At 52.7% G+C, this 57,671-nt stretch carries 45 protein-coding genes (1 of these 45 running past the window's edge); 19 read left to right on the forward strand and 26 right to left on the reverse strand.

Going from position 1 to position 57,671, the window contains the following annotated elements; genetic code table 11:
• Positions 1-234: 234 nt before the first annotated feature.
• Together CCY01nite_RS26090 and CCY01nite_RS26095 are read left to right on the forward strand one after the other, a co-directional pair.
• Positions 235-1,812 (forward strand): alpha-L-fucosidase, encoded by a 1,578-nt coding sequence (locus CCY01nite_RS26090; RefSeq protein WP_146867516.1) that lies wholly within the window; start codon positions 235-237, stop codon positions 1,810-1,812.
• A gap of 181 nt (positions 1,813-1,993) precedes the next feature.
• Positions 1,994-2,383, forward strand: coding sequence for a ribosomal maturation YjgA family protein (locus CCY01nite_RS26095; protein WP_146867517.1), 390 nt, complete (start codon positions 1,994-1,996; stop codon positions 2,381-2,383).
• A gap of 2 nt (positions 2,384-2,385) precedes the next feature.
• On the opposite strand, the gene CCY01nite_RS26100 is transcribed toward CCY01nite_RS26095, so the two are convergent.
• From CCY01nite_RS26100 to CCY01nite_RS26140, 9 genes are all read right to left on the reverse strand, one after another.
• Positions 2,386-2,919, reverse strand: coding sequence for an RDD family protein (locus tag CCY01nite_RS26100; RefSeq protein ID WP_186831280.1), 534 nt, complete (start codon positions 2,917-2,919; stop codon positions 2,386-2,388).
• Between the two features lie 37 nt (positions 2,920-2,956).
• Positions 2,957-4,852 (reverse strand): sialate O-acetylesterase, encoded by a 1,896-nt coding sequence (locus CCY01nite_RS26105; protein ID WP_146867519.1) that lies wholly within the window; start codon positions 4,850-4,852, stop codon positions 2,957-2,959.
• The gene (locus CCY01nite_RS26110; RefSeq protein WP_146867520.1) at positions 4,849-5,868 is read right to left on the reverse strand and encodes a glycoside hydrolase family 43 protein; all 1,020 of its coding nucleotides are present in this window, start codon (positions 5,866-5,868) and stop codon (positions 4,849-4,851) included. Before CCY01nite_RS26110 ends, CCY01nite_RS26105 begins: the two co-directional genes overlap by 4 nt.
• Positions 5,869-5,885: 17 nt before the next feature.
• On the reverse strand, positions 5,886-7,352 hold the full coding sequence (locus CCY01nite_RS26115) for an MFS transporter (protein ID WP_146867521.1): 1,467 nt from the start codon (positions 7,350-7,352) through the stop codon (positions 5,886-5,888).
• Positions 7,353-7,371: 19 nt separating this feature from the next.
• Entirely contained in the window at positions 7,372-8,460 is a 1,089-nt protein-coding gene (locus CCY01nite_RS26120) for an endo-1,4-beta-xylanase (protein ID WP_146867522.1), read from the reverse strand.
• Between the two features lie 4 nt (positions 8,461-8,464).
• Positions 8,465-11,020: a glycosyl hydrolase 115 family protein gene (locus CCY01nite_RS26125; protein ID WP_146867523.1), complete on the reverse strand. Its 2,556-nt coding sequence runs from the start codon at positions 11,018-11,020 to the stop codon at positions 8,465-8,467.
• A 14-nt stretch (positions 11,021-11,034) separates the two neighbouring features.
• The gene (locus CCY01nite_RS26130) at positions 11,035-11,784 is read right to left on the reverse strand and encodes an SDR family NAD(P)-dependent oxidoreductase (RefSeq protein WP_146867524.1); all 750 of its coding nucleotides are present in this window, start codon (positions 11,782-11,784) and stop codon (positions 11,035-11,037) included.
• A gap of 27 nt (positions 11,785-11,811) precedes the next feature.
• A complete protein-coding gene (locus CCY01nite_RS26135) occupies positions 11,812-13,950 on the reverse strand; it encodes an alpha-glucuronidase family glycosyl hydrolase (RefSeq protein ID WP_146867525.1) in 2,139 nt (712 codons plus the stop codon).
• 74 nt (positions 13,951-14,024) lie between these two features.
• Positions 14,025-15,071, reverse strand: coding sequence for a LacI family DNA-binding transcriptional regulator (locus CCY01nite_RS26140; protein ID WP_146867526.1), 1,047 nt, complete (start codon positions 15,069-15,071; stop codon positions 14,025-14,027).
• 344 nt (positions 15,072-15,415) lie between these two features.
• Between CCY01nite_RS26140 and CCY01nite_RS26145 the strand changes: the two genes are divergently transcribed.
• The 10 genes from CCY01nite_RS26145 to CCY01nite_RS26190 all read left to right on the forward strand — a co-directional run bounded on the left by CCY01nite_RS26145 (position 15,416) and on the right by CCY01nite_RS26190 (position 33,546).
• A complete protein-coding gene (locus CCY01nite_RS26145) occupies positions 15,416-18,457 on the forward strand; it encodes a SusC/RagA family TonB-linked outer membrane protein (protein WP_146867527.1) in 3,042 nt (1,013 codons plus the stop codon).
• Between the two features lie 21 nt (positions 18,458-18,478).
• Positions 18,479-20,170 (forward strand): RagB/SusD family nutrient uptake outer membrane protein, encoded by a 1,692-nt coding sequence (locus CCY01nite_RS26150; RefSeq protein WP_146867528.1) that lies wholly within the window; start codon positions 18,479-18,481, stop codon positions 20,168-20,170.
• Entirely contained in the window at positions 20,167-22,866 is a 2,700-nt protein-coding gene (gene galB, locus CCY01nite_RS26155; protein WP_146867529.1) for a beta-galactosidase GalB, read from the forward strand. Before CCY01nite_RS26150 ends, galB begins: the two co-directional genes overlap by 4 nt.
• A 12-nt stretch (positions 22,867-22,878) precedes the next feature.
• A complete protein-coding gene (gene xylA, locus CCY01nite_RS26160; protein WP_146867530.1) occupies positions 22,879-24,186 on the forward strand; it encodes a xylose isomerase in 1,308 nt (435 codons plus the stop codon).
• A 7-nt stretch (positions 24,187-24,193) separates the two neighbouring features.
• Positions 24,194-25,351 carry a mannonate dehydratase gene (gene uxuA / locus CCY01nite_RS26165; protein ID WP_146867531.1) on the forward strand — a complete coding sequence of 386 codons (1,158 nt, stop codon included), beginning with the start codon at positions 24,194-24,196 and terminating at the stop codon, positions 25,349-25,351.
• A gap of 82 nt (positions 25,352-25,433) precedes the next feature.
• The gene (locus CCY01nite_RS26170) at positions 25,434-26,027 is read left to right on the forward strand and encodes an RNA polymerase sigma factor (protein WP_146867532.1); all 594 of its coding nucleotides are present in this window, start codon (positions 25,434-25,436) and stop codon (positions 26,025-26,027) included.
• A gap of 60 nt (positions 26,028-26,087) precedes the next feature.
• Positions 26,088-27,269 carry a FecR family protein gene (locus CCY01nite_RS26175; protein ID WP_146867533.1) on the forward strand — a complete coding sequence of 394 codons (1,182 nt, stop codon included), beginning with the start codon at positions 26,088-26,090 and terminating at the stop codon, positions 27,267-27,269.
• Positions 27,270-27,541: 272 nt separating this feature from the next.
• A complete protein-coding gene (locus tag CCY01nite_RS26180) occupies positions 27,542-30,793 on the forward strand; it encodes a SusC/RagA family TonB-linked outer membrane protein (protein ID WP_186831281.1) in 3,252 nt (1,083 codons plus the stop codon).
• Positions 30,794-30,809: 16 nt separating this feature from the next.
• Positions 30,810-32,294: a RagB/SusD family nutrient uptake outer membrane protein gene (locus CCY01nite_RS26185; RefSeq protein WP_186831282.1), complete on the forward strand. Its 1,485-nt coding sequence runs from the start codon at positions 30,810-30,812 to the stop codon at positions 32,292-32,294.
• 13 nt (positions 32,295-32,307) lie between these two features.
• Complete coding sequence (locus tag CCY01nite_RS26190) at positions 32,308-33,546, forward strand: TlpA family protein disulfide reductase (protein ID WP_146867536.1); 1,239 nt, start codon at positions 32,308-32,310, stop codon at positions 33,544-33,546.
• Between the two features lie 64 nt (positions 33,547-33,610).
• On the opposite strand, the gene CCY01nite_RS26195 is transcribed toward CCY01nite_RS26190, so the two are convergent.
• From CCY01nite_RS26195 to CCY01nite_RS26205, 3 genes are all read right to left on the reverse strand, one after another.
• Complete coding sequence (locus CCY01nite_RS26195) at positions 33,611-36,166, reverse strand: alpha-L-arabinofuranosidase family protein (RefSeq protein WP_146867537.1); 2,556 nt, start codon at positions 36,164-36,166, stop codon at positions 33,611-33,613.
• Positions 36,167-36,209: 43 nt separating this feature from the next.
• Positions 36,210-39,452 carry a beta-L-arabinofuranosidase domain-containing protein gene (locus tag CCY01nite_RS26200; protein WP_222614507.1) on the reverse strand — a complete coding sequence of 1,081 codons (3,243 nt, stop codon included), beginning with the start codon at positions 39,450-39,452 and terminating at the stop codon, positions 36,210-36,212.
• 187 nt (positions 39,453-39,639) lie between these two features.
• Complete coding sequence (locus tag CCY01nite_RS26205) at positions 39,640-40,191, reverse strand: PhnA domain-containing protein (protein ID WP_146867538.1); 552 nt, start codon at positions 40,189-40,191, stop codon at positions 39,640-39,642.
• Positions 40,192-40,287: 96 nt separating this feature from the next.
• Between CCY01nite_RS26205 and CCY01nite_RS26210 the strand changes: the two genes are divergently transcribed.
• A complete protein-coding gene (locus CCY01nite_RS26210) occupies positions 40,288-40,761 on the forward strand; it encodes a protease (protein WP_146867539.1) in 474 nt (157 codons plus the stop codon).
• On the opposite strand, the gene CCY01nite_RS26215 is transcribed toward CCY01nite_RS26210, so the two are convergent.
• From CCY01nite_RS26215 to CCY01nite_RS26230, 4 genes are all read right to left on the reverse strand, one after another.
• Complete coding sequence (locus CCY01nite_RS26215; RefSeq protein ID WP_146867540.1) at positions 40,762-41,193, reverse strand: DUF2147 domain-containing protein; 432 nt, start codon at positions 41,191-41,193, stop codon at positions 40,762-40,764. It lies immediately after the preceding gene.
• Positions 41,194-41,291: 98 nt separating this feature from the next.
• On the reverse strand, positions 41,292-42,233 hold the full coding sequence (locus CCY01nite_RS26220) for an SPFH domain-containing protein (RefSeq protein ID WP_146867541.1): 942 nt from the start codon (positions 42,231-42,233) through the stop codon (positions 41,292-41,294).
• Positions 42,230-42,679: an NfeD family protein gene (locus CCY01nite_RS26225; protein ID WP_146867542.1), complete on the reverse strand. Its 450-nt coding sequence runs from the start codon at positions 42,677-42,679 to the stop codon at positions 42,230-42,232. The genes CCY01nite_RS26220 and CCY01nite_RS26225 overlap by 4 nt, the downstream gene beginning before the upstream one ends.
• 83 nt (positions 42,680-42,762) lie before the next feature.
• Positions 42,763-43,371 carry an START domain-containing protein gene (locus tag CCY01nite_RS26230; protein ID WP_146867543.1) on the reverse strand — a complete coding sequence of 203 codons (609 nt, stop codon included), beginning with the start codon at positions 43,369-43,371 and terminating at the stop codon, positions 42,763-42,765.
• Positions 43,372-43,545: 174 nt separating this feature from the next.
• Between CCY01nite_RS26230 and CCY01nite_RS26235 the strand changes: the two genes are divergently transcribed.
• Positions 43,546-44,370, forward strand: coding sequence for an alpha/beta hydrolase (locus tag CCY01nite_RS26235; protein WP_146867544.1), 825 nt, complete (start codon positions 43,546-43,548; stop codon positions 44,368-44,370).
• Positions 44,371-44,455: 85 nt separating this feature from the next.
• Here the strand turns inward: CCY01nite_RS26235 and CCY01nite_RS26240 are convergent, their stop codons facing one another.
• Entirely contained in the window at positions 44,456-44,719 is a 264-nt protein-coding gene (locus CCY01nite_RS26240; RefSeq protein WP_146867545.1) for a hypothetical protein, read from the reverse strand.
• A gap of 91 nt (positions 44,720-44,810) precedes the next feature.
• Between CCY01nite_RS26240 and CCY01nite_RS26245 the strand changes: the two genes are divergently transcribed.
• On the forward strand, positions 44,811-45,200 hold the full coding sequence (locus CCY01nite_RS26245) for an acyl-CoA thioesterase (protein ID WP_146867546.1): 390 nt from the start codon (positions 44,811-44,813) through the stop codon (positions 45,198-45,200).
• A gap of 50 nt (positions 45,201-45,250) precedes the next feature.
• Here CCY01nite_RS26245 and CCY01nite_RS26250 read toward each other — a convergent pair whose 3' ends face one another.
• Positions 45,251-46,705 (reverse strand): family 43 glycosylhydrolase, encoded by a 1,455-nt coding sequence (locus tag CCY01nite_RS26250; protein WP_246130059.1) that lies wholly within the window; start codon positions 46,703-46,705, stop codon positions 45,251-45,253.
• 127 nt (positions 46,706-46,832) lie between these two features.
• On the opposite strand from CCY01nite_RS26250, the gene CCY01nite_RS26255 reads away from it, so the two are divergent.
• A complete protein-coding gene (locus CCY01nite_RS26255; protein WP_146867548.1) occupies positions 46,833-47,237 on the forward strand; it encodes an RrF2 family transcriptional regulator in 405 nt (134 codons plus the stop codon).
• A gap of 61 nt (positions 47,238-47,298) precedes the next feature.
• Positions 47,299-47,943: an NAD(P)-dependent oxidoreductase gene (locus CCY01nite_RS26260; protein WP_146867549.1), complete on the forward strand. Its 645-nt coding sequence runs from the start codon at positions 47,299-47,301 to the stop codon at positions 47,941-47,943.
• Between the two features lie 12 nt (positions 47,944-47,955).
• On the opposite strand, the gene CCY01nite_RS26265 is transcribed toward CCY01nite_RS26260, so the two are convergent.
• From CCY01nite_RS26265 to CCY01nite_RS26275, 3 genes are all read right to left on the reverse strand, one after another.
• Entirely contained in the window at positions 47,956-49,377 is a 1,422-nt protein-coding gene (locus CCY01nite_RS26265; protein WP_146867550.1) for an alanine/glycine:cation symporter family protein, read from the reverse strand.
• 120 nt (positions 49,378-49,497) lie between these two features.
• Positions 49,498-49,968, reverse strand: coding sequence for a c-type cytochrome (locus tag CCY01nite_RS26270; RefSeq protein WP_146867551.1), 471 nt, complete (start codon positions 49,966-49,968; stop codon positions 49,498-49,500).
• 6 nt (positions 49,969-49,974) lie between these two features.
• Positions 49,975-51,249 carry a PQQ-dependent sugar dehydrogenase gene (locus CCY01nite_RS26275; protein WP_146867552.1) on the reverse strand — a complete coding sequence of 425 codons (1,275 nt, stop codon included), beginning with the start codon at positions 51,247-51,249 and terminating at the stop codon, positions 49,975-49,977.
• 207 nt (positions 51,250-51,456) lie between these two features.
• On the opposite strand from CCY01nite_RS26275, the gene CCY01nite_RS26280 reads away from it, so the two are divergent.
• Positions 51,457-53,838: a TonB-dependent receptor gene (locus tag CCY01nite_RS26280; protein ID WP_146867553.1), complete on the forward strand. Its 2,382-nt coding sequence runs from the start codon at positions 51,457-51,459 to the stop codon at positions 53,836-53,838.
• A gap of 63 nt (positions 53,839-53,901) precedes the next feature.
• Positions 53,902-54,258, forward strand: a complete 357-nt coding sequence (locus CCY01nite_RS26285) for a winged helix-turn-helix transcriptional regulator (RefSeq protein ID WP_146867554.1) — start codon at positions 53,902-53,904, stop codon at positions 54,256-54,258.
• A 72-nt stretch (positions 54,259-54,330) separates the two neighbouring features.
• Here CCY01nite_RS26285 and CCY01nite_RS26290 read toward each other — a convergent pair whose 3' ends face one another.
• From CCY01nite_RS26290 to CCY01nite_RS26310, 5 genes are all read right to left on the reverse strand, one after another.
• On the reverse strand, positions 54,331-54,711 hold the full coding sequence (locus CCY01nite_RS26290; RefSeq protein ID WP_146867555.1) for an HPF/RaiA family ribosome-associated protein: 381 nt from the start codon (positions 54,709-54,711) through the stop codon (positions 54,331-54,333).
• 141 nt (positions 54,712-54,852) lie between these two features.
• Complete coding sequence (locus CCY01nite_RS26295) at positions 54,853-55,461, reverse strand: hypothetical protein (RefSeq protein WP_146867556.1); 609 nt, start codon at positions 55,459-55,461, stop codon at positions 54,853-54,855.
• 9 nt (positions 55,462-55,470) lie between these two features.
• Positions 55,471-56,100, reverse strand: a complete 630-nt coding sequence (locus CCY01nite_RS26300; protein WP_146867557.1) for a hypothetical protein — start codon at positions 56,098-56,100, stop codon at positions 55,471-55,473.
• Positions 56,101-56,122: 22 nt separating this feature from the next.
• Positions 56,123-57,253, reverse strand: a complete 1,131-nt coding sequence (locus CCY01nite_RS26305) for a hypothetical protein (RefSeq protein ID WP_146867558.1) — start codon at positions 57,251-57,253, stop codon at positions 56,123-56,125.
• A 48-nt stretch (positions 57,254-57,301) separates the two neighbouring features.
• On the reverse strand, positions 57,302-57,671 hold the 3' end of the coding sequence (locus CCY01nite_RS26310; RefSeq protein WP_246130060.1) for a TonB-dependent receptor family protein. The gene runs 1,613 nt beyond the window's last position; the window shows 370 of its 1,983 coding nt (coding positions 1,614-1,983); its start codon lies off the right edge, out of view — the gene reads right to left on this strand; it ends in the stop codon at positions 57,302-57,304.

The following is a 57,671-nucleotide window of genomic DNA, read 5'->3' on the forward strand; positions in this document are numbered from 1 at the left end:
GCTTATTTGGCAGAAGGTTGATCGGGGGAAACGACGCAATCTCCCGAATATCTACTATTTGCTTTATATCAGATAAATTACTACTATTGTCACGGTGGAGGGTGACGGTTAAGCCCATCTTAACAAATTCCGGTCTGGCATTTCCTGCAAAATTTTTTTACCCCTGTGAATAGACGTTCTCTTATTAAACAGCTTGGCTTGTGCGTTCCAGCGCTGGCCCTTTCCCGGCAGTCAATGGCATCCTTTTTAAAGATGCCGGCAGGCAACCGGCCAGAAAGACCTTTCACTGCATCCTGGGAATCGCTGGCCGGTTACACTTTCCCTGCATGGTACCAAGACGCAAAGTTCGGGATATGGGCACACTGGGGACCGCAATGCGAGCCTGAGTATGGGGACTGGTATGCCCGGGGAATGTATGAGGAGGGAAGTAGTCAGTACAAGTATCATTTGCAGCGATACGGACACCCGTCGAAGGTTGGATTCAAAGATGTTATCCACCAATGGAAAGCGGATCAGTGGGACCCGGTTTATCTGCTGTCATTGTACAAAAAGGCCGGCGCCAGGTATTTCTTTGCCCTGGCCAATCACCATGATAACCTGGATCTGTGGGATTCCCGTTATCACTCCTGGAACGCCTTAAAAGTGGGCCCCAAAAAGGATATCATCGGAGGGTGGGCGCATGCTGCCCGGCAGGCAGGTTTACCGTTCGGTGTGAGCGTACATGCTGCGCATGCCTGGACCTGGTATGAAGTAGCGCAGCGTGCCGATAAGAAAGGGCCGCTGGCAGGCGTGCCCTATGATGGCAAATTAACAATGAACGATGGGAAAGGCACATGGTGGGAGGGAATGGCCCCCCGCCTGCTTTATGCACAGGACCATCCCCTGAGCGCCGATAGCCATGATAGCAGCAGCATTCATCGCCAATGGCATTGGGGGAACGGCGCCGCACCACCGTCAGACGCATACTGTCAGAACTTTCTGCGTAGAACGATCGAGTTAATCGATAAATACCAGCCGGAGCTTTTATATTTCGATGATACCGTGCTTCCTTTTCATCCGCTTAATGATATCGGTCTCCGGATCGTAGCCCATCATTACAATCAAAGTATCCAGCGTAACAATGGCGCGTTAAAGGCCGTGGTAAACGGGAAAATACTGGATGAGATGCAACGCAAATGCCTCGTATGGGACATCGAGCGCGGGCAAAGCAATGAGATAGAACCCCATCCCTGGCAAACGGATACCTGCATCGGCAGCTGGCATTATGACAAGCGCATATATGAAGGCCGGCGCTATAAATCCGCCCGGACTGTGATTCAGACGTTGGTAGATGTGGTCAGTAAAAACGGCAATCTGTTGCTAAGCATCCCGGTTAAAGGCAATGGAACCATTGATGAACAGGAAATTGCGGTACTGGATGAAATTGGCCGGTGGATGAATGTCAACCAGGAAGGAATATTTGGTACCCGGCCCTGGAAAATTTTCGGGGAAGGCCCCGCCATATCAGGGGCTGCACCTTTATCCGCACAGGGATTTAATGAGGGGAAAGGAAAACCATTGGGGGCAGAAGATGTACGGTTTACCGTCAAGGGGAATGTATTGTATGCTACTTTGTTTGGCTGGCCTGATAACGGCGTAGCCTGTATCAGGAGCCTGGCGGATGGAAGCATGTACCGGCCGGAAAGCATCCGTTCCGTGGAATTACTTGGTGGGGGAGCGACAGCATTCCGCAGGGACACAAAGGGATTGCACATTACTTTGCCGGAAAATAGGCCGCTTCACACTTATGCGATGACGGTCCGGATACGTTAAAGACCGACACTATATGTATTGTTTTTCCTGCCTGTTCACTCCCGGCGCAACCGTACAGCTTAATGACACTGGTACGCTTACCAACGAAAAAGGCGAGTTCCGCTTCGCCTCGGTTCCTGCGGGCCGCCATTCGCTACGGAAGTAGGTATTCTGCTGCAAAGGAGTTTGATTATCTTACGGCATGAAATTCCGTTTTAACGCCCGCTATTTTATCCTTACTGTTCTATTATTTCTCATCGAAGTGCTCATCGCCCTGTATATGCACGACCCTTTCGTTCGTCCCTATCTGGGTGACGTGCTGGTGGTGATGCTTATTTATTGCTTTGTACGCAGCTTTGTGCAGGCGCCCGAAGTGCCGGTGGCATTGGGCGTGCTGGCGTTTTCCTATGTTGTGGAAACGATGCAGTACTTCAATATTGTCAAGTATCTTGGCCTGCAGCAATCGCGGCTGGCGAACGTTGTGATCGGAAATCACTTTACATGGGTGGATATTCTTGCTTATACAGTCGGTATTGCGATCACGATCGCTGTAGAGAAATGGCGGGCTGTAAGGCAAGCAGATCGGGATTGAGATCAGGCAGGAAGCGATGGCGTCAACAGCGCCATTACCATCGTTATAAGCAAGATCACCCCGTAGGCGAAAAGAAGCCCCGTAATCAGCATCTTTAAACTGCTTTTCCCCTGTGCCACATTGGCGGGATCAAATTCATCCACGCGCGTTCCGGCTACCATGTCGCCTATACGACGGTCGGGACTGCCGAAGGTTACCAGCACTTCAACCGGCCAGAGTATGCAGAACAGGTTTCGTACAACGCATTGCAGGGGAGAAGCGGGGCGCCCGGTGCGGTTATCAACCACCTGCATTTTCAGGATGCGTTTGGCGATACTTCTGCCGTTAATACTGTCTTTACAAAAATAGATAGCGAAGCCTAACAGGCTGAAGTAAAACATTGGCCGGTGTTGTAGCGGAACCCATGGCACATTCTCTCCGCCGGGAGCAAATGAAGAAAACATGGTGACCGTTGTGGGGATGAAAAAGATCATGCAGATCATTACCATAATAAAGTGATCCAGCAGCATTGATCCTAATCTGGTTGATGCATTCATAGGTAAGGAATTATTTCCTTCAATATACACGTTTTTTTTATTCATCCGTCCGGAAAGGCGAAGCCGGTAATCCTTCCCGGTTGAACAAATTGGGATTCACCGGATTATCCGCCCAGGCATAGCGCACATACTTCGGCGCGGGCACGGCATCGCTCCAGACGATCACCTGGTCGCCTTCCATCTTCGCATCGGCCCAAACGAATTTTTTATCAGCACCCGCAATTGCGAAGGATGACGGCATTTCATCATCCGCTGTTATCAATCCGCTGCCGGTATGATCAAACTGAATGATGATCCTGTTGCCGTTGATGGCAGATGATTTATAGATGGGACCGGAATGAACGATATTTTCTTTATAAGCTACTTTCATCGCGGCAAGCGCCAGGCGTTCGCCAACGTCTTTTTTATTATCCGGATGAATATCATTCCACTCGCCGAGGTCAATGGCAACGGTCATGGCGGTATGGGGGACGGATAGCGCTTTCAGCTGCGATTCCCGGAGCATCGCCCAGTTGCTTTCCGATGGGGTGTAATTATAATCCATGAACCCTGGCAGCTGCACGTACAGGAAAGGCAGATTCTCCGCTCCCCATTTACTCCGCCAGTCGTTTATCAACGCGGGCAGAAGCTTCGCATATGCCTGTGGCCGGCCGGTATTGGATTCGCCCTGGTACCAGCAAAAGCCTTTGATCGCATAACCGATACCGCCCGCCACCATCGCATTGTACAGGGCGGCGGGCTGGTTCTGCGCACTCACAGCGCCGCTGGGGGCAGAGGGTGTAAAAACGCTGCCCACCTTGTACTGCCAGTAACCTTTCAGGTCTACCGTGTCCGTTCCTGCAAAAATGCAGTAAGGTTTATCCGGCACAAAACCTCCTTTGCCATTCGTGTTGGTCACCCGTACCACAAACAGGTTCTTACCGGCTTTCAATAGACCTTCCGGCACTTTATACCGGCGCTGCGGATATTGATACCCCGTGCTGCCCACCTGTTTCCCGTTGATATAAAGCTCATCCGCATCTACGATCCTCCCGAGAAAAACCCTCGCGGCCTTACCCGCCATGGAAGGCGGAATGTCCACTTCCCGGCGGTACCATACCACGCCGTTGAGGTCCCGGATACCCTGATCTTCCCAATACCCCGGGATATTGATATTCCGCCAGCCCTTCGGTACATACGCCGGATCGCGCCAGGAGGGATGGGCTGTTAGTCCCGCGTCCGCGGGGGGCGGAGGTTGGGCAGCGGGTTGAGGGTATACGGTGTCTTTATTCCGGGCGATCGTTGCGGCCAGCGCTGGAAAATCTTTCAGCCCTTCTTCGCTGATCCACGCTTCGATGGGCGTGCCGCCCACGCTGGCATTAATGATTCCTATGGGTACGCCGTATTTTTCATGTATCTTTTTTGCAAAGAACCAGGCGACCGCCGAAAACGGCCGCACGTCGTCACCGACGGCGGACTTCCAGTATCCGCCGGGCAGGTCTGTGCGTGGACCGGCAAGGCTTGTTTGCGTGGGAATCCAGAATTGCCTGATCTGCGGGTCGTTGGCTTCCGCAATATCCTTCGCATATGTTACATCGTGGATGTTCAGCTGGTGCACCATGTTGGACTGCCCGCTGCAAAACCATACGTCGCCAAACAGTATTTCGTGCAGGGTGATCCTGTTGCTGCCGGAGATATCCATGGTGTAAGGCCCGCCGGCTTTGGTAGGCGGTAGCAGCACGGTCCATCTACCGTCGCTACTGGCTTTGGTGCGGTAAACTTTGCTGTTGAAGCGGATGGTTACTTTTTCCTGCGCGTCCGCCCAGCCCCATAATTTTATTTCCTGATCTCGCTGTAATATCATGCTGTCCCGGATCAACCGGGGGAGCTTTATTTCGGCGGCGGCGCTGAGCGCACAGCACAACAGTAACTGGATAGCAACGAGCTTTTTCATAACGGGTATGGATCTATGGTTTTAATAAGGCCGTTTTCATCATGCGTCAGGCGGGTGACTTTCATGCTTCTCAAATGAGTGATGCCGCGGGACAAACTGGAATCGTGATAGAACAGATACCATTCGCCGTTGAACACGCAGATGGAATGATGGGAAGTCCAGCCCACAACAGGGTTGAGGATTCTTCCGCGGTACCGGAACGGCCCGTAGGGCGTGTCGCCGGTTGCGTAACAAAGGAAATGGGTATCTCCCGTGGAGTATGAAAAGTAATACTGACCGTTGTATTTGTGCATCCAGCTGGCTTCGAAGAACCTTCTGTCGTTGTCGCCGGCCAGCAGCGGATGGCCGTTTTCATCCGTGATCGTTATTTCCTTTACTTCTTCGGCGAATTCCAGCATGTCGTCTGCAAGCCGGGCGATCCGGGGGCCCAGTGCCGGTTCGCCGGCAGCGGGCTCGTGATGATGCGGATCATACAAATTATTGCGGTAGGATTGCAGCTGCCCGCCCCATAATCCTCCGAAATACATGTAGGCCGTTCCATCATCATCGATGAACACCGCGGGGTCTATTGAATAACTGTTCTGGATGGGAGTTGCCGCGGCGGTGAATGGCCCTGCGGGATCGTCGCCTGTGGCTACACCGATCTGGAAGATGCCGTCTGCTTTCTTCGCGGGGAAGTACAGGTAGTACTTTCCGTTTTTGTACGCCGCATCAGGCGCCCACATTTGCCGCGCGGCCCAGGGCACGTCTTTGATGTGCAGGGCTACGCCGTGATCGGTGGCTTGATCATCCGGACGGCTCATCGAAAAAACATGATAATCCTCCATGGCGAAATGACTGCCGAGGTCGTCAAACGGAATACCGGCGTCGATATCGTGTGACGGGTAGATGTATATTTTCCCGTTGAACACATGGGCCGAAGGGTCGGCGGTGTACATATGCGTTACCAGCGGCTGCGAAATGGCCCGCCTGTTCAGCGTTTCAAAATCAATATGATCGATGGGATCTTCTGGCATGATAGGTTCATTTAAGTTTATGCGCGTCTTGTTTTCAGATCGGCTTCCACCTGCGCTTCCATTTTTTTGTTGATCGCGTAACCGGATAATAACCCGGCGCCGGCGATGAATATGATGCCGGGAATGACGCTGATCAGGAGTTTGATGCCGTTCACCGCGCCGGTTGTCTGCTGCGCTGCATCCGCATCGTACCCGAATACGCTCAATAATGCGGTGGATATCGCTCCCCCGAGGCTCAGTCCCACTTTCAGGCCGAATATCATCGCGGAGAAAATGATGGCGGTAGCGCGGCGGTTGTTCTTCCACTCGCTGTAATCCGCTACATCAGCGATCATGGCCCAGAGCAGGGGAATGGTAACGCCGTATATGAGGCCGTGGAGGGTTTGTAATGCAAAGACGGCGGCTACGGCGGCGGTGGACAAAAAATTGATGAGCACAAGGCATAGCGCGGATGCGGTCAGGAAGATGCCGAAGACGTTGCGTTTACCGAACCTGTCCGCCAGCGGCTTGGAGAAAAAGATGCCGAGGATCATGGCCAGAGTGCTGGCGGCGCTGGTAACGCTGGCGGTGGCGTAGGGCGCGCTGCCGGGCTTGCGGAATTCTTCGAAGGCCGCGTCGCCAAAGGTATTGCCGAGGCCATCGAGCATTCCGGTGAAGCCGATTCGGTTTAAAAAGTCAGTCTGACTGGCTTCGGTGAGATAGTATTTGAAATAGTAGATGTTCATCCCGCCTTTTAAAGCCAGCGTAATGAACACGAGCACGGTCACCGCCAGCATGATCAGCCAGGGTTTGTTCTTCAGAAGGTCCGCCAGATCCTGTTTCAGCGGGGTTTTCTGTTCTTTCGGGGGACTCACCCTTTCCCGGGTGGTGAGGAAGGTGATGATAAAGCAGATCACGCCGGTGACGGCAAATACAAACATCACTTTTTCAAAGCCCGCCGCTTTGTCGCCATGACCAATGGAAATAGCCAGCGGCAGCAGCAGCACCTGTATGATGAACTGCGCCACCATCACGGATACGAAGCGGTACGCCGACAAGCTGTTCCTTTCTTTCATGTCGCCGGTCATCACGCCGCTTAACGCGGAATAGGGAAGGTTGTTGGCGGAATAAACAATGACGAGCAGCAGGTAGGTGATGAAGGCGTAGGCGACTTTGCCGCTTTCGGAAAAATCAGGCGTGGAGAAGGCCAGCAGGGCGATCACGCCGAAGGGCACGGAAGTCCACAGCACCCAAGGCCTGAATTTACCCCATCTTGTTTGCGTGCGGTCGGCAATGGCGCCCATGACAAGGTTGAAGAAAGCGCCCACCAGTCCGCCTGTCAGCATCACAAGACTGGCTTTTGCGGGCGGTATTTTGTAGATATCGGTATAGAAGAATGCGAGAAATGCCATCAGTGTCTGAAAGATGAGGTTTGCAGCGAGGTCGCCCAGGCTGTAGCCCACTTTTTCGAGCACGGACAGTTTGGAGGTAGTACTGTTTTTCATGTATACGTGGATTTAGAGATCAGTTGTGCTTTGCTGCCGCTATTACACTGTAGAATGCGGGTTTGGGTTTGAACTGACGGTCGAACAGCAGCGGGTAGTTCGTTCTGCCTCTCACCGGCCAGCCGTTCAGCCAGCTCTGGCCGTCGTTTACGCCCCAGAACGTGACGCGGGATATTTTGTCCTTATGCTTCAGGAATAGTTTGAACAGGGCTTCATAGTCGCTGGCCAGCTGTTGCTGGATGCTGTCCGGGAGGCCGGTGGGATAGGGGTTCAGCGAAGGATCGTTCCGCATGCGCCGGTTTACGTCCGCGCCCTGGAAGTTGCGGGGCAGCACTTCAATGTCCAGTTCGGTGATCATCACCTCCAGACCTAATGCTGCATAAGCGAGAATGCTTTCTTCGATCTCTTTCAGCGGGATCTTCCCCAGGTGCCAGTGACCTTGTATGCCCACACCGTCTATCCTCACGCCGGCGGCCTGTATTTTTTTGATCATCGCAATGCAGCCGGCGCGTTTGGCGGGTTGTTCGTTGTTGTAGTCATTATAGTAAAGCGCCGTGCCGGGCGATGCCGCCTGCGCCAGCCGGAATGCTTCCGTTACATAATCTTCTCCCATTTTATCAAGAAAAATGGATTTACGCAGACTTCCATCTTCATTCAACGCTTCATTCACCACGTCCCACGAGTAAATTTTCCCGCTGTAGCGGCGCGCGATGGTGTTGATATGATCGTTAAAGAACAACCGGAATGAATCGGCGCGCTGTATGCGGTGCACAAACGGCGGCAGCTGGCTGTGCCAGATCAGTGTGTGACCATTGATCTTTATGTTATGTTTTTTCCCGTACGCGATCAGCTTGTCCGCCAGGTCAAAATCATACCGGTCCCATTCCGGGTGGATGACCTCGGCTTTCATGATGTTTTCCGGCGTTGCCATGTTGAATTGCTGCGGGATGAGCAACGCGGCTGCGGGATCTTTTTCTTCGATCTGCCTTGCGTTCAGGGCGGTGCCGATCGCAAAATCATTGTGATAGACATCTTTCAGCGATGGGATTTGCGCGGAGCTGTAACAGATATAGCATGCCGCTAATACGGATGTGATCTTGTAAAGCATACAATCATTTTTTTAGAGTGTCATGAAGTGTTTCGGGAGGCCCCAGGTAGCTTTGTTCCGTATCTCCAAAGTCGGCTACAAGCCGCTGCAGCACTACTCCCGGGCTTACCATCCAGTATTTCACGAGATGTTTGCCTGGCTTGTCTACCCGGTGCCTGCTCGTTTTGATAATGATATTTTCAGCCACCCATTTATTCCAGATGCCGCTGCCGGTGTTTTTATCCTCTTTATTGATGCTGATGATCTGCGGCGTTTCATCGTCAACGGAAATGGCGTATTGCAAACCTTCTTTCGTGTTATGAAGATTCAGGGTGGGGGAATGATAGGCGTGTAAGGAAAATTCGCCGCTGCTGTAGGTATAGATCTCGTATACCAGGTGCGGGGAATGGCCGCCGGGCTCTTGTTCATCGGCCGTCACGGGAAAGGGTGTGATGGCGCTGCCTGTTTTGCCGTGATCGCGCAGTACCTGCCATTTTATGTTATCTGTATGCACTGCCTGGCTGTAGTGATCGGCGTTGATGGATACACCGCTTTTTTCCTGCTGGTAAAATACTTTTCGTTTTATGCCCGGAGGAATGATGGCCTTCTTTCTATTTGCCTGATTTTTTTCCGCCTGCATTGGAGTATCGGTGTTCACATAACGCACTTCCGGCATACTTTGCTGGTCGGGTTGCTGCCAGTAAGTATAGCCGATATGCGTCTGGCTCATCATGTGGTTCCATTTGCCGTTGTTGAGCTGATGAAATGCCGCGGTGATCAATGAATCGTTTGCATACAGCTGCTTTACTTTGTCCGCATAAACATTGGCGGCGGTCCATTTATGGGCGTAAGCCTGTTTGTTCAGCGCTACGTTGTAATACATTTCATGGAGGTTGGCGCAGGCTTTCACGGGATGCAGCACCAGCTGGAAATAGGCGTCCCGGTAAGCGGGAGGCAGTGCGCGGCCGATGATCTCCGCTTTTTTTAGCAACTGGTTATAGTCATGCACCACCGTCGCCCATTCCCCACTGGCAAGGCTATACGTTTTATCATCCAGCAGCTCGGGTTTTCTCCTGGCATTGTATTTCGCATACCTGCTCAGTATAACGGCAATATCTTTTGCATGCGGCGCCCCGAACTGTTTAGCGGCCCATCCTTCCGTGTAGGCTTGCAGGTCTTCCGCGCCAATCTTCTCCGGGTTCCAGGCATAGTCGAGGAAGAAGGAGATAGGAAGCTCCATGGGCTTGATATCACCGACATTGACGATCCATATTTGCCGGGCATTGTATGCCCAGGCCAGGTGCATTTGTTCCCAGATGCGGGGCAGGGTGTTGGTGTGGAGCCATTTGTAGTTCCTTGGCCCGCCTACATAATCGAAGTGATAATAAATGCCGTAACCGCCTTTGCGCGGCCTTTCACGCAGTGCCGGCAGTCTTCTGATGTTGCCCCAGTTATCATCGCAAAGCAATAACGTAACATCATCCGGCACGCTCATCCCTTTATCATAATAATCCTGCACCTCCTTGTATAAAGCCCACAGCTGCGGCGTTTCGCTGGCGGGGCGGCCCGTTACCTCCGTGATGATCTTTCGCTGGTCCTGCACGATCTTTTCCAGCAAGGCGGTCGCTGTTTCCCGGGTCATGGGCTCATCACCATCTCCCCGCATGCCTATGGTCACGATCTTCTCATTGGTGGCCCTTTCCATGCCGCCGCGCCAGAAGGCGCGCAGCTTCACGGCGTTGCTGTCGTAATTCCATTTCCCGCTTCCATATCTTCTCCACTCGTCGTGCGCGCGCATCAGCGGCTCATGGTGCGAGGTGCCAATTACGATACCGTATTGCTCCGCTGTCTTTATATTCAGCGGGTCATCATCATAAAACGCATTTCCCCACATGGCAGGCCATAGATAATTCCCTTTTAACCGGAGGATCAGTTCGCATACTTTTTCATAGAACCGGTGGTTGAACCCGCCGAACTTTTCCTTGCTCCAGCCGGATAGCGCCGGCGCTTCATCGTTGATAAAGATGCCGCGGTATTTCACTTTGGGCGCGTCAGTGAAGGTGACGTTCTTTTTGATGAACAGCTGTGTATTTCGTTGTACGGGTACGTCCGCCCACCAGTACCAGGGTGATACGCCGATTTGCCGGGACAGCTCGAATACGCCATAAGCCGTTCCCCGCCTGTCGCTGCCGGCAATGATGAGCCGGTTGCCGCTGCTTTGCAGGAGATATGCTTCCCACTGATCTTTGATCAAACCGGTTTTCACCAGCGATGTAATGAGGGACGATTTTCCGATGGAGCCGATGATGATAGCCGGTGTTCGTGGAACGGTAGCTGATATCGGCACTTTCACACCGGTAACACGTTCAATATCTTTTTGCAGGCTGCTGGCCGCGGTCTGCACGAGCAGGTCATCCGCCGGATCAACACAGATGACCGCCCGGGTGATGGAAAAAGCGCCATCAGCTGCATTGAAGCTGATTACCGACCGGGGGATGGACATGCTGTCAACGACCGGTTGCTGCGCATGACAGTAAACGGTCAGCAACACGCCTGTCAGAAAAGAGATGAATCGTTTCATGGATTAAAACCGTTTTAAAAACCGATGCTGTTGCCGCCATCCACCGGCAGCACAATGCCTGTGATGAACTTTGCGGCGTCGCTGGCGAGGAAGCAGGCCGCCTCGCCGATGTCCGCGGGCTGCCCCATCGTTCCCATCGGTGTTCTTCCAAAAACTTTGGATTTTCTTTCCGGATCATCGTTCAGCGCTTTGGCGGTCATTTCCGAGTAGATGAATCCCGGCGCAATGGCATTGACCCGTATGCCTTGCGGCGACAATTCAACGGCCATCGCCCTGGTCATCCCGTCTATCGCCGCTTTGCTGGCGGTATAGGCGATCACTTTTGGAATGCCGTACTGGGCGGCCATGGAACTGATGTTGATGATACAGCCCGAGCCCTGCTGCAGCATGCTCCTGGCCACTTCGCGGCTCATGGTGAAAACGGCGGTGAGGTTCGTGAGGATCACCTGTTGAAATTCTTCATCCGTTACCTCCGCGAAATCCTTTTTCATATTTGTGCCCGCATTATTTACCAGGATGTCGATAGCGCCGTGCTGCTCCACCACCGTTTGCACAAAACCGGGAATGGAGGAAAGATCGCTCACATCGCAGGTGATAGCGTGGCACAATTCTCCGAGCTGCTGTTGTGCGGCGTTCAGTCTTTCCAGGTTCCTGCCCGCAATAACCACGCGGATACCCTGCTGCACGAATTTTTCCGCAATGGCGAAACCTATGCCGGACCCGCCACCTGTTACAATTGCTAGTTTGCTTTTCAATGCTGTCATCTCTTTTGTCAGTTTAATGCGCCGCAGTTAGATACCCGGTGCGAAGGGGAACTGCAGGCTTTTATAATATTCCAGTGTTTTTGATGGTTTTTCATATTCCGCCGGTATCAGCCTTTTGCTGAAGGTCTGGAAATAAAGCAGACAGGCGTTACGCCACCAGATGGCTTCTTCGTGCTGTATCTGCAACAGCATGCTCACCTGTTCAAACCGCTGGCGGTCTACATAAGGCTGTAATGTTTGCCAGGTATCCCGCATCTTTCCCGCTCTTTCCGCGCCGGTGTAATATTGATAACACAGCTCATCCCAAAGGCTCCTGCCGCTTTTCATGCGGAAATCCCAGGGCACGTGGTGAAACCACAGCAGGTTCTTTTCGTCACAGGTCAGCATGTTCTCCCATCGCGCCCTTGCTTCGGGATGGTATTGGGCCAGTGCGTTGCTGCCGGTGGCGGTGCGGTTGAAGCCAATGCCGGTGCTGTCCGCCCTGTGATAATAAACAGGATTCCACTCCGGCCGGTTCAGATCGTTCACCCAGGGCGCGGGGCCGTAGTGGTGGCTGGTGCCCATGATATGATGCAGGCCAATGGGATTGGCATACTGCACCATGATATCGCGGCTTTCCAGCATGAGCTTTGATGCTGTCCCAATAAAGCGTTCATCGTTGGAATAGCTCATCCGCAGCCATTCTTCCGCGATCTGTTTGCTGGAAAGGGTATGGTCCCATGCGAGGCGGCCGAGCGCATACCAGTTGGCCTGCGCGAAGGGATGCCCGCACCAGTTGATGTCGCTTCCGATATTGGCAACGCCGGCGATACCGGTGAGCGGGTGCCCGTCCATACTGCCGTCGATCACTTTGGCGACGGTGCTGCCGGGGCCTTTCTGATAGGAGTCGCTTTGGAGGGTTTCTGCAAACAGGGGCGCGAGGAAAACGAGATGGGTGCCTTGCCCGAGGTATTCCTGCGTTACCTGGAATTCCATCATCAGCGGCGTTTTGGGCATCGCGCCGAACAGTGGGTGAAAGGGTTCCCGCGGCATGAAGTCGATAGCCCCGTTCTTCACCTGTACCATTACATTCGGCCGGAACCGGCCATCGAGGGGAACAAAATCATCATACGCCTGCTTGTGCCGGTCTGCCGGATTTTCGTTGCTGTAAACGAAAGCCCGCCAGATCACAATGCCGGAAAAAGGAGCGAGGGCATCGGCCAGCATGTTGGCGCCATCGGCATGCGTGCGCTGATAATCCTGTGGCCCCGGCTGCCCTTCGCTGTTGGCTTTTACGAGAAAGCCGCCGAAGTCAGGAATGTAAGTGTATATCTCTTTTACTTTCTTTGTCCACCATTGCCGGACTTCTTCATTCAGCGGGTCCGCCGTTTTCAGGCCGCCGGTTTCCACGGGGGCGCTGAATCTCGCGGTGAGATAGACTTTGATGCCGTAGGGCCTGAACACGTCAGCCAGCGCTTTCACTTTTTCGAGGTAAGGTTTTGTGAGGATGGTGGCGTTGGCATTGACGTTGGTGAGTACCGTGCCGTTGATGCCGATGGATGCATTCGCTCTGGCATAGTCGATATACCGCTGGTCGATGTAACCAGGCAGCGTATGCCAGTTCCAGATGGAAAAGCCGGCGTATCCTCTTTCCACCGTTCTGTCGAGATTATCCCAATGGTTCAGCATCCGGAGCTTGATCCTGGGCGTGGAAACGATGTGCAGCTGCTCAACGGGTTGTTCCGTTTGCAGCAGGCGCAGAAAATGAAAAGCGCCGTATAGCACGCCTACGTCTGAATTACCGCTGATGAGTATGCATTTTTTATCGCCGATCTTTTTTGTAACGATGATAAATCCTTCTTCGCCCGCCTGCTGCAAAAGCGGCGCTATGCCCGCGTTGTGGATGAGCGGGGAGGAGTGTGGCGTGCCGGCGATGACGATGCCGTCGCGGTTCACGGCGGTGCTGTGCGTGATAGCGGTTTGCAGTAAACCGGACAAGCCCCTGGTAAGTTCATCCCTGACAGCTTTCATGGTGGGGGATGATCCGGTAGTAAGGACCGCCGTGATATGTTGCCGGTATGTTTGATTGCCGGAGGGCTTGTACCGCAGCCAGAGGTCATACCCGTTTTCCGCGCCGGCCGCGAGAAAACAGGAAAGGCATAGTATCAGTAACGTGGTTCTTTTCATATCGGTTTATTCAGCGTTCGACGGCTATTTTGGGTGAAATACTGCAATCGGTTGCTTAAAGATCGCAAAAAAAATTAATTTCTGGCAATTTGTTTTTTCAGCGAGGAAGCCCTGATAACCAGATCTGAACGGAGGGTAATGGAATTGGTGATGTAGAGGTTGCTGTCCCCCTTCAGGTGGTTGATCAGGTTGGTGACGGCGGTATTGCCCACGGTATCTCCGGAATAGTCCACTGTAGTCAGGTTGGGCTCTATGACCTTGCTGATCGGGTCGTTATTGAAGCCGGCAAAGGCAATGTCTTCCGGGATGCGGATGCCGGCGGCCTTGAGGGTGAGCATGCAGTATACCGCCGCCGTGTCGTTGGCGGAGAATACGGCATCCGGACGATCATCCGGCGCCATGTCCAGGATATACCGCGCCGCCTCTATACCGGCCTGCTCCGAAAGGTTGCTGGTCAGGTAAAGCTGCTGGATCACGGGCAGGCGGTTGTCGTTCAGCGCCTGGCGGTAACCGTCAAGGCGGTCCTTATACACATTCCGCAGCACATTGCCGCCCAGGTGCATAATGCGCCTGCAGCCCTGCTCGATCAGGTGTTGTGTAATATTATAGGCCGCGCCATAATTATTAATGACGATGGAAGTGCTTTCGTTGTGCGGATACACGCGGTCGAAGAAGACAACCGGGATCTTTCGTTTGAAGAAAGGTTCCAGGTGGTTAATGTGCTGTGTGTTATAAGACAGGGAGATCAGCAGCCCGTCCACCCGCTTATTGAACATCGTCTCCGCATTGAGCTTTTCCTTCTCCGCGTCTTCAAGCGATTGCGCAATAATAAGATTATATCCGTGCCGGTTGGCGGCATTCTCCATGCCGGCCAGTACGGACGACATAAAGTAGCTGTTCAGGCGGGGCACCAGCACGCCAAGGGTGTGGGTGTGTTTGCTTCTCAGGCTACTGGCGAATGTATTGGATTGATAACCAAGCTGTTTTGCGGCGTCAGCGATCTTTTTGCGGGTGTTTTTATTGATCATGGGATTGTTCTTCAACCCCCTGCTAACAGTGGCCGCTGAAATATTCAGGTGCTTCGCTATGTCGTAAATAGTTACTTCCCGGTTTTCTGGCATTTACTACAGCTTGTCTGTCAAAGGAAATGAACTTTTTTTAAATAAAAAAATGTAATCGGTTGCAGTCTTATCAAATTTTCCTATATTCGTTTCGCAAGACGAACGCAAGGGTCTGCCGCCAAATTCTATTTCCGGGAAAAATTGCCGTTATGAACAACTCGACTTTGATCCGCATGTTCCACTATTCCACGATCGTACCACTATGCCCGCTGCTCCCGAAAGCGATTTGCCCGGCGTGTTACAGACAGATTCAGCTTACAGCGCTTAGCCTCTTCCTCTCTTAAATAATAATTCTTCTAAAAGCCACATGGGTTATGAAAAAAACTGAAAAATTACAATGCAGAATGAGCTTGCTCAGGCGATTGATCTGCCGGCCCCTGACGCTCGTTCTTTTAACGGCCTGCCTGTTCTCCGGGCCGGTCCCCTTGCTTGCGCAGGATAAAACTATCCGCGGCAGGGTCACTGAAGACGCAGGGAATCCCGTTGCCGGCGCATCCGTCATGATAAAAGGAACTACAAAAGGAACCACCACCGGCGGCAACGGAGAATTTTCCCTCGCCGCCGCCAAAGGCGCCGTGCTTGTCTTTTCAATGATCGGCTATGCCAATGCGGAAATTACAGTGGGCGATGATGATAATATAAATGTGACGTTAACCCTTAGCTCAACGGAGATAGGAGAAGTGGTGGTAGTAGGATATGGTACGCAGCGGAAAAAAGACCTGACAGGCGCCGTGGCCAGCGTAAACCTGGAAGGACTGAAAGGCGCGCCCAATACCAACATCGGGCAGCATCTGCAAGGTACAGTGCCCGGCCTGAACGTGGGCGTGGCCACTTCCGCCGGCGGAACGCCGCCGATCTCCATTCGCGGCCGCGTAACGCTGAATGGTAACCAGAGCGTGCTGATCATCCTCGACGGTATTCAATACACCGGCTCCCTTTCATCCATCAACCCCGATGATATCGCCAGCATCGATGTACTGAAAGACGCCAGCTCCACCGCGGTGTACGGTGCACAGGCCGCCAACGGCGTGATCCTCATCACCTCCCGGAAGGGCCGCCTCAACCAGAAACCCAGGATCGCATTTTCCACCGCCTATACCACGCAAACCCCTACCGTCGGCAAGCTGAAACCTTACGAACGCGAAAACTACCTCGAATATTTAAAGGAAGCTTTTTATGACAGGGCTTATCTCGGACCTGACTTCACACAGCCTAATCCGGACTTCAATATTGAAGACGTGGCGGATAACAGCATCCGCGACGCGCAGGGGCACCTGCTGCCGCATAACTACAACTGGTTCAAGGAAGGTACCAATACCGGCTCCATCCTGGAAACCAACCTGAGCATCTCCGGCGGCGGCGATCATGTGTCCTATCTGCTCTCCGGGGGACTGGTAGACCAGAAAGGTTTCATCATCAACGACAAATTCAAAAGGAAATCCATCCGCGCCAACATCGAAACAAGACCGCTCAGCTGGATAAAGGTCGGCCTGCTCTCTTCCGGTTCCTTCGTCAACCAGGACGGCGCCGAGCCTTCATTCGGCAGCATCCAGCGCATGACGCCGCTGATCGTTCCGTATGACAGCACCGGCAAGCTGATTCCTTTCCCCATGAATACACTGGAACCGAATCCGTTCAGTACTTACTATGTAGACGACCACGACAGGAACAACTACTACTTCGCCAACATCTACACAGACATCGATTTTCCTTTCCTCAGCGGGCTGAACTACCGCATGAATTTCGGCAACAACTACCGGACAACCGAACATTTCTTTTCCAGCATCTACGATGCCGGTCAAACCGGCCGCGCTTACAAGGAATATCAAAACTACTACGACTACACGTTTGATAACATCCTCACCTATACGAAAAATTTTGGCCAGCACGATATCACGGCCACGCTTTTGTACGGCGCGATTAAAAGAAAATACAACAGAACGTTCTCCGAAGCAAGAGGATTCCCGCGCCTGACGCTCAGCTATAATAATCTGTCACAAGGCACCTTCCAGTTCGCGCAATCGGACGCCTGGAAAGAATCCCTGGCCTACCAGATGGCCCGTGTGAACTACAAGTTCAAAGACAGGTACCTGCTGACGGCTACCATCCGCCGCGACGGTTTTTCCGGTTTTGCCCGGAACTACAAATACGGTACGTTCCCCGTGCTGGCGCTCGGCTGGATCATCTCCGAAGAGAATTTCATGAAGAACATCAGCGCGATAAATTCCCTCAAGCTGCGCGCCGGCTATGGCGTGAACGGCAACCAGACATCCCGCTACACCTCCATCGCCCGTGTGACCACCAGCGCCGCTTATGTGTATGGCGACGGAGCACCGACCGCCTTCGGGCAACAGGTTACGTCGCTCGGTAATGACGATCTTAAATGGGAGCGCACGAAGGGTATAAATGTGGGGGTCGATTTTGCGGTCTTCAATAACCGGTTGGGCGGTAGCCTGGACTTCTACCAGAACAACACCTACGATCTCCTGTATAGCGTAGCCATTCCCAACGTTACGGGCTTCGGCAGCATTACAACGAATCTCGGGCAGATCCGCAATACCGGTTTTGAAGCGGCATTGACCTATGATGTGATCAAAAGCAGGGATTTCAGCTGGACGGCTTCCCTCAACTTTTCAACGAACAAAAACCAGATCATTTCATTGACCGGCGTAGATGCGGATGGCGATGGAAAAGAAGATGACCTCATCAACAGCGGCCTCTTCATCGGAAAATCCATCAGCTCCATATACGATTATCAGCTCGATGGTATTTACCAGCTCAATGACGAACGCATCCCCGGCTTCCCGGTTGGATCGCTCCGGATCGTGGACCAGAACAAGGATAACGACATCACCCAGGCGTCTGACAGGATCTTCCTGGGCCGCCAGGAACCCAAATACCGCGTGAGCCTGTTCCAGACTTTCGGCTACAAGGGCTTTTCGCTGACTGTATTCCTGAACTCCGTGCAGGGCGGAAAAGACGGCTTCCTCGGCAACAACAACCCCTCATTTTTCCGCGAAGACAACACCATCCGCGTCAACAACCTGCAGGGGATCGACTTCTGGTCGCCCAGCAATCCCAATGGCAAGTACCCGAGGAACATCTCCGGCTCCCGCGCGAAAATTGAACCGAATATGTGGCAGGACAGGAGCTTCGTGCGGCTGCAGGATATTTCGCTTTCCTACGACTTCGCCACCACGCTGCTGAAGAAAACCAAAGTGCAGTCCATCAACTTGTACGTCAGCGGCAAGAACCTCTACACCTGGACCAACTGGGAAGGCTGGGACCCTGAATCCCTCGATGCGGACGGCAATGCGGTGGGCCTCGTGATAGGCGGCAGGCCGGTTTTAAGAGGCTTCACCGTGGGGTTAAACATCGTCTATTAAGAAATGCGTAAAATTTTTTTTATGAAAACATTGTACCGGGTATCGCTCATCATAATGCTCTGTTCGTTCGGGGTTTCCTGCAAAAATAATTTCCTGGATGAAGAGTCGCTGTCCTTCCTCAGCACTGACAACGCTTTCCAGACGGCGGAGGACTTTCATGCTTCCATCAATAACCTGCACGCGCTGGTGCGCTCCGAGTTCTATACGTCTACGGACTGGCAGCCGATGCATTATCTCTACCGCACGGACCTTGGCGTGGAAGTGCCCGTTGGCAGCAATCCCAATCTTTCCGCGGAATTTGGTCCGGATGGCACGCTGCCCAATAACCACTGGTCGCAGATATACAAGATCGTAGCGGAAGCCAATACCGTGCTTTCCCGCATTCCTGCTTCGCAGCTTTCGGAATCAGACAGGGTGTACTTTGAAGCGCAGGCAAGATTTTTCCGCGCCTTCGGCTACCGAACGCTGGCTTACCTGTTTGGCGGCGTGCCGCTGGTGCTGGAAGAGATCGTGACCGAGAAAACGGATTTTGTACGAGCTACCAAAAAGGAAGTGCTGACGCAGGTGATCGAAGACCTCCAATTTGCATCCACCAACCTGCCGGGCATCACCGTTGTGAAAGATGGCGAGATATCCAACCTGGCGGCTTATCATCTCCTCGCGGAGGTGTACCTGGCGGACGGGCAGTTTCAGAACGCGGTAAACGCGGCGACGGTGGTGATCGATGATCCGGCTACCGACCTGATGCGGAACCGCTTTGGCTCCCGGTCCACGGTGACGCCGGGAGATGTTTACTGGGACCTGTTCCAGTCGAAGAATCAAAACCGGAAAACGGCCAATAACACAGAAGCCATCTGGGTCATCCAGCTGGAAACCGATGTGCAGGGCGGATCTGCCGTGTCTACCGCCATGGCGGGCAACTACCAACTGGAACGGGTACACGTACCGCTTTACCGCGACATGCGGGTGAACGGCGTAGCGCTGTTCCAGTGGCCGATCGGGGATTACACCGGCGGGAGAGGCGTGGGCTTCCTGCAGCCTTCCCTGTATTTCGCGGACACGGTATGGCAAAGCGATTTCAACAATGATATCAGGAACGCCAACCATAATTTCGTGCGCGAAGTGGTGGCTACAAACCCAGGCAGCCCGTTTTTCGGGCAGGTGATCTCCACCAGCAATCCTCCTCCGGGCGCGGGCATCACTTTCCCTTCCAGGGTCTTTTATCCTTACCAGTCGAAAGCCACCACGCCGTTCAATCACCCGGCGGGGCTGTATGTAGATCCCGGCTCTTCCGATCCCATCAAGAAATATGAACTGAAAGCCACTGCCGGCGGCACGTATGCGGACCAGTACATGTTCCGCCTCGCGGAAACTTACCTGCTGCGGGCGGAAGCCTACTTCGGCCTGCCGAATGCCGGCGCCGCGGCGCTGGACATCAATGCCGTGCGGTCAAGAGCGAATGCTTCGCCGGTGGATGCAGGGGACGTAACGATCGATTATATTCTGGATGAAAGATTAAGGGAATTGGGTGTGGAGGAAAAAAGGATGCTGACGCTGATGCGCCTGGGCAAATTATATGACAGGGTAAAAAGATGCAATCCCTTTTATGGTGTGAACATGCAGCCGCATTTTAACCTTTGGGCCATTCCGCAGGGCGAGATCGAAAGGAACAGGGGCGCAGTGCTGGAGCAAAATCCGAATTATAACCAATGAGCCGGAGCATTTTTTATTTGCTGTTATGCAGCCTGTTGATGAACAGCGGTTGCAAAACTGAAGGATGGATAACAAGAGAACGGATCAGTATCAATGAAAACTGGCGCTTTTTCCGGTATGATACCGGAGCGGATAAACTGATATACGACGTACGCCCAGACGTGACGGACCGCAATGATAACGTGGTGGCCGATAGCCGGCCAACCGAATCAGTCGCCGTCACCGCTTCGGGCGAGGTATTGAAGAACTGGATACTCCCTTCCGGCAATGCTTTCATTAGCGACCCGGCCAAACGGCACCAGCGTCCGCCAGGCAATCCGGGTGAGGATTTTCCTTTTGTGCAAACGGACTTTTCCGACCTTGCATGGGAATCCGTGAACCTGCCGCATGACTGGGCCATCAAAGGACCATTCTATACCACGCCAGACGCCATTGTTGGCGGGGGAATGGGAAGATTGCCGGTGCACGGTGTGGCCTGGTACCGAAAGCGTTTAGACGTTCCCGTTAACGATAAGGGAAAACATATTTATCTCGATATCGATGGCGCCATGTCATATGCCATGGTGTGGCTGAACGGCCACCTGGTGGGAGGATGGCCTTACGGCTACAATTCTTTCCGCCTCGACCTCACGCCGTACATCCGGCCCGGCGGAGATAACCTGCTGGCCATCCGGCTGGATAATCCACCCAATTCCTCCCGCTGGTATCCCGGCGCGGGTATTTACCGGAATGTATGGCTGACGAAGGTAAACCCCATACACGTAGCGCACTGGGGCACCTTCATCACCTCGCGGAACGTGTCCGCCTCCGCCGCCACCATCGATGTGGCCGTTCAGGTAGAGAACAAATCCGGCAACGATCAACAGATAGAGATCATCACAGACATTTTCACGGACGATAAAAAGGACGGTAAAAGGAAGGTTACAACAATTCCCGCTTCCACCGCCACCATCAAAGCCGGCGAAACCTATAAAGCGGAAAGCACCATCACCCTGCAAAACCCGCTGCTATGGGGCCCGCCGCCATCGCAGCAACCGCACCTTTACACCGCCACCACAAAGATCATTATCGGTGGAAAAACAGTGGACGAATATAATACCACCTTCGGCATCCGCTCGCTGGTATTCGATGCCGAAAAAGGACTGCTGGTGAACGGCGAACCCATACGCTTCCGGGGCGTGAACCAGCATCACGACCTCGGCGCACTGGGCGCCGCCTTTTCCGTCAGGGCCGCGGAGCGGCAACTGGAAATACTCCGCGAACTCGGATGTAACGCCATCCGCCTAGCGCACAACCCACCCACCCCCGAATTGCTCGATCTGACGGACCGCATGGGCTTCCTCGTGATCGATGAAATATTCGACAACTGGGAACGGAAAAAAACACCGCTTGATTTTCACCTCATCTTCCCCGACTGGCACGAGCAGGATACAAGGTCTTTTATCAGAAGGGACCGCAATCACCCCTCCGTGATCGCCTGGAGCTTCGGCAACGAAGTAGGAGAGCAGTACACAGCGGAACAGGGCGCCGCACTGGCAAAAAAACTCTACGACATCGTCATGGAAGAAGACAGCACGCGCCCCGCCACCGCATCTATGAACTTCGCGAAGCCGGACATGCCTTTCCCGCAGGTGATGGACATCCTGAGCCTGAACTACCAGGGTGAAGGCATCCGCGACGCCCCCGCCTACCAGCACCTGAAAGGGATAAAGACCTCTCCGCTGTATCCAGCATTTCAAAGTAAGTTTCCCGGCAAGCTGATCTTCAGCAGCGAAACCGCGTCTACATTAAGCACCCGCGGCACTTACCTGTTCCCCGTTTTTGACGGAACCAGCGCGCCCGTCAGCGAAGGCGTGGGTGGAAACGCCAAGCTGCAACACGTAAGCGCCTACGAGCTGTATACCGCCGCATTCGGTGCTTCGCCGGACAAGGTGTTCGCTTCACAGGATCAACATCCTTACGTGGCCGGAGAATTTGTATGGTCCGGTTTTGATTATCTCGGTGAACCCACACCGTATTATTCCGCCCGCAGCGCCTATTCCGGCATCATAGACCTTGCCGGTTTTCCGAAAGACCGCTTTTACCTGTACCAGGCAAGATGGCGGCCGGAGCATAAAATGGCGCACATCCTGCCGCACTGGACCTGGCCGGAAAGAACAGGCGACATTACACCGGTGCATGTATTCACGGCAGCGGATGAAGCGGAACTGTTCCTGAACGATGTATCGCTGGGCAGGAAAAAAAGAGACGATTATGAATACCGTTTCCGTTGGGACAGTGTGATCTATCAGCCCGGCGTGCTGCGCGTGATGACCTGGAAGAAAGGCGAAGTATGGGCCGCGGATACCGTCCGCACAGCCGGCGAAGCCGCGCAATTGCAGCTGGCTCCGGACAGGAACGCCATCAAAGCGGACGGCAAAGACCTTTCCTTCATTACGCTCCGTGTGCTGGACAAGAACGGCATGCCCGTTCCGCGCGCGGATCACAGCATTCAGTTCGACATCTCGGGGCCGGGAGAGATTGTCTGCACAGACAACGGCGATCCGGCGGACCTGGTATCTTTTTCATCACACGAAAGAAAAGCATTCAGCGGGCTGGCCCTGGTCATCGTCCGTTCCAAAGCGGCCGGTGATATAAAAATAACCGCCCGCGCGGCGGGTCTGCAACCCGCTGACATCATCATCCATGCACAATAAAAAATCAACAATATGGAATTTTTCAAAGGCATCCCCGTCATTCGCTATGAAGGCCGGGAGTCAGACAACCCGCTGGCATTCCGCTGGTACGATGCGCACAAAGTAGTAGCCGGAAAAACGATGAAAGAACACCTCCGCTTTGCATGCGCCTACTGGCACAGCTTCTGCGGAAGCGGAGCGGACCCTTTCGGCGAGCCCACGCACCTGTTCCCCTGGAATGAAAAAGCGGATGCGGTGGAAAGGGCCAAAGCGAAGGCCGACGCGGCATTTGAATTTATCACGAAGCTGGGCATACCTTATTATTGCTTTCACGATGTGGACGTAGTGGATTATACGAACGATATCCACGGGAATGACAAGCGGTTGCAGACGATGGTGGACTATCTGCAGGAAAAGCAAAAAGCCGGCGGCGTGAAGCTGCTGTGGGGCACCGCGAATCTTTTTTCCGGCAGGCGGTACATGAACGGAGCCGCTACCAATCCCGATTTTCATGTGCTGGCGCATGGCGCCGCGCAGGTGAAAGCCGCGCTGGACGCAACGATTGCGCTGGGTGGAGAGAATTATGTGTTCTGGGGTGGAAGGGAAGGATATATGAGCCTGCTGAACACGGACATGAAAAGAGAAAAGGAACATCTCGCTAAGTTCCTGCATGCGGCAAAAGACTATGCCCGCCAAAACGGCTTCAAAGGCAAATTCTTCATCGAACCCAAACCCTGCGAACCCACCAAGCACCAATACGATTATGACAGCGAAACGGTCATCGGCTTTTTAAGGCAGCATGACCTGCTGAACGACTTCAGCCTGAACATAGAAGTGAACCACGCCACCCTCGCCGGCCACACCTTCACACATGAGCTGCAGGTGGCCGCGGACAATGGTTTGCTCGGCAGCATCGACGCCAACCGCGGCGACTATCAGAACGGCTGGGACACAGATCAGTTTCCCAACGACATCAATGAGCTGACGGAAGCGATGATCATCATCCTCGAAGCAGGCGGCTTCAACGGCGGCGGCATCAACTTCGACGCGAAGGTGCGCCGGAACTCCGTTGATCCCGAAGATCTTTTCCACGCGCATATCGGCGGCATGGATACCTTTGCACGCGCGCTGATCACTGCGGACGCCGTGCTGCGTAAGTCAGACTATAAAAAGATACGGCAGGAACGCTACGCGAGCTTCGACAGTGGAAAAGGAAAAGAGTTCGAAGAAGGAAAATTATCTTTGGAAGCGCTGAGAACGTTTGCTATCGAGAACGGCGAACCTTCCATGAAAAGCGGCAAACAGGAATACCTGGAAAACATTATCAACAGATTCATATAACATGTTAATGCATGAAACCATGCGGTGGTTCGGGCCGCATGATGCAGTTACCCTGCGGGATATCCGGCAGGCGGGTTGTGCCGGCGTTGTAACGGCGCTGCATCATATCCCCGTGGGGGACGTATGGCCGGTGGCCGACATTCAGCAGCGGAAATCCCTGATAGAAGCGGAGGGCATGCGCTGGACGGTGGTGGAGAGCCTGCCCGTTAGTGAAGACATAAAACGCCAAAGCGGGCACTATCATGCGCACATCGAAAATTACAAAACAAGCCTGCGCAACCTCGCCGCCTGCGGTATACAGGTGATCACCTACAACTTCATGCCAGTGCTGGACTGGGTGAGAACGGACATCAGCTACACCCTGCCGGCCGGGAGCAAAGCGCTGTACTACCAGCACGCCGCCTTTGTGGCGTTTGACCTTTTCATGCTGGAAAGGCCAGACGCTGCAAAGGATTATGATGAACAGGAGATTTCCGCGGCACAGGCATGGCTGGAAAATCATACCGAAGAAGAGCGAAAAAACGTATTCCACAATGCCATGCTCGGCCTGCCGGGCAGCACGGGCCGTTTTACGCCGGACGAGATACTTGCTGCACTGGCAACCTACAAAGATATCAGCGCCGGAAAATTGCGGGAGCACCTGTTTCATTTTCTGCGCGAAGTAGTGCCCGTAGCGGAAGAACTTTCACTGAAGATGGCCATCCATCCGGATGATCCGCCTTACCCGGTACTGAGCCTGCCGCGTATTGTCAGTACAGAAGAGGATTTACGGGCAATTATAAACGCGGTGCCCTCGCCCGCAAACGGATTGTGCTACTGCACCGGATCGCTCGGTGTAAGGCCGGATAACGATCTCACCGGCATCATCCGGCGGCTGGGAGATCATATCCATTTCCTTCATCTGCGCAATACCCGTCGCGATAACTTCGGGAACTTTTTTGAAGCCGATCACCTGGATGGTGATGCGGACATGTTCGCCATCGTCCGTGAGCTGCTGCTCCTGATGAAACGCCGGAATACCGCGTTGCCGGTAAGGCCGGACCACGGCCACCAGATGCTCGACGACCTGCACAAGACCACCTATCCCGGCTATTCCTGCATCGGCAGGCTGAAGGGGCTTGCGGAGCTGCGGGGCCTGCAATTGGGCATTTCCCGGATGTTGTAAAACCCTACTTTTTCCCGCTGTTATTATCTACTTAGGATTTTTTATAATAGTTTGCGTGCAAGAAACATCGCATATATTGTAATTGACCAACAACCAGTCATACGACGAACATGCATTGCTTTCGCGCATTGCGGAGGGAGATGAAAAGGCTTTTACCGTACTTTTTGACCTTTACCTCGGAAAGCTCAAGCCTTTTGTTGAGAAGCTAAGCCCTTCACCCGCGGATGCCAGGGAGATCGTCCAGGAAACTTTCATCCGGCTGTGGCTGAACCGGGACAAGCTGCCGCAGGTCACCAACATCGGCGGGTACATCTTCCGTATCGCGGCCAACCAGTACCATATGGCCGTGCGGAGAGCGCTGCTGCAGGACAAAACGCTGGACGGCTTTAAAACCACCATTCATCATTCCGCCAACCCTACGGAACGAACGGTCCGCCTCAACGAGCTGCAACGGCTGATCAACGAAGCGGTGCAGCGGCTGCCGGAGAAACGCCGGCAGATATTCCGGCTGAGCCGCAACGAAGGAATGACCATCGCCGAGATCGCCCGGGCACTGGGCCTTTCACCGAAAACGGTGAAGAATACCCTGTTCACTGCGTTAGCCAACATCCGCGAATATCTCGCCGCCGCGGGCGAGCTGGGACTTTGCTGGCTGATCTTTTGCCTGGCCGCATAAAAAAATATTTTTCCCGGGAATAGGCCCCCTTGCCACCGGGGCGCATCTTTATTACAGAACATGGAAAACAAACGGTTATATGAACTGCTGGCCGCCCTCGCAGCCGGCCGGCTGACGGAACCTGAAAAAAAAGAACTGGCGGAGCTGTCGCTGGATGAATCCGGCGCGGAAGCCTTTCAGCGGCAGATCGCGGAATTGATGAAGGTGATGCCGGAGGAGGCGGTGGCGGATAAAACGGAATGGCTGACGTTGCTGAATGATGTGATGGCCACCGACAAAACGGCCGGAGCGCCTGTTCCCCTGCGCCGCGTGCATTCCCTGCGCCGCTGGGGCTGGGCGGCTGCGTCGGTCGTATTGCTGCTGACCGCAGGAGCTTATTTCCTGGCCTCGCGGGAAAGCGCCCCGCCGCAAACGGCCCGCAATACCATTATAGCGCCGGGCAGGCAGGGCGCCATCCTTACACTGGCCGACGGCAGTGAAGTGCTGCTGGATAGCCTGAAGAATGGGATCATAGCCCAGCAGAACGGCACTCGGGTGGTATTGCAAAACGGCCAGCTGGCCTATGACCGCTCTGGCGAAAGTTCCGGGCAGATCGCCTATAACACCATGAAAACGCCACGGGGCCGTCAGTTCAGCGTGATGCTCCCGGATGGAACGTTGGTCTGGCTCAATGCCGCCAGCTCCATTCGTTATCCCACTGTGTTCAACGGTAAAAACCGGACCGTTGAAGTCACCGGTGAAGCATATTTTGAAGTAACCGCCAATGCCAGCCAGCCTTTTATCGTGCAGGTAAAGGACAGGATGTCCGTAGAAGTATTGGGCACGCACTTTAACGTGAATAGTTATGAAGACAAAGAGGTGATCAGAACAACGCTTTTACAGGGCAGCGTAAACGTAAACGCCACTACCGGTTCCCGGCTGCTGCTGAAACCGTCACAACAGGCTTTGCTGCGGCAAAACGGTGTGCTGGACCTTGATCCGCATCCTGATATTGACCAGGTAATGGCCTGGAAAAACGGCATCTTCTATTTTGTGGATGCGGAGCTTCCCGAGATAATGGAACAGCTTGCGCGCTGGTACGATGTGGAAGTGAGATATGAGCTGGGTGTAAAAACACAATACTTTTCCGGCAAAATGCAGCGCAATATCCAGCTTTCGGAAGCGCTGTTCGTGCTGCGTATGAGCGGCGTGAACTGCCGGATAGAAGACAGGAGCATTATCGTCAGTCCTGGCGCCAACTGACCGGGCGTCTGCCAAAACCAGCATCCTTATTTATTCATCAAACCGACTGTATATACTTATGACTGAAAATCTGTAATCATCTGTCCCGTATCCAATAAAAACCGGGAACGATTGAGCCCGTTCCCGGCATAGCGATTGGATGACCGGCGCCACAACAATTGTCTTACTTATTATTGATCACCGTCAACCAACAATGCAAATGTATGCAATGGAATCGTCATGTTAAAATCCTTCTCCTATGCGGGCAGGTCCCAACCAAATTGATGTTAGCGATGAGATTGACCCTCGTTTTAACGATAGCAGCCTGCCTGAATGTATCGGCCGGCACATATGCTCAACAGGTTTCTTTATCTGTAAAGAATGCTACGCTCCGGCAGGTTTTTACCGCCATTGAAAAACAGACAGGCTTCCTGATCTTTTATAACAACGATGTTCTGAAGGAAACAAAACCTGTTACCATCGACGTGCGGAATGCCAGCCTGGAGCAGGTGCTGAAGACTATATTGGAAGAGCAGTCGCTGCAGCATTCCATTGTCCGTAAAACCATCATCATCAAAAAAGCGCCACGGCCGGCAGAGCCTCCAGTCCCGGAGGTCGTACAAACACCCGTGAACGGGATCGTGCGGGATACTACCGGTATGCCGATCGTAGGTGTGAGCATTGCCTTGAAGGGCACTAAAACAGGCACGGCCACTAATGCGGAAGGAAAGTTCTCCATCGATGCCGCACCCGGCAGCGTATTGGTGGTTTCTTTCATCGGTTATCAGCCGCGTGAGGTCACCGTCGGACAACAAACCTTCCTCAACATCATATTAAGAAGGAGCGTGTCCGCGCTCGACGAAATGGTCGTAAAAGGATATTATTCCACCAGCAGACGCCTGAATACAGGAGCAGTAGGAACGGTAAGCGCGGAAACTATCGAAAGGCAGCCGGTAGGAAACCTGCTTAACGCCCTGAAAGGCGCGGTCCCGGGATTAGACGTGAGGCAGTCGTCAGGAACGCCGGGCGCCGCCGTTCGCTTCAATATCCGCGGACTGAACAGCATCATGGGCGACAACGAGCCGTTCATACTCGTGGATGGCGTTCCGCTGCCAACGGTTAATATCAACACTCCGGACAACATGTTAGGCGCATTTGGCGGGCAGAGTGTTTTCAATTCCATCAATCCGAATGATATTGAAAGCATCGAAGTATTGAAAGATGCAGATGCCACCGCCATCTACGGGTCCAGGGGCGCCAATGGCGTGATCCTGATTACAACTAAAAAAGGCAAGGCAGGCAAAACGGAAGTAGGGGTCAACCTGTACCAGGGAATTGGTAAAGTGGGCACAAAAACAAAAATGCTTGACACGCGGCAGTACCTCGACATGCGATATGAGGCCTTTGCGAATGATGGCGTCGATTGGACCGCCGCCAACGTTTCTGCGCCAGACCTCAAGCTTTGGGACACTACCCGTTATACGGACTGGCAGCAATTGCTCATCGGAGGTACGGCTCACTATACGAATGCCCAGGTCAGCCTGAGTGGCGGTAATGCCTTAACTTCCTTTTCGTTTTCCGGAAGTTACTGGAAAGAAATAACCGTATACCCGGGAGACTTTTCTGATAAACGGCTGTCGGCCAGGTTCTCGCTGAACCACCGTTCAGCGAACGACAGGCTTCGTTTCAACCTTACGAATTTATACGGCCATGATTTTAACCAGTACCCGTCATTCAGCGTTGTTGCCGCATACACGCTTCCTCCGCATGCACCCGCGCCGTACAACGAGGAAGGTCTGTTGAACTGGGAGGGAGGAAGCTGGTCAAACCCTTTTGCCGCCTTATTCCTCACGTCGGAGATGAAAACCCACAATCTCAATACGAGCGCGCAGGCGTCGTACCGCCTATTGAAACATCTCTGGATAAAAGCTAATGCAGGTTATAGCAGGATCGATAATGACAACGTTGCCCTTCAGCCGAAAAAAGGCTTGAACCCTTTCAATACCAGCAGCGAAAGCAGGAACGATTTCAGGAATACAAAACACGGCAGCTGGAATATCGAACCTTATCTGGAATATGAGCAAATGGTGTGGAAGGGCAAACTGTCAGTTCTCCTTGGCACCACTTTCCAGGAACGGACAACCAACACATCTGTGATCTCGGGAAGGAATATCGTTGATGATGCCTTGATTCGAAATCCCGCCGCGGCCGACAATATTGATGTGTCGGGAAATTCTTTAGTATACCGGTACAACGCGGTGTTTGGAAGGGTGCATTATAATGTGATGAACCGCTACGTCCTGAATCTCACAGGAAGGAGGGATGGTTCGAGCCGCTTCGGCCCCGGCCGGCAATTTGGGAACTTTGGTGCGGTGGGCCTGGCCTGGATATTCTCCGAAGAGGAGTTTGCGAAGAAAGGGCTGCCGTTCCTGAGCTTCGGGAAGCTTCGCGGCAGCTACGGAACTACCGGGAGCGATGCCATAGGTGATTATGAGTATTGGTCGACTTATTCTCTCGGCTCGGCAAGCACCGCCGGCGGCAGGGGATTGCGGCCGGACAGGTTGTATAACCCTTATTTCCACTGGGAGTCGAACACGAAATTCGATGCAGCCCTCGAACTTGGATTTAATAAAGGAGAACTCCTGGTTTCGGCGAATTATTATAACAACCGGTCCTCGAACCAGCTTGTCGGAATCCCAATGCCTTCAATGGTCGGATTTGGAACGCTGAATGGAAACATCAACGCAACGGTCAGGAACACCGGCTGGGAGTTTAACGCAAGTTCAGTGAATATAAAGGGAAAAAATTTCCAATGGCGTACCACAGCCAATTTCACCATTCCGAAAAATGAGCTGGTATCTTATCCCAATCTTGAACAGTCAACTCACGCTAGTTCATATGCCATCGGACAGTCGCTTTCTCTTCAAAAAGTGTACAATCATGTAGGTGTTAATCCACAGACCGGCATCAACGTATACCGCGACCGGAACGGGAAGGACACTTCGTTCATGACCTCGATCTTTTTCGCGCTGGCCGACCGTGTTGTCATGATCAATGCCGTTCCGCATTTTTATGGAGGACTTACAAACTCCTTCGGGTTCAAAGATTTTACGCTAGATGTCATGATCCAGTATTCCAAACGGACAAGGAACACCGACATTGCGACGCTGAACGGCGCCCTGCCAGGCATGGCTAACAACATTCCGCTGTATGTTTATGAGAACAGCTGGAGAAGCCCCGGAGATGTAAGCCTGTTCCAAAAATTTACGCAGGCTACCAACACCGCTGCTTACCGCTCAAGAATTCAATCCTCCGCTGATGCGTATTACATGGATCTGCACCTGTTGCGGTTGAACAATGTTTCTCTTTCCTGGAAGCTGCCGGAATCCTGGCAGAAGAAGCTGCATGCCAGTAACGCCAGGGTATATATGCTGGGACAGAACCTGCTGACGATCTCGAATTTCAAGGGTGTGGACCCAGAGGCCGGTACCACAGCCCTTCCGATTATGAGAGTATTTACGGCCGGTGTTCAAATCAGTTTTTAATCATTAAATGAGAACAATGATGTTCACACAATATTTAAACCGGAATTTATTTAAGGCAGCCTGTGTAGCCGGTGTTACATTATGCCTTGCCAGCTGTAAAGAGTTTGTGACTATTGATCCCCCCGCCAGCGCCATGGTGCAGGAAACCGTTTTTGCAGATGCGCGCACGGCCGTGGCTGCGCTACAGGAAACTTACAGCCGGGTGAATAATATTTATACCAACGGCAATATTCCAGGTGTGCCTTTGTTGAACGCCCTGTATCCCGATGAATACAGGCTAACAACAACCAACAATACACTGCGGCTGATCTACACGCTTTCCCCCGATTCCCGTGATATTTCATTCAATGGGGTATGGAGCAGCGCCTATTCAGCTATTTTTCGCGCAAACGCGGTGCTGGAAGGTGTCCGGAAATATGGGGCTTCCATTCCTGCTACGGCCGGAGAGCAGATCATGGGGGAAGCATTGTTCATAAGGGCCTATACCTATTTTTTACTGATCAATATTTATGGTGACGTGCCGCTGTTGCTTACAACGGATTATGAACGTAACAGGCGCGCTGCGCGAACTCCTCAAGACCAGGTATACGCACAAATTGTAGCGGATCTGACCGATGCCAGGGAATTAATGCAGGCGGATTATCTGGATTTTCTTAATGTATCGTCAACAATGAGGCTTCGGGCCAATAGTGGTGCGGCAGACGCATTGCTGTCAAGGGTTTATTTGTATACGGGCGAATGGGAAAGCGCGGAAAGGCATGCCACGACTGTAATCTCGAATACGCTCACTTACAACCTTGAGAAAATTCCCGCAAATGCATTTAATATAGGTTCAAAGGAAACCATCCTTGCCTTTGAAAACAATTTATTGAACTATCCGCGGATCGCGTCGTCGTTCATATTAAACTCAAATCCGAATAATTCAACCTCATCAAGCGCAATAGGAGTGTTAAGTGACACCCTTCACAATAGCTTCGAACCGGGAGATAACCGTGCGCGCGACTGGGTAGGTGTTTTTACCAGCGGCGCCAGTTCCTTTCACTATGCCAGCAAGTTCAAGGTTAGCACAACTTTACAGCAGTTTTTCCCCGCCATCAGGCTTGCGGAAATCTACCTGATTCGCGCAGAGGCGCGCATGGAGCAAAACAAGTTTGAATTGGCTATAGACGACGTGAACAAAATAAGGGACAGAGCAAGGGCGGAAGCAACCGTTGACGTGCCAGACCCGCTACCGGAATTGCCTTACGGCTTAACGAAAGAGGAGATACGTATCGCAATAGAGAAAGAACGCTTTACGGAACTGTTCATCGAAGGGCACCGCTGGTTTGACCTGAAAAGGTGGAGGGGACTGAATGATGCGGCCATCAGCCGCGCCGAGGAAGCGATGCCGGCTATATCCACCGCAAAAGGCGCTACCTGGCAACCGCATCTGATAGTACTTCCCCTGCCGCAGACAGAAATAGAATTGAATACGAACCTGGTTCAGAACCTGGACTATTAATCAGCAATCGATCATGAAGCTTTTACAAGTAAACACCCGGGTTTTTTGTCTGTTGTTCTTTGCGTTTCCGATGTGTTGCATCGGCCAGCCGGCAAAAGAATACCAGGATATGAGGCTCACAGGTACGCTCGATCCGGTTTATAACCTGCGATATGTCGATTCAGTGAATGTGAGCTACTATAACAATCGCCTGCTCCCCGGCGGAGGACGCATAACCGTATCGGTTCCGGTTCATAACAACCGTTTCTCGGCATGGGTGCCTCCCTTACCTGCGGGTGACAGGCTGGTGCTCAGGCTCAGGTACCCGGAAATGCCCGATTCCGCGGGAAGAATCCTTGACGTGGGAGGGGTTAGCCTGATGACAGGCGATTCAATTGTTGAACTTTCTATCGGCAAGGGCACATATAATCCCCGGCTGAAAAAGTTTGCGCTTAAAGCCGATGTTGTTACCGGAGAGCAGAATATAGCAAGACTAGCCTACCTCGGGGCGATGCGCCTGCGAAATAACATCACCGATACGCTCAGGAAAAAGCTGTATGAAAAGACCATCGATTCGATGGCGTACAACACAGCTATGCAAAAGGCCAGTGAACTAAGGGATAGCATCGACAGGGATTTTATCATTAGGCATCCTTCTTCGCTACAGTCGCTGAACATTCTGGAAACAATAATTGGACGGTATCTGAACAAACAAGGGGGATGGAACGCAAGCGGAAATAAACGCTTGACGGAAATTGACAACCTCTTGCAGGCGCTTGACCGATCGCTCAGGGACAGCGAAAAAGCGCAACACCTCATAACGAGCCTCGATAGGGCACGCGAAATGAAGCTGATTCCGTTTACCGGCATAATGCCTGACGGGAGCGTATTTGATGTCGCCAGCCTTGAAGGAAAGGTTTTTCTGATCGATTTCTGGGGAAGCTGGTGCGGCTGGTGCCGCAAAAGTCATCCGCACCTGAAAGAATTGTACGAAAAATACAAAGACGAAGGTTTTGAGATTATTGGCATAGGCGAAGAATTTGGAACAGGCAAAGAACAGTGGGACCGGTTTAGAAAGGCAATTGCCGCCGACGGCATCACCTGGCCCCAGATACTGAACGATCCGGCCAGGCAGGACGTAGTTTCGGATTACATGGTGCAAAGCTTCCCCTCAAAATTCCTGATCGACCGGAATGGCAAAGTGGTGCTGAGGGTGCTTGGCGACAGCGAGGGGCTGCTTGACGCCAAGCTAAAGGAGCTTTTCGGCAAATAAAGCAGTTATTGTAACGCTATGGATATCTTGTGGCTTTGGTTGCCGGCATTTTTTGCTGCACCTTTTATTTTGCGTTGATCCGGATGACCGTGAAGGAATAGGCGGGCAGCTCCACCTCAAATTCTTCCGCTACTTTAAAAGCCGCAGTCACAGGGCGTACGTCCCGGTCATCCGGCTTGCCCTGCAATACGGTCCTGGCTGCATCGGAAGCCGCCATGCCCGGCATGTTCACTGACGTATTAACGGCTACGGGCAGGAGGTTGACCATCTTTACGATCACATCCCCGCTTTTGGTATCCCTGACTACTGAAACGGCTATACGTTTTCTGACGGCCTCTCGGTCGCTGGAAACCGTGATGGCGCCGGGCAGGTATTGATCCCCGGCATGCTGGCCGTATAGCTTCTGCACTTCGTAGCCAACAGTGGGCTTAACTTCGGTGTTGTTAAAATAAATCAGGTCGGGATTCCACTGCGTATGCCCTTCTTTTGCGAGCAGCGGAGCGTAAGACGCCATGCTCACCACATCGCCGTTGCGTTCCAGCGCGGTCAGGTACAGCGCTTCGGCCAAAGCGGTTTCCAGGTTATTGGGGCGGCCGGGGAGATGCGCGGCATATTCACCCAGGTAAACTTTCGAACGGGAGCGGTCGTAGCTATCGTAGTAATCCTGGTTGTGGATGAACCATCCGGGCGGCTGGTAATAATGCTCGTCCACCATGGGCACGCCCAGTTTTGTTGCAATGTCCCATCCTTCGTTATAATCCGTTCCTTCGGAGAATGGCCCCACGGTGCCGATGACGGTGATCTCCGGATGCGCTTTTTTCATGGCTTCGTAGATCATGGTGAACCGTTCTTCAAATACATCGGAGATCAGGTCTTCATTGCCGATGCCGATGTATTTCAGGTTGAAGGGTTTTGGATGACCGGCTTCCGCGCGTTGCTTTCCCCATTTCGTATTGGCGTCACCGTTGGCATACTCCACGAGGTCTATGATATCCTGTATGAACGCATCCATTTCTTCCATCGGGATGCCGCCCTGCTGGCCGCCGCCGCCGGTGGCGGAGTTCTGGCAGGGAACGCCCGCTGCAATGACGGGCACAGGTTCGGCGCCGATGTCTTCACAGAAGCGGAAGTACTCGAAATAACCGAGGCCGGCGGACTGATGGTATCCCCAGAGGTTACGCTGCGGCTTGCGGGCTTCCAGCGCGCCGATGGTATTTTTCCAGCGGTAGATATTGTCCAGCCCGTCGCCATGCGCCACGCAGCCACCGGGGAAACGCACGAAGCGGGGATGTATGTCCGCTATCACCTGCGCCAGGTCTGCCCGCAGGCCGTTCTTCCGGCCTTTGAATGTTTTTTGCGGGAAGAGGGATACCATGTCCAGCGACAGCCGGCCTTTGGAAAGCGGTTGCAGTTCAAGCTGCGCGTCTTTGGCGTCCGCCGTGGCGGTGAGCACCGCGCGGGAAGTTTTCCATCCGCCGGCGGATGTGTTCACGGTGGCCTGCGCCAGCACGTTGTTCTGCCCGTCTACCAGGCGCACCCGCAGCTTGGTGCCCGCGTCCTTCGTCAATATTGAAAGATCATATTTCTCTCCTTTCTTCACCGCGATCCCGTCAAATCCCGCATTCACCAGCGCCGCGCCGGGAGTGTTTGTTTCCAGCACGGCGTAGTGCGGGTTGTTGGGATGAACGGGCGCCGCGGAATCGATCGTGAAGGAGGCGTTATCGCCTTTCAGGCTCCAGGAATGCTTGCTCGTCCAGCTTTTATCCCTTCCTTCCTTATCGCTCAAGGCATATTCAAAACCGCGGTTCTGCACGAGTTCCGCATACAGACCGCCGTCCGCGGCATAGTTGAGGTCCTCGAAGAACACGCCCATCAGCAGGTCGCTGATCGGCATGGCTTTATCAGGATGTATGGTCAGCTTTGCCTGCACGGGTTTCAGGCCGGCGAAGCGCTCCGCGTCCTGCCTGGTGGTTTCGCCGTAGAGGCTGCTTTCGTGTTGCTTCCGTCCGTATGCCCTGATGAGCCCGTCTACCACTTCCCACTTTACTTTATGCTGCTGCCCGGTAACAGTGCCGCCGGGCAGGTGGACGGTGGTATTGGCGGGTGATACCGCCGGTACTTCGGCAGCGGGCGTATAGGATGAAAAATCTTTGGTGGTGATGCGGTAGGATTTGCCGTTGGCGCTGGCATACGTGATGGCATATACGCCGTTATCATATTGCAGCACCGGGCGCAGGAAATTATCGCCTTCGCTGATAGCAGGATAGCTTTGCCTTCCCCAATACACCAGGTCGGCAGATGATACGTGGGCAAACACCTGCTCCCGTTCGTTCACGCTCCAGATGCAATGCCATCTGCCGTCCGGCGCCTGCAGCAGAAAGGGGGCGTTGATGCGTTTCTCGCTGCCCCAGCGGCCGTAGTCGCTTCTCAGGTAGCTGTGTCCGTTGCCGATGCTGTGCCAGTTCCCGCCGTCGCGGCTCCAGGCAAAGTGCAGGCCGCTGCGGCCGTCGGTGGCGTAAGAGAAGAGATAAACGGAATCGGGTTCGTGATGAGCTTTTGCGAATGCTGTCTGCCAGCTGAGCGCCAGTATCAGGCTTAGTTGTAATAGCACTTTTTGCATCTTTCGGATCAATTGTGATATGTATATTTCTTCGTGAGGCCAGTTATTTTTGCAGCCATCTTACTTCGTAAATGTTAGCGGTTTGTGAGCCCTGTACGGCGGAGAATTTTACGGTCAGCTGTCCGCTGGCAGGAACGGGATAGTCCACGGTAAAGAACGCATCGCCATGGCTGCCGTCCAGCGACACTTCCGCGATGTTGCGGTCGTTTACGAGTATGTGAAAATGCCGGTCTTTCTCCCGCCCGTAGTAGGTGACGCGCAAAGTATTGCCCCGTTTTGTTTTATCCGTCAGCCGGTAGCTGAACCAGCCTTTTGCATTGCGCCAGTGGCGGTCTTTGTAAACGCCGGTGCGGGAGTTTTCCGCTGCGAGGAAGTGATCGGATTCCGGTTGCTGCTCACCGCTTTTAACCACATCCACGGTGATGCTGTCCAGCTGCGCGGCGGCGGCTTCTTCCCGTGCCAGCTTTTCTTTGATGCCCTGCAGGCTGGCGGGCGTTTCCCGCTGCCAGTAAGTGATGTAGCGGGAATCATGCAGCTTGTAGAAAGGGATCAGTTCCAGCGATTTATACGACGCGGGTTGAATGATCTGTGCGGCGGTGAAGGTCAGCGGTTTGCCGGGCACGGGGCGGATGTATGGTGTGATGCTGGTATCGTTGCTGATGAACATGGGCATTTCGTGGAGGGGGTATTTTTTCCCATGCGCGCTATGTCCCATCCGGCTGTCATCCGCCCATAAACCGGGCATATCCTGCTGGCTGGTCTTTGCCGCCAGCACAACCGGGCCATGCAGTACGGCCGCATAGTTCAATCCGTCAGGAAGTAATTCCGTGGTGGTATGCATCGGTAGTGTTACTACTATTTTGTCGCCTTTCTTCCATTTTCTTTTGACGGACACCCAGGAGGATGGATTGTTTTGTATATCGATAGGTTGACCGTTCAGGCTGACTTTCATGGCGCCGGGCGATACCCAGGAAGGATAGCGGATGTGGATGGCCAGTTCGTTCTTTCCGGCCTGATCTATCGTGATCGTTGTTTTTTCTTCTTCCGGGAAACGGGTTTGCTGTGTGAGCTTTAACCCCTGTTCTTTCCAGGTCAGCTTCGAGGGAATGAAAAGATTTACGTACAGCTCTTTTGTATCATGGGCATAGATCATTTCGTTGTACTTCGCATGATTTTCCATGCCGGAGCCTACGCAGCACCACATGCTGGTCTGCGGCTGCGAATACACGCGGTAATGGCCGGGGCGCATGGAGGTGAAATACACAAAGCCGCCTTTTACGGGATGCTGGGTGGATAAAATATGATTGTACAATGCTCTTTCATAGTAGTCCATATACTTCGCCTGCGGGTCCGACTGGTAGAGCAGCTGCGTGAGCTTGAGCATGTTGTAGGTGTTGCAGGTTTCCGGTCCTTCTTCGCTGGTGATCATCGGCGTAAAATTATCGGAAGGATGAAAATGTTCCCTTACGCTGTTGCCGCCGATGGCTACTGTGCGGTGCGCCACCACGGTTTCCCAGAAGAAGCGCGCCGCGCTTTCATACGCCGGGTCGCCGGTCAGCTGCGCGATCCGTTCAAATCCCACGATCTTTGGTATCTGCGTGTTGGCGTGCAGGTTATTCAGCCTGTCTTCTCCCTTTTCCAGCGGCTCCAGGATGGCCTGGTGGGAGAAGCTGCGCGCGGCGTCCAGGTATTTTTTGTCGCCGGTGAGCTGGTATACGTCCGCCAGCACTTCGTTCACGCCGCCATGTTCTGTTTGCAGCATCTCCTGCATCTGCTGCGGGAAGAGGCTGGCGGCGAGCTTTACGAACCAGTCGCTGAAGCGGATGAGCATGCTGCGGGCCTGTTGGTTGCCGGCGATGGTGTAAGCGTCGCGGATGCCGGCGTAGGTTTTGTGGATGTTATACAGCGGCACCCATTTTTTGCGGATCGCGCCAATGTCGCCGGACATTACGGCTTTCCATAGTTCCCTGCTGCCGGGTATGCCGCCGATATAGCCGTCACCGTAGTGGTCCTGGCATTTCTTCAGCTCGCTGATCATATAATTCAATCTTTCCAGCGCCTGTTTGCTGCCGGCGCCGGCGTACATCATGGCCAGCGCGGACAGGTAATGCCCGCCGATGTGGCCGTCCAGCCCGCCGCTTTCCCAGTTGGTGTAGCTGGCGGCTTTGGGCGTTAGTCCCGCTTCGCGGAGATAGGGCGCCAGCAGGCGGTCGGGATTCATGGCCAGGATGTATTGCAGGTCAACAGTGCGGGCGTCTTTGAACATGCCGGGCAGCAGCTGCACGTCCCGCAGGGAAAATGCCTGCAGGGAGGGCGCAATGCCCCGGTGGGTGGGCCGCACGGGAATGATATTGCCTGCTTCGTCAAAGGTGATGCGGTCTATGCAGACTTCCCGGTTATAGCCTGCAGCTCTTCCCATTTTGATGCCGTCCGGGTAATGAAAGCGGTGATAAACGATGTACCATTCATCCTTGCCAGGTACCTGGAGAATGGAGTGGTGGCCGGTACCGTAGATCCCCGCAGCAGTGTCTTTCGCTATCACGAGGTTGTTGGCCGGCACGGTGATCTTTCCCACGGGGCCGTCCGCCGTGCCGTAGCGCACGCGGTAGTTGGGATCGCGGGTATCGTTCTCCGACCAGGAAAAGTAGTATTTTCCTTTCCGGTAGAATACGTAGGTGCCTTCGTTGTATTTCCGGTCGGGCGTCATGATCACCGTAGTGCCGGGCACGAGGGAGGTCATGTCTTCCCTCAGCTCCGCCACGGCCATGTAGCCATTGCCCCAGTACAGGTAGCTCTTTCCCGTTTCAGGGTCTGTAAATACGTCCGGGTCGATCTGCTGGCCGCGCGTGACGCCTTCGGGGAATTTGTCGATCAGCGGCTTGCCGGAGTCTGTAAAGGGACCGGTGGGATCATCCGCCACGGCCACACCGATCTTCTGCGCCGCGGTGAAATAGTAGAAATATTTGTATTGTCCGTTTATTTTTTTCTCGATGATGCAGGGCGCCCAGGCGTTGGCTTTCGCCCAGGTTACGTCTGTGCCGAGTTGCAGGATGACGCCTTCATCTTTCCAGTCACCCAGGTCGGGGGAGGAAAACACCTTGAAATAGGTGCCGGACCAGTTGGTAAAGCCGTCACTGGTAGGGTAGATGTAGTATTTACCGGTTTTTTCTGCGTAGAGGATCTCCGGGTCCGCGTAATATCCTTTCAACACCGGGTTGCGGTCTTGCGCGTACAGGTGCGGGACCAGGATCAAAAACAGTGCGGAGAAGGACCAGCGCTTCATCATGTGGAATTTATTTAATGGTAATCATTCTAATGGGAACAACAAGATAGTAATAAAGTGTTGATATGACAATTAAAATTTAAAATATGGTAGAAGGGGGTATGTATATCAATAAGTGATTATTTAACACTTAATATTGGGGCGATAAAAAATGCGGGCACAGGAGCGTGCCCGCATGGGAGTATACCAGTTAACTGCCTTGTTTTCTTACATATTTTGTGAGGATGACGATCACCTGTCCTTCTATTTTTCCTTCGATCTGCTCCGTATTGTTTTCCACGAGCCGGATGTTCTTCACCACGGTACCCATCTTTGCGTTGAGGGTGGAGCCTTTCACATCGAGGGATTTTGTGAGCACTACGGTATCGCCGGATTGCAGCACCTGGCCGTTGCAGTCCCTGTGCAGCTCCACGGCGGCGTCATTTTCGTGGTCACCTGTTGCTTTCGCCAGGGCGAGCGCTTCGTCATCCAGGTACATCATGTCCAGGTTATCCATCGCCCAGCTTTCATGTTTCAGACGGTGAAGCATCCGCCAGGCCACGATCTGCACGCCCGGTACTTCGCTCCACATGGCGTCTGACAGGCATTTCCAGTGGTTGCTGTCCAGCTCCGCTTTCCTGTCGATCTGCGCGAGGCAAGTATCGCAGACGAGAATGCTGATGCCGGAAGCGGGGGGCACTTCATAGCTTTTTACATTGTCGCCAGCCTGGCACAGATCACATTTTCTTTCGTCCTGTTTCATGATAATAGTATTAAAAATTCACGCGAAGATAATATTTTCCAAATGTTCAGGATGCCATTACAATATCTTAATTTGCCGGTCAATAAATACGACCCGATGAGAAATCTGATTGTTATGATGGCGGCCTGCCTGTTTGTATTTTCAGCTTGTACGAATGTGCAGAAAACCACCGCCACCGCGGAAACCCTGGAAACGGTGATGGCCGTTCCCGCAACGGTAAAAGCCGGGGAGCCGGTGCCGCTGACCTTTACGGTGCTGAACCATACGGGGCAGGAGCAGGAGTTTTGTAAATGGCATACGCCGTTTGAAGGATTTATCGCTGCTTTCCTGGACATTAAGGGCAGCGATGGAGAAGCTGTTGCCTACAGGGGCGCCATGGCGAAAAGGATCATGCCGCCTCCCGCGGAAGCCTATATTAAAATACCGGCGGGCGACAGCGTGACGGTGGATATTGACCTGCTGAAAGGATACGATCTGACCAAACCGGGCAAATACCACATCGTTTACCAGGCCGGCGGCGTAAGCGGGCTGGAAAAGGTGAACGAGCTGGACCTTGTTATTACTGAGTAGTTAGTTGGACCTCGTCCATACCGTTGTGCGGCCGAGCAGGGATACGCCTACATAACCGCGGATCTCCAGCGTATTGCCTTTCAGCTTCATTTTACTGCTGTACGTTTTGCCGCTTTTGGGATCATAGATCTTCCCGTCTTCCCATTCACCATCATCAAATTCAAACCCGTTCAGGATAACGAGGTTAAGCAGGCCCCGGTTCCGCAAAGCGGCATCGGGGTTTTTGCTGTCTTTCCGCGGCGTTTTGCCGTCGGCTTCGTAAGCGTTGGCGATCCAGACGAGCTTGCCGGCATAGGTGTCCCCGCTGCGGAATATCTGAATTTTTGCATCTTTTTCCTCATTGAGCCAGATGCCGGTAACGGCATCGGCATGCTGGGCGGGCAACGCCGTGGGCAGCAGCATGAGCATCATCAGCCAAAGGATGTTTTTCATAAGACAACTTTTAGAAAGAACGCTTAAAAGTATGCTTTTTATACAAAAAAAATCCGCTACGGCCTTCGCCATAGCGGATACAATAAGAATGTTCCGTTTTATTTCTTTAACAGCGGCGGCTCCACCTTCGATTTGTTCAATACGGAGGTGATGCTGGATATCACACCGGCAATGTCGGAAAGGTCGGCCGGAACGATCATGGTGTTGTTCGTTTTGGCGAGCTTGCCGAATTCCCCGAGGTATTGCTCGGCGATCCGGAGGTTCACGGCATTCATGCCGCCTTCTTCGTTAATGGACTTGGCGATCTCGCGTATGCCCACTGCCGTGGCGCGCGCGATCATTTCTATTTCGGAGGCGGTACCGCTGGCTTCGTTGATCTTTCTTTGCTTTTCACCTTCGGAGCGGGCGATCATTTCCTGCTTGTCACCTTCCGCGCGGTTGATCTTGGCCTGTTTGTCACCTTCCGATTCCGCGATCAGCGCGCGCTTTTCACGTTCCGCGCGCATCTGTTTTTCCATCGCGTCCTTAATGCTTTGCGGGGGAGAGATGTTCTTCACTTCATAGCGGGATACCTTGATGCCCCAGGAGTCGCTGGCCTTGTCCACCGCCTCCACAATACCGCCATTCACGGTCTCGCGTTCCTCGAAGGTTTTGTCCAGCTCCATTTTACCAATGATGCTGCGCATCGTGGTCTGGGAGATCTGTATCACGGCAAAGCGGTAGTTGTCGATCCCGTAAGAGGCTTTCTGGGGATCGATCACCTGCAGGTACAGGATACCGTCTACCTCCACGGCAATGTTGTCTTTCGTGATACATATCTGCGAGGCCACGTCTATTGCCTGCTCTTTCAGGTTCTGCTTGTACGCGATCTTGTCGATAAAAGGGATGAGGATGTGGAAACCCGCATCCAGCGAGCGGCTATATTTCCCGAGCCGTTCAACGATGTATACCGACCGCTGGGGGACTACCTTGAAGGTAGACATGAAAGCGACCAATATGAAGAGGATCAGGATGATCAGGATGACTGTTGATGTTGTCATAGCGCTTTTGTTGATTTTACGATTAATAAAATGCTTTCATTTCCTATAATGGTGACAGATTCTCCTTCCATGATCGTGTCTTCGGAGCGGGCGCTCCAGCTGCTTCCCCTGAAAGTCACTTTCCCGTTCCGTCCCGGTGCGATGGGCGTTTCCGCCAGTGCCGTCTTACCGATGAATTCGTCATCGACAACCTCGCTGGAATGTTTCCGGGACCAGATGATCCTTTTCATCCACTTTCTGAAAAGCAATACGCTGACCACAGAAGTGGCCAGGAATACGATCAGCTGAAGGTTGAGGGAGAGATCGAGGAAAAGGATCAGGATGGCAACGATCCATGCGCCGACCCCGAAAAAGAAAAGGATCAGCCCGGGTACGGCAAACTCAAGCAGGAACAATATGAAGCCCAGGATAAACCAGATGGCGGCGGGATGTAACAGGTTGTCCATTAGACGCAATTTTTTGTACGTCAAATGTAAGCCTATTCGTTGAAAATATATTCTTTAAATTTAATATTGACGGATGGCTGGATTTATTGCTCGGCAAGGCTTTTGAATTTTTCCATCGTTTTGATGAGGTTGCCGTGCACGATGGGATCGGAAACCCACCGGGGTATTTTCTTGCTGCGGTCTGTGGTAATGAAGTAAGTGACCTTCACGTTCCCGGAATGTGTGTCTTCCAAAATCCATTTTCCGCGCGTGCCGCTGATGCGCGTCATGTTTTCCGCTACCGGAAAGGCGCTGTGGTTGGTGCTTTCAAATGATACTTCGCGGCCGTTGGCGTGGAAGGCCAGGCAGCAGTCCTGGTCGTCGAAGGGCCAGGGTATGTCGTACTGGATATAGCTGATCCAGCGGTTCTCGTCCGGCGTGCGCATGACCTGGTAATGCCTGGCGTTTACATTCCATGCTTTTCCCTTCGCGGGATCTTTCAATGTCCGCATGATATTTTCCGCGTCCGCATGCACGAGGAATACCGCTTTTATTTCTCTTACTTTTTCCCCGGCGCCCGCGTCTATCCATCTTTCGTAAAGAAATACGTTTTCGGACTGCTTGACCAGCCTGAAATCACCGGTATTCGGTTTTGCGAACAGAAACCGGAAAAAAACGATCGTCATGAATAACAGCATGATTGAAAATTTCATTACTCCAATTGTTTAGGCAAATGTGGGGCGAATGCATTTCCGGGCCATGGAATATCCGCCGAGCTGTCGGGGAAGGGGGCTGAGTTGTAGAAATCGGGATTTGCGGGAATGAATGTTAAAGGAAAGTAAATACGGATTTTTTGTATTATTAACCCCTGAAAATAAATTCCCGTCATGCTCAAACGCATTCATTTCCGTATTATGCTGCTGCTCGTTCTTGCAGCAGGCACAGGCAAGGCTGCCTCCGTTGATACCGTGTCTACCTACAGCGCCGCGATGAAAAAGAATATCAAAGCCGTGGTGATCAAACCGGATAGTTATGACAGCCGGCAGCAATGGCCGGTGGTGTACCTGTTACACGGATATGGCGGCAAGTACTCCGACTGGATCTCCAAAGCGCCGGGCCTGAAGGAGGCGGTTGATACTTATGGTATGCTGATCGTTTGTCCGGATGGAGGCGTTGGCAGCTGGTATTGGGACAGTCCCGTTGATCCCGCCTTTAAATATGAAACCTATGTGTCCAGCGAGCTGGTAAAGTGGGTGGACGAGCATTATAAAACCGTCAAAGATAAAAAAGGCCGCGCCATCACCGGGCTGAGCATGGGTGGTCATGGAGCATTGTACCTGGCTTTCCGTCACCAGGATGTTTTCGGCGCTGCCGGAAGCATGAGCGGTGGTGTGGACATCCGGCCTTTTCCGCTGCGGTGGGATATGGCCAAACGTCTCGGCAGTTATGCGGAGCAACCGGATCGTTGGGAAAAACACACCGTTATCAATCTGCTGCACCTGCTGACGCCGGGTGCGCTGTCACTGATCATCGATTGTGGTACGGAGGATTTTTTCTATGAGGTCAACGAAAATCTGCACAGGCAGTTGTTATACCGCAACATTCCGCATGATTATTATACCCGTCCGGGGGCGCATAACTGGGACTACTGGCCGAATGCGGCGCAGTTTCAATTGTTGTTCATGCATAACTTCTTTAACCGGAAGGGTTAACGGGCGGTAGCCAGTAACGGCGTTTGTTCCGGAATCATAGTTCAACCGCCATTCCAATTTCCGGGCGTTCCGGTCTGTTAAGGCATTACGCGGTGGCGGCAGCGGACATTAACCGTACCTGTTCCCATATCTTCGCTACGATCTCCTTGCCCAGGCCGGTCAGCCCCTGTTCGTTATACATCGGCTGATCGCTGTGGTCAGGCTTGATGATGTCGAATGTTTCGGGCAATTGCTCCCACAAATGCCGGTGGGGCCTGATGTGATACACAATAGCGTTAGGCTGGCGCTCTACGTCCATATGGACCATATATTCCATATTGCCCTGCGTAATAAAAACCTGACTGTTCATACGGATACTTTTTATAAGGTTATACAGACAATAATTAAGCCAGCCGATATTTCACATTTTTTTTAATTTTCGGGCCTAAACCGACAATGGAATGAATTTCTACACACGTAAATGGGTGAAGCCGGAAGATCTCAATGCGCACGGTACTTTATTCGGGGGCAGTCTTCTCCGGTGGATCGATGAAGAGGCGGCTATTTATACGATCATCCAGCTGGGCACGAACCGTTGTGTGACCAAATACATGTCAGAGATCAACTTCATCAACTCCGCCCGCCAGGGCGATATTGTAGAGCTGGGGATCAAGGCGGTGCAATTCGGCCGTACTTCCCTGACGCTTACCTGCCAGGTACGGAACAAGATCACGCAACGTACCATTCTTACCATAGACAAGATCGTTTTTGTAAGCGTGGATGAATCCGGCGTGCCGGTCCCGCATAACAAAACGGAGATCACTTATACAGATGAACGGCTGAGGGAGTAAGGGTGAAGTGGTGCGTAAAATAATACGCACCTATGGAAAAATTTCCCCCGTTACCGTATCTCAAACCTCTCAAATTCCGCCGTCATTCCGGCTTCTCCCGCAAAGTTCAAACCCGCCCGCGGGCTTCTGTCCCAGGGAGGCAAAAATGCAACGGACGTGGCTGAACCGGCGCCAAGCTCCTTCCAGCCGCCGGCCTTTTCGCGGTAGTACACCCTGCAGCTGTGGTCCGCCGCCACAGCGAACTTCAGCTGTAGAGGCGTTGCAGCGTTTAAAACGGCGCTGTCGATCACCGAACGTTTATCGTCTTTCACCATCCAGAACAAAACTTTTTTACCCGCTACGCCGACGCCCACGGCTGCATTTGCATCGCCATAAAATACCAGCCCCTTCAAGGCGGCATTTTGATTGGTGACGGTGGTTTCCATTTCAAACGCAGCAGACGCCGGACGTACCGCCAGCGCTACGCCGGAGAGGTTCCTGTCAGCATAGGAGCCGGACAGCCGGAGCTTGCCATTGGCCTGTTTCACAACAGGGCTGGCGTTCCTGAAATCATATTGCCAGCGCTTTGCGATGGTGTTGCCGTTAAATTCATCACGGATACCGGCGGAAACGGGGCGGGGAGTGGCTACCTGCGCCAGCGTAGGCCAGCCGTCCGCGCCGTTCCAAGACAATTTTGCCAGCATGCCCTGGCGGCCGGTAAACACAGTGCTCTGCTTGTTATAAGCATGATAGAGATAGTACAGCTCATTGTTCCCTGCATGCACGAACGTGCCGTGCCCGGCGCATTTCCAGTAATCGTTTTCAGACAGCAGGGGATCGCCGGGTTGTTTTTCGTAGGGGCCTTTGAAGCTAGCGGACCTCGCCACGCGCACATGATAGCTGCAGCCTGACCCGCAGCAGTTGCCGGCTGAATAAAAGAGGTAATACATGCCGTCTTTTTTGAGGATGCTTTGTCCTTCCATACCAATGCGCTCGTCATCTTTCAGCATGGGGAAAATTTCACCTTCCAGCTTCAGGCCGTCCGCGCTCAGCTTGCTGCCAAGAAGCTCGATGGGCCGTTTATCCAGTCCATAAGCCTTGAAGGTCATATATAGTTGCCCGTTGTCGTTGTAGACGAACGCATCGATGGCTTCCTTGCCAAACGCCACAATAATTCCATGATCCCTGAAACCTCTGTCGGGATAACGGGAAGTAGCCACGCCAATGCAGGAAACATTATCGGATTTCCGGCGGGCAGTATAGTAGATGTAATAGGTGTTGTTGTGGAAATAATACTCCGGCGCCCAGAACGAACCGGAGGTCCACTCAGGCATTTTGTCGAAAACATACCCTGCATGCGTCCAGCTTTTCATATCAGATGAGCTATAGATCGGGAAATGCGGCGCCCACTCGGAAGACGTGCCCACCGCATAATAACGGCCGCCCGCCCTGATCACGGAGGGATCGGCAAAATCGCCGGCTATGACGGGAGCAGACAGGTCCTGCGCCTGTGTTCGAACAGTCATCAGCAAAGAGAAACAAAAGAATATGATACGGTACATCAGCGGATAAAAATTTTGCCCTAAGATAGCCGAATTTGGTTTTATAAAGTATTTCCCTTTATCTTTGTACTGTAATTAATTTTATTACAGTATGGGGAATGTGAGATTTGCGACGGCGATACATATTATGACGTTGCTGGCTTATATGGATGAGGAGGTGTTGTCTTCCGAGTACATTGCCGGCAGCATCAATATCAATCCTGTGCTGGTGCGGAAGGAGCTGGTGAACCTGCGTAATCATGGCCTGGTGCAAAGCAGGGAAGGAAAGGGGGGAGGGGCCATGCTGGCAAAGCCGCCGAAACAGATTTTGCTGGCGGATATTTACAATGCTGTGCGGCAGGCGCCGCTGCTGGGGCGTTCCAACCATCCGAATCCCGCCTGCGAGGTAGGCCGCCAGATCAACCGGCACATCGAAGATCTGTACGATAAAGCGGAGCAAACCCTCGTGCACCAGTTGGGAAAAACAACCCTGGCTGATTTTGTAAAGAAATTCTGATTTTTTTTAACTTAAACTGTAATAAAAATACATACAGTTATAATCTTAAAATACGATTGATATGAAAGTAGCATTGATCGGTGCCGGTTTTGTGGGCGCCGCCATTTTGAAGGAATTGTCCGCCCGCGGGCACGAAGTGAAAGTCATTGTGCGTCATCCCGAAAAGGTAACGGTGCCGGATGATAAGGTGACGGTGGTGAAAGGCGATGCGCTGGCCGGCGACCTGTCCACCTTACTGCAAGGCAGCGATGCGGTGGTGAGCGCCTATAACGCGGGATGGACGAACCCCGATCTGTACGCCGATTTCATCGCGGGCTCCAAAGCGATCCAGCAGTCGGTAAAGGCATCCGGCGTTAAGCGTTTCATCGTGATCGGCGGCGCGGGCAGCTTGTATATCAACGGCCAGCAACTGGTAGACAGCCCGCAGTTTCCCGCTGAATACAAAACCGGCGCTACCGCGGCCAGGGATTACCTGGATATCCTGAAAGCCGAAAAGGAACTGGACTGGACGTTCTTCAGCCCCGCGATCGAGATGCACCAGGGCACTTCCGGTGAGCGGAAGGGCACTTACAGAACGGACCTGGAATCACCGGTATTCAATGCGGAAGGTCGCAGCATATTGTCGGTAGAAGACCTGGCAGTGGTGATTGCGGACGAGCTGGAGGAGCCGAAGCATATCGGGCGGCGCTTTACGGCTGCTTATTAAATCCTTAGCCATCTACGCCCACTCATCCGCATTCTTAATTCCCAGCTCCTCCGGCCGGAAGACCGGCTGCTTACCCGATTTTTTCTGCTGCTGGTAATCTCTCAACGCTTTCAGTGCCGGACGCTGCAAGAGCAAAATGGCAATGATATTCAGCCAGGCCATCATACCTACGCCGATATCGCCCATCGTCCATGCCAGCGCGGCCGTTTTTACGGAGCCGTAGAAAGTGGCACCCAGTATCAATATGCGTAGTCCCCATACCAGCAAGCGGTTATTTCCTTTTTTATCCAGGTAGCTGAGGTTGGTTTCCGCGATGTAATAATAGGCCATGATGGTAGTGAAGGCGAAGAAGAGCAGGGAGATCGCCACAAAGCTGCCGCCGAAAGAAGGAAAGTGAACGCTGACCGCGGCCTGTGTATATGCGGCGCCTTCCTTGATGCCGGGGAGGTTTTCCACGATGAACCCGCCTTCGGGGTTTACCACGTTGTATTGCCCGGTGAAAAGGATCATCAGGGCGGTAGCGGAGCATACGAACAGCGTGTCTACATATACCGAGAACGCCTGTACGAGGCCCTGCTCCGCGGGGTGTTTCACTTCCGCGGCAGCGGCGGCATGCGGTGCGGTGCCCTGTCCGGCCTCGTTGGAATAAATGCCTCTTTTCACGCCCCAGGCGATCGCGGCGCCGAATACGCCGGAGAACGTGGCTTCCAGGTTGAATGCGGAGCGTATGATCAGGCTGAATACGGCCGGTACTTCGTTAATATTGAGGATGATGATGATAACGGCCATCAGGATGTAACCGGCAGCCATGAAGGGGACTACGAACTCGGCTACTTTACCGATGCGTTTCACCCCGCCGAAAATGATCAGCGCCAGTAGTAGCGTCACCGCGCCGCCGGTAACGGCTACCGGCACATTGAACGCATTGTGCACGCTCTGTGCGATGCTGTTGCTTTGCACACCGGGCAGAAAAAGCGCCGTGCTTAAAATGGTGGCTATCGCAAACACAACGGCATACCATTTCACGCCTAATCCTTTTTCGATGTAGTAAGCCGGGCCACCGCGGTACTGTCCGTCTTTTACCTGCTTGTATATTTGCCCAAGTGTAGCTTCAATAAAGGCGGAAGCCGCACCCAGAAAGGCGATCAGCCACATCCAGAAAACAGCGCCGGGGCCGCCCATCGCAATTGCCGTGGCTACGCCTGCTATATTGCCGGTTCCAACTCTTCCTGATATAGCAATGGCAAATGCCTGGAACGACGACACGCCTTTTTCGGAGGACTTGCTGCCGAAAAGCAGCTTTACCATGGTCTTAATATACCTTACCTGTAAAAAGCGGGTGATGACTGAAAAATAGATACCGGTGGCGAGACATAGTATAATAAATGCATTGCTCCACACAATGTCATTGACGGCATTGATGATCTTTTCCATGATGTTGGTTGTAAGCAGGCTGAATTGTAAGGCCGTAAATAAAGTGAAAATTTTTGAAAGAAAAAAACAGGCTGTACCGAAGTTGCGGTACAGCCTGCTGATATTAAATGTCCTGGATTACTACTTTGCGGCTCTCACGGCTTTCACTTCCTCTTTGGTGATCCCTTCCGCGGTATTCCCGAAGCTGTTCCTCACGTAAGTCAGCACATCGGCCACTTCCTGATCGTTGAGGAAAGCGTGCGCGGGCATGGGATTGGAGTACACCATGCCATTGATCTCCACGTCTTCATTCAACCCTTTCAGCACCACATTGATCAGCCTTGTTTTATCACCCAGCACATAGTCTGTGCCGGTCAGCGGCGGGTTCAGGTTGGGAACGCCGTCTCCGCCGGCCTGGTGGCAGGTGACGCAATGTTTGTTATAGACTTCCTGTCCCTTTGCCAGCACGGCTTTGAGGCTGTCGCTGATAACGGGGGCGGGGGCAGGAGCGGCCACGGAATCGGTTTTGTTTTCAGACGATGATGATGTTTGCTGCTGGTTGCAGCCGAGGAATATCAATCCACCTATCACAAGTCCATTCACTAACTTCATGCGCTGTTATTTATTGTAAATGATCCTGTAAATCGCTCCGGTTACGTCATCTGAAATATAGAGGGAGCCGTCGGGGCCTTGCGCCAGCCCACAGGGGCGGTGCTTGGCCTGGCCGGGAGAGGTAACTTCCTCCATGCCGGCGAAGCCGTCCGCAAACACTTCCCAGTCACCGGAGGGCTTGCCGCCGGAGAAGGGAACGAAGGCTACCATATATCCGGCCTGCTTTTCAGGCGCCCTGTTCCAGGAGCCGTGGAAGGCAACAAATGCACCGTTTTTGTACTTTTCCGGGAACATGTTGCCGGTGTAGAACAGCAGCGCGTTCGGGGCCAGGTGCGCGGGGAAGGCCACCACAGGCTCTTCCGCATTGGGGGCGCCTTCCTTCTTGCCATCGCCGCCATATTCAGGAGCCAGTATCTTCTTTTTCTGGAACTGATCGTAATAGATATAAGGCCATCCGCAATCGGAGCCCATCTTCAGCTGATACATGGCTTCCGCGGGCAATTCGGCGGAGGTCTTGGTGTCGTACATGTCCGGGAACAGGTCGTGCAGGCCATCCCGACCGTGCTGCATTACAAAAAGCGCGTTGTTGGTGGTGTTCCAGTCCAGCCCCACCACATTGCGGAGCCCCGTGGCGTAGCGGATGCCATCGCCATAAGACTGGTTCTGGCCGTCCGCCCGGAAGCGCCAGATGCCGCCGGCGGAATCCAGGATAGGGCAGGGCTGCATGCCCTGTGAGCCTTTTGTTCTGTCTTCCGTCTGGCAGGAATTGGAGTACGCGCCGATGTTTACATACACGTAACCGCTATCGTCCAGCACTACTGATTTGGAGTTATGCTGGCGGCGGTCGATCAGGCCGGTAACGATCGTTTCCGGTTTAGCCGTATCCGTTACATGTTGCTGGTCATCCAGCTTATAGCGGTATACCGCTTCATTGGAGGAAGCGTAGAGGTATCCGTTCTTCAGGGATATGCCGGTGCCGCCGTAGTTACCAAAGCTGCTTTGGGTTTCAGCTTTGCCGTCGCCGTCCTTATCAGACAGCAGCACGATGCCCTTGTTGTCCTTGAGGCGGTTAAGCTTCACATAGATGTCGCCCTGGCCGGTAACGGCGATATGCCGTGCCTGCCCGATGCTGTCCGCCACTTTCAGCGCTCCGAAACCTTGCGGCAGCTTGAGCCCCGCGTTATCCGGGTCCGCGCTGATCTTGCTGGCGGAAGGGGCCGGGTTGCAGGATGTTATTGCCAATGCGGCAAGCACTGCCGCCACCGGAAATAAATTTTTCATAGTGTTTGTTTTATTTGACCTCCTGTAAAATAAGCTTTTTTACTCCGGGATGGAAGCACTTGTTAAATAGTGAGCCTGGATCCCCCCCCTGTCATTGAAAAGTCAGTTTCCCCTTTGCGTAAATCTTTTTCCCGATTGGCTGACCCTTTCTTGCCGCATTGCAACAGCTTTGCAGCGAATTTTCCTCACAACCAAAACCTGTCAATAATGCAATTAAAACTGCTGGCCTTTTTCTTCGGCATATTTATTTCCGCTTCGATTCCCTCTACCGTCTTTGGCCAGGACCGGCCCGGGATAGCCGGGATGATCAGAAATGAAGCCGGACAGCCTGTTCCGCATGCTTCTGTTTCCATAAATAACCAGACCGTTATTTCTTCCGCATCTGGTTCGTTTACGATCCCCGCGCTGCCGCCGGGCAACTACAAGGTCAGGGTTTCATCTGTGGGGTATCAACCGAAAGAGATATCCGTTACGGTTACAACGGGCCAGTCAGAACTGCCGGTCATTACCCTGACTTCTTCCGTGGGCGAGCTGCAAACCGTTGAAATAACCGGCCGGCGGGACGATGGATATAAAGCCAGCTATTCGTTCGCCGCCACCAAGATCGCCATTCCGGTTACGGAAATTCCCAGCACTGTTTCCACCATCACCCAGGAACTGATCCGGGACCGGCAGGCTGTACGCTTTGATGACGTTGCCCGGAACACAAACGTGCGGGTGACCAATAACGGCCGCTCCGTGATCATCCGCGGGTTTGTAAGCACCAACAGGCTTATCAACGGCCTTCGTACCTTAACGGATAACTATCGTTTCGCTGCCATTTCACCGGTGGTGGAAAGTTATGAAGTGATCAAAGGCCCTTCCAGCTCCATGTTCGGGAACATGAGCCCCGGCGGGGTGATCAACATAGTTACCAAAAAGCCGCTGGCGCAGAAAAAGCAGCAGGTATCCTTCAGTACGGGCAGCTTCAACACCGTCAGAGGCGACCTCGACTTTACCGGGAAAGTGACCGAAGACGGCACTGTGCTGTACAGGATCAATGCCTTCGGCCAGTTGAGCGATACCTGGTATCAGAATATGAAAGACGATGCATTCACCCTGGCGCCTTCTTTTTCTTTTCTGCCGAGGGAAGGTACGCGGATCAATGTGGATGTAAATTATACCCGGCTCATCACCCTCGAAAACGACGGCCTGTTTCCGTTTAAAGGAAAATCCATTGATGAAACACCCATAGATTTTACAGTATTTCAGCCGGGGGACAGGAATAAGACCACCACCACTTCCATCAACTTTTCCCTCAGCCAGCGTATTACCAAAAACATCCATTTCAATCTGTCCTATTTAAAAGATTTTCTTAAGTGGGATGACAGAAGGCATTCTGCGGAAATCTACCTGGGTGACGCGGCCTGGTCGGACGGGGACAGCAGCATCAGCGTGTCTTACTGGGAATGGGAGTCCAAAATGGATGCGGACAACGCCACCGGTTACCTCACCGCGGATTTCAATACCGGGAGCCTCGGCCACAAGGCATTGATCGGTTATGATTATAATGTATCGTTGTTCAACTGGGGAACATACCGCTATAACAATGCGCCCATCGGGAAAGTAAACGTATACGATCCAACGAAAAGTACGAACCTGGACGGCGCGGTCTATGATCTGGCGACCGTCAACTATTCCCTTGCCAACAGAACAAGGGATTATGCCAACGGCATTTATTTCCAGGACCAGGTGAGCATCGGCGAAAGGCTAAAAGTACTGCTGGGATTGCGCTACGAGGACTACACTTTCCGGCTGGCCTATAAAACGCCCACGGAAGATAAAGTGTCGCAGGAAGCCTGGCTGCCCAAGATCGGCATAACTTATAATTTCCCTTCCAACACGCACGTGTACGGTTCCTATATCACAGGCTTTCAGCCGGTTTCTTCGGGATCATTGATATACGGCACGGTGGAAGGCGGCGGAGAACTGAAGCCTGAATACAGCAACCAGTTTGAATTCGGGGCGAAACAGGAACTGTTCAACAAAAATCTGCTGCTCACCGCAGCATGGTACCAGATCAAAAAGATCAACGTCACACAGCTTACCAATCCCACGGTTGCCGATCCTAACGACCGTATCTGGCGGCAGCTGGGAGAAGTTACGTCAACGGGATTTGAAGTTGAATTTAACGGCCGGATCGGTCCGTCGTTCTCCGTAAATGGCGCGTACAACTACAACGACGCCAGGATCACCGGGGATATCGACCCTGCCAAGATCAATGAAAAACTGGGACTGGCGCCTTTGCACCAGGGAAATATCTGGGCGAAATATGAAATATTGAACAATGGTTTGCTGGACGGATTGGGTTTTGGCGCCGGCATGAACCTGTCCTCCAAAACGCCTATGCTGCAAGCGCCTGCGCAGACTACGCCGGGTTATACGGTAGCTGACGCGGCCATTTTCTACAAAGTAAACCGGGTATCGCTCAGCCTGAACGTCAATAATGTTTTCAACAAGCGGTATTACACCGGCGCTGTACGCGAAAGAGAAAGATATTACACCGGTGCGCCGCGCAACCTGATGCTCCGTGTGGGCTATTCATTATGAACAAAAATGTTGTAATTTTGATCCGCATTCTTCTACATATCTGTTTATTGAAAAAAAAACCGGATGATCATTCACAACAGAAAAGTCAATTCTTCCAATTTTCAGAACCAGGCTTATCTTGAGGAGAAGTGTGCGTTGAACGAACTGCTCAACCTGTTAAGCAAAAGATGGATGACTGATGTGCTGTTCAGCATCGAAGAAGGCAACAACCGTTTTTCCAGTATCCGCGAGGACCTGAAGTATATCAGCGACAACATTCTCGCGGACCGGATCAAGCTCCTGGAGCAGCACAAGCTGATCCGGAGAAAAACATTGAACGAAACGCCGCCGCGGGTGGAGTACAGCCTCACAAAGACCGGCGAAGAGCTGAGCAATCTGCTGGAAGGGCTGTGCAATTTTGCCGAGCGGATGGAATTGTAAAAAATGAAGGGCTGACCTGAAGTTGTTATACTGCTGGTCAGCCCTTGCTTTTGAGGCGCAAACACGGACAAATTATTTCACCACGTCTTCCAGGTCTGTATCTTCATCACGTGCTGTTCCTTCTATCAGTGCATCCTGTATTTTCTCCCCGTTTGCCTGGCGTGCATCAATATTTTTATCTTTTTCCCTGTTGATCTGTTGCTTCAAAACTTCCACACATTCGGAAACAGCGGTTTCAAAAAATGCATTGTTCTTTTTCACAAAGAGATCATTTCCCGGTATTTCCAGCAGTATTTCGCAGAAGTTCTTGTCCGGATCGGATTCGGCGCCCATATATAGCCCCACGTTAGCCCTGATGATACGGTCGCTTTTAATGGTATCGAGCTTTTCCCTGATAAAACTTTCGAGCGCTTCACCTGCTTTAAAGCCTAACGACTGAATGATGATATCCATGGCAAATGATTTTTCCTATGTAGTTACAGGAATTATGCCAATGTTAACGGAATTTCAGCGGTGGGTTCGGCATCAGGTGCTGCCGTTAATGCCGGTAAGGATGGATCGTGGGCATTTCGTTGGCGGTATCCCGCTTTGTGATTATTTGCGTTTCAGGTATCTCGTTGAGAACAAGGCAACTGAACGCCTTGTTCTCGGGTTGCCGGGCGCATCCAGATGTTGCAGTGTGTCCGTCCTGTGATAAAATGTCAGCGTATCACCGGACCAGAAAAACCTTGTTCCGTAAGGCATGCCAATCCTTGCAGGATTTGCGGTGTTGTAAGTGCTTATTAGCCCTGAACTGGCATAAAGAGAATCTTCACCGATAAGTTGGTATGTCCCCGACATCGTGATGCCTTCGAAAGGAGGCGGGATCATTTCAAGTTCCTGTGTATTTTCCGCTACATCGTTATAATAGTCGGAAACCTTTACGATGGTATTTATCCTGTAACCAATACTGTCCGCAAATATTCTGTCCGGCCGGATCGTAAAAGTACCGGTATTTTCCTGTGTAGCATAGTCATAGAGGTAAATGGTCTTCTTTCTGCCTTCACTGGTATCCGATGTTATTGTTGTATTCATTTTAAGTGTCATGTACAACAGGTCATAGGTTCCCAACAGCTTCGAATCAGGCTCAGTTTCCTCCGCCGTGCAGGAAGTAAACGTCAATGCCAGAGTAGCCAATATATAAACGGGATGCGCGAACTTCATGATATTTGTTTAGCGGCGTTTTAACATCCTGATAGCATGCCTTGAATATTGCCTGTTCGTTACGGATATCCCCTGTTCTACAACAATTGACTCCGCGGCATATTCACCGTAAAAAGTGAGCGTATCTCCCGACCAGAAGAATTTTGCGCCGGAGGGCTTGACGGGAAGGTCCGTTTGTCCGCCGCTGCCGGAAGGCACGCTGGCGAACCCGGATTCGGCATAGAGTGAGTCCGTTCCTACCAGCTTATAGGTGCTGGAGGAATTGAGGTCTGCCACTGTAAATGTGAATCCAGCCTCCATTTCGTCTATCTGTCCGCCGTCATATGACCGCACCTTTATAACCGTATCGATGGTATAGCCGATGCCCACGGATTTCACTTCGCTGGCGGTAATTTCATATGTGCCGGTATTGTCTTTGGAGATATAATCCGATATCGTTACGGTGCGGAGGTTCTCTCCCGCGTAGTTCATGCTGACATCACTTTCCGTATGGGCAGCCATGTAGAGGAAATCATATGTTCCGATCAGTTCCTGTTTCACTGCCGCATTTTCGTCCGGTTCAAGGCTTTCTTCCTTTCCGCAGGAAACGAATGTGGTGGTTGCGAGGGCCAACAGGTAGAGGGAGTGTGTGAGTTTCATGATACTAAGATACTTAAATTGTTTAATTTGACCGGAGCGCTTTGTTTTCCTTTTCGAGGGATGCTACCTTTTCAAGCAGCGCCTCGATCTTTTTGTTGTGATCCAGCAGATACAGGGTTAATTCTTCCACTTTTTTTAGGAGCTGCATGTTTATTTCCCCGATATCCTGACCGTTTTCTGCTATTTCACGGGCGGATGGAATGCCGGGCAGGTGTTTCTCCGATTTTACATAGTCGCCCAACGTTTTCAGGCTTGGCAATTGGTAGTTTTCATCGAATACATAATCCGGCCAGCCTGCAAATGTTTTGACTTTTACTTTTGTGAAGATGGCGTTTCCGTTTACGGCGAGTTTGTAGCCTTTGGTGTCTGTGGTGCCGATGCCGAAGTTGCCGTCGACATCAAGGATGGCGCGGCTGTTGATGCCGTTGGAGCCGAAGTGTAACGGGTGACCGGTGGCCGTCAACAGGTACAATGCAGCGGTGGAATAAATATTGGCGGGATTGTTACCAGTAAATGCCAGCTCTATTCCCGGACCTGTACTGGCTATATTCACAGTTCCTGTTGTTGCGGCAGGATCATTGATGTTAAGCCGTCCATTATTGAATTGATATATGCTGCCATTTGCGGTGGTGAAGCCGGTTACAAGTTCAGAGAGATTAATGACCCGTGCTGCGAATCCTGTTGGCACTCCATCCTGATCACCCGTCAAGCTGGTTATTTTGGTCCATGGAACAAGTGTCCATCCGGTTACCTGTAGATTATCCTTTATGAATACAGTAGGAACTGCGTTCGGAGCTGCTACAAATACTTCAATCGCCGCACCGTCGTAAGTGCCAGCTTCCACCATTCTTATTTTTGTAAAAGCGGGAGTAGGGGAGTAATAGCTGTTATTCTGGACTACAATACTGGGGCGATTTCCAAACTCGACCGAAGCGAGGAATTCTACGTTCTGGTGCCAGCCGCTCATTACATCACGAAGAATAAATCTTGCTGCTGCGCGTGTACCACCGGCGCTATTGACTACCATAGCACCATTTACCGCTATCCTGTACCAGCCGGTAGAAGTAATCGTTGTGCCCGCGCTGGTGTCTGCAATCTGGGCGAATGAGAACCCCGGGAATAGGATAAGAAGGAACAAACATACTTGTTTCATAGATATAAGATTGGGTAACTGACACTAATTTACAATTTCCCCCGAATTTCACCATTTAACTTTCACGCCCCCCACCAGCGCCCGCATCGGTGCGGCATTGTAATACCTGTTCCCGAACGCATTGATATCGCTGCCGGGGCTGTACCGCTCGTTCAACAGGTTGTCCGCCGCGGCATACAGCTCAAACGTACGGAATGCCCATCCCGCTTTCAGCATTACCACATGATAGGGCCTGTTATACACCGTGTTGGCATCATTGAGCGGAAGCGAGGACGTAAAATGATGCTGCGCAAAAAGGTAGATGCCCGCGGGCAGATGCGCCAGCAGGCTGGTTGTGAGCACCTGCTTCGGCACGCCGGTGAGGTCGTTGCCGTTATCGAAACGGAAGAGGTTCAGCGTGAAGCTGTTGTTGGCGGTG

Origin of the sequence: Chitinophaga cymbidii (assembly GCF_007992715.1) — a bacterium.
Classification (GTDB): Bacteria; Bacteroidota; Bacteroidia; order Chitinophagales; family Chitinophagaceae; genus Chitinophaga; species Chitinophaga cymbidii.

Bases quoted from the DNA above. Each gene is read 5' to 3' on its own strand.
- CCY01nite_RS26220 (WP_146867541.1), bottom strand. From the start codon at position 42,233: ATGACAACATCAACAGTCATCCTGATCATCCTGATCCTCTTCATATTG.
- CCY01nite_RS26090 (WP_146867516.1), top strand. From the start codon at position 235: ATGGCATCCTTTTTAAAGATGCCGGCAGGCAACCGGCCAGAAAGACCT.
- CCY01nite_RS26260 (WP_146867549.1), top strand. From the start codon at position 47,299: ATGAAAGTAGCATTGATCGGTGCCGGTTTTGTGGGCGCCGCCATTTTG.
- xylA (WP_146867530.1), top strand. From the start codon at position 22,879: ATGGAATTTTTCAAAGGCATCCCCGTCATTCGCTATGAAGGCCGGGAG.
- CCY01nite_RS26305 (WP_146867558.1), bottom strand. From the start codon at position 57,253: ATGAAACAAGTATGTTTGTTCCTTCTTATCCTATTCCCGGGGTTCTCA.
- CCY01nite_RS26285 (WP_146867554.1), top strand. From the start codon at position 53,902: ATGATCATTCACAACAGAAAAGTCAATTCTTCCAATTTTCAGAACCAG.
- CCY01nite_RS26255 (WP_146867548.1), top strand. From the start codon at position 46,833: ATGGGGAATGTGAGATTTGCGACGGCGATACATATTATGACGTTGCTG.
- CCY01nite_RS26230 (WP_146867543.1), bottom strand. From the start codon at position 43,371: ATGAAATTTTCAATCATGCTGTTATTCATGACGATCGTTTTTTTCCGG.
- CCY01nite_RS26290 (WP_146867555.1), bottom strand. From the start codon at position 54,711: ATGGATATCATCATTCAGTCGTTAGGCTTTAAAGCAGGTGAAGCGCTC.
- CCY01nite_RS26300 (WP_146867557.1), bottom strand. From the start codon at position 56,100: ATGAAACTCACACACTCCCTCTACCTGTTGGCCCTCGCAACCACCACA.
- CCY01nite_RS26215 (WP_146867540.1), bottom strand. From the start codon at position 41,193: ATGAAAAACATCCTTTGGCTGATGATGCTCATGCTGCTGCCCACGGCG.
- CCY01nite_RS26265 (WP_146867550.1), bottom strand. From the start codon at position 49,377: ATGGAAAAGATCATCAATGCCGTCAATGACATTGTGTGGAGCAATGCA.
- CCY01nite_RS26135 (WP_146867525.1), bottom strand. From the start codon at position 13,950: ATGAAAAGAACCACGTTACTGATACTATGCCTTTCCTGTTTTCTCGCG.
- CCY01nite_RS26235 (WP_146867544.1), top strand. From the start codon at position 43,546: ATGCTCAAACGCATTCATTTCCGTATTATGCTGCTGCTCGTTCTTGCA.
- CCY01nite_RS26280 (WP_146867553.1), top strand. From the start codon at position 51,457: ATGCAATTAAAACTGCTGGCCTTTTTCTTCGGCATATTTATTTCCGCT.
- CCY01nite_RS26150 (WP_146867528.1), top strand. From the start codon at position 18,479: ATGAAAACATTGTACCGGGTATCGCTCATCATAATGCTCTGTTCGTTC.
- CCY01nite_RS26140 (WP_146867526.1), bottom strand. From the start codon at position 15,071: ATGCCAGAAAACCGGGAAGTAACTATTTACGACATAGCGAAGCACCTG.
- CCY01nite_RS26245 (WP_146867546.1), top strand. From the start codon at position 44,811: ATGAATTTCTACACACGTAAATGGGTGAAGCCGGAAGATCTCAATGCG.
- CCY01nite_RS26200 (WP_222614507.1), bottom strand. From the start codon at position 39,452: ATGATGAAGCGCTGGTCCTTCTCCGCACTGTTTTTGATCCTGGTCCCG.
- CCY01nite_RS26180 (WP_186831281.1), top strand. From the start codon at position 27,542: ATGAGATTGACCCTCGTTTTAACGATAGCAGCCTGCCTGAATGTATCG.
- CCY01nite_RS26275 (WP_146867552.1), bottom strand. From the start codon at position 51,249: ATGAAAAATTTATTTCCGGTGGCGGCAGTGCTTGCCGCATTGGCAATA.
- CCY01nite_RS26110 (WP_146867520.1), bottom strand. From the start codon at position 5,868: ATGCCAGAAGATCCCATCGATCATATTGATTTTGAAACGCTGAACAGG.
- CCY01nite_RS26195 (WP_146867537.1), bottom strand. From the start codon at position 36,166: ATGCAAAAAGTGCTATTACAACTAAGCCTGATACTGGCGCTCAGCTGG.
- CCY01nite_RS26250 (WP_246130059.1), bottom strand. From the start codon at position 46,705: ATGACTGTTCGAACACAGGCGCAGGACCTGTCTGCTCCCGTCATAGCC.
- CCY01nite_RS26120 (WP_146867522.1), bottom strand. From the start codon at position 8,460: ATGCTTTACAAGATCACATCCGTATTAGCGGCATGCTATATCTGTTAC.
- CCY01nite_RS26270 (WP_146867551.1), bottom strand. From the start codon at position 49,968: ATGAAGTTAGTGAATGGACTTGTGATAGGTGGATTGATATTCCTCGGC.
- CCY01nite_RS26095 (WP_146867517.1), top strand. From the start codon at position 1,994: ATGAAATTCCGTTTTAACGCCCGCTATTTTATCCTTACTGTTCTATTA.
- CCY01nite_RS26225 (WP_146867542.1), bottom strand. From the start codon at position 42,679: ATGGACAACCTGTTACATCCCGCCGCCATCTGGTTTATCCTGGGCTTC.
- CCY01nite_RS26240 (WP_146867545.1), bottom strand. From the start codon at position 44,719: ATGAACAGTCAGGTTTTTATTACGCAGGGCAATATGGAATATATGGTC.
- uxuA (WP_146867531.1), top strand. From the start codon at position 24,194: ATGCATGAAACCATGCGGTGGTTCGGGCCGCATGATGCAGTTACCCTG.
- CCY01nite_RS26190 (WP_146867536.1), top strand. From the start codon at position 32,308: ATGAAGCTTTTACAAGTAAACACCCGGGTTTTTTGTCTGTTGTTCTTT.
- CCY01nite_RS26175 (WP_146867533.1), top strand. From the start codon at position 26,088: ATGGAAAACAAACGGTTATATGAACTGCTGGCCGCCCTCGCAGCCGGC.
- CCY01nite_RS26185 (WP_186831282.1), top strand. From the start codon at position 30,810: ATGATGTTCACACAATATTTAAACCGGAATTTATTTAAGGCAGCCTGT.
- CCY01nite_RS26210 (WP_146867539.1), top strand. From the start codon at position 40,288: ATGAGAAATCTGATTGTTATGATGGCGGCCTGCCTGTTTGTATTTTCA.
- CCY01nite_RS26130 (WP_146867524.1), bottom strand. From the start codon at position 11,784: ATGACAGCATTGAAAAGCAAACTAGCAATTGTAACAGGTGGCGGGTCC.
- CCY01nite_RS26125 (WP_146867523.1), bottom strand. From the start codon at position 11,020: ATGAAACGATTCATCTCTTTTCTGACAGGCGTGTTGCTGACCGTTTAC.
- CCY01nite_RS26100 (WP_186831280.1), bottom strand. From the start codon at position 2,919: ATGAATGCATCAACCAGATTAGGATCAATGCTGCTGGATCACTTTATT.
- CCY01nite_RS26105 (WP_146867519.1), bottom strand. From the start codon at position 4,852: ATGAAAAAGCTCGTTGCTATCCAGTTACTGTTGTGCTGTGCGCTCAGC.
- galB (WP_146867529.1), top strand. From the start codon at position 20,167: ATGAGCCGGAGCATTTTTTATTTGCTGTTATGCAGCCTGTTGATGAAC.
- CCY01nite_RS26115 (WP_146867521.1), bottom strand. From the start codon at position 7,352: ATGAAAAACAGTACTACCTCCAAACTGTCCGTGCTCGAAAAAGTGGGC.
- CCY01nite_RS26205 (WP_146867538.1), bottom strand. From the start codon at position 40,191: ATGAAACAGGACGAAAGAAAATGTGATCTGTGCCAGGCTGGCGACAAT.
- CCY01nite_RS26145 (WP_146867527.1), top strand. From the start codon at position 15,416: ATGAGCTTGCTCAGGCGATTGATCTGCCGGCCCCTGACGCTCGTTCTT.
- CCY01nite_RS26295 (WP_146867556.1), bottom strand. From the start codon at position 55,461: ATGAAGTTCGCGCATCCCGTTTATATATTGGCTACTCTGGCATTGACG.